The sequence below is a fragment of the Rhizobium sp. O111 genome, assembly GCF_055616315.1.
The window spans coordinates 1,893,032-1,944,498 of record NZ_JBSHXL010000001.1 but is presented as its reverse complement, the minus strand read 5'-3'; the positions used below and the strand labels follow the sequence as shown (position 1 = coordinate 1,944,498).

Annotated in this window: 67 protein-coding genes (2 of these 67 running past the window's edge); 50 read left to right on the top strand and 17 right to left on the bottom strand. The window is 59.9% G+C overall.

What is annotated here, in order from left to right:
- The 3 genes in view from ACVTFQ_RS09915 to ACVTFQ_RS09905 are tightly spaced (at most 31 nt apart) and all read left to right on the top strand, a layout consistent with a single transcriptional unit that may run on beyond the window.
- Positions 1–61, top strand: partial view of a hypothetical protein gene (locus tag ACVTFQ_RS09915; protein WP_470423856.1) — the end only. 239 nt of this gene lie to the left of the window's left edge; only the last 61 of its 300 coding nucleotides appear in the window; its start codon lies beyond the left edge, outside the window; its stop codon occupies positions 59–61.
- Positions 58–417 carry a hypothetical protein gene (locus tag ACVTFQ_RS09910; protein ID WP_470423855.1) on the top strand — a complete coding sequence of 120 codons (360 nt, stop codon included), beginning with the start codon at positions 58–60 and terminating at the stop codon, positions 415–417. The genes ACVTFQ_RS09915 and ACVTFQ_RS09910 overlap by 4 nt, the downstream gene beginning before the upstream one ends.
- 31 nt (positions 418–448) lie before the next feature.
- The gene (locus tag ACVTFQ_RS09905) at positions 449–1,039 is read left to right on the top strand and encodes a hypothetical protein (RefSeq protein WP_470423854.1); all 591 of its coding nucleotides are present in this window, start codon (positions 449–451) and stop codon (positions 1,037–1,039) included.
- Between the two features lie 92 nt (positions 1,040–1,131).
- On the opposite strand, the gene ACVTFQ_RS09900 is transcribed toward ACVTFQ_RS09905, so the two are convergent.
- The 3 genes from ACVTFQ_RS09900 to ACVTFQ_RS09890 all read right to left on the bottom strand — a co-directional run bounded on the left by ACVTFQ_RS09900 (position 1,132) and on the right by ACVTFQ_RS09890 (position 2,213).
- Positions 1,132–1,356 carry a hypothetical protein gene (locus tag ACVTFQ_RS09900; RefSeq protein WP_470423853.1) on the bottom strand — a complete coding sequence of 75 codons (225 nt, stop codon included), beginning with the start codon at positions 1,354–1,356 and terminating at the stop codon, positions 1,132–1,134.
- A 102-nt stretch (positions 1,357–1,458) separates the two neighbouring features.
- Positions 1,459–1,734 (bottom strand): hypothetical protein, encoded by a 276-nt coding sequence (locus ACVTFQ_RS09895; protein WP_470423852.1) that lies wholly within the window; start codon positions 1,732–1,734, stop codon positions 1,459–1,461.
- A 14-nt stretch (positions 1,735–1,748) separates the two neighbouring features.
- Entirely contained in the window at positions 1,749–2,213 is a 465-nt protein-coding gene (locus tag ACVTFQ_RS09890; RefSeq protein ID WP_470423851.1) for a hypothetical protein, read from the bottom strand.
- Positions 2,214–2,255: 42 nt separating this feature from the next.
- On the opposite strand from ACVTFQ_RS09890, the gene ACVTFQ_RS09885 reads away from it, so the two are divergent.
- The 12 genes from ACVTFQ_RS09885 to ACVTFQ_RS09830 are packed head-to-tail and all read left to right on the top strand — an operon-like array spanning position 2,256 to position 11,285.
- On the top strand, positions 2,256–2,867 hold the full coding sequence (locus tag ACVTFQ_RS09885; RefSeq protein ID WP_470423850.1) for a terminase small subunit: 612 nt from the start codon (positions 2,256–2,258) through the stop codon (positions 2,865–2,867).
- Positions 2,834–4,285 (top strand): PBSX family phage terminase large subunit, encoded by a 1,452-nt coding sequence (locus ACVTFQ_RS09880; RefSeq protein ID WP_470423849.1) that lies wholly within the window; start codon positions 2,834–2,836, stop codon positions 4,283–4,285. Before ACVTFQ_RS09885 ends, ACVTFQ_RS09880 begins: the two co-directional genes overlap by 34 nt.
- Positions 4,282–5,661 carry an anti-CBASS protein Acb1 family protein gene (locus ACVTFQ_RS09875; protein WP_470423848.1) on the top strand — a complete coding sequence of 460 codons (1,380 nt, stop codon included), beginning with the start codon at positions 4,282–4,284 and terminating at the stop codon, positions 5,659–5,661. Before ACVTFQ_RS09880 ends, ACVTFQ_RS09875 begins: the two co-directional genes overlap by 4 nt.
- Positions 5,658–5,852, top strand: a complete 195-nt coding sequence (locus ACVTFQ_RS09870) for a hypothetical protein (protein ID WP_470423847.1) — start codon at positions 5,658–5,660, stop codon at positions 5,850–5,852. Before ACVTFQ_RS09875 ends, ACVTFQ_RS09870 begins: the two co-directional genes overlap by 4 nt.
- A 10-nt stretch (positions 5,853–5,862) precedes the next feature.
- Entirely contained in the window at positions 5,863–6,990 is a 1,128-nt protein-coding gene (locus ACVTFQ_RS09865; protein WP_470423846.1) for a hypothetical protein, read from the top strand.
- 2 nt (positions 6,991–6,992) lie between these two features.
- Positions 6,993–7,481, top strand: coding sequence for a hypothetical protein (locus tag ACVTFQ_RS09860; protein WP_470423845.1), 489 nt, complete (start codon positions 6,993–6,995; stop codon positions 7,479–7,481).
- A 12-nt stretch (positions 7,482–7,493) separates the two neighbouring features.
- A complete protein-coding gene (locus ACVTFQ_RS09855) occupies positions 7,494–8,567 on the top strand; it encodes a major capsid protein (protein ID WP_470423844.1) in 1,074 nt (357 codons plus the stop codon).
- Positions 8,568–8,618: 51 nt separating this feature from the next.
- On the top strand, positions 8,619–8,936 hold the full coding sequence (locus tag ACVTFQ_RS09850; RefSeq protein WP_470423843.1) for a hypothetical protein: 318 nt from the start codon (positions 8,619–8,621) through the stop codon (positions 8,934–8,936).
- Positions 8,937–8,939: 3 nt separating this feature from the next.
- Positions 8,940–9,431 carry a DnaT-like ssDNA-binding protein gene (locus ACVTFQ_RS09845; RefSeq protein ID WP_470423842.1) on the top strand — a complete coding sequence of 164 codons (492 nt, stop codon included), beginning with the start codon at positions 8,940–8,942 and terminating at the stop codon, positions 9,429–9,431.
- Entirely contained in the window at positions 9,431–9,793 is a 363-nt protein-coding gene (locus tag ACVTFQ_RS09840) for a hypothetical protein (RefSeq protein ID WP_470423841.1), read from the top strand. The genes ACVTFQ_RS09845 and ACVTFQ_RS09840 overlap by 1 nt, the downstream gene beginning before the upstream one ends.
- Positions 9,790–10,839, top strand: coding sequence for a head morphogenesis protein (locus ACVTFQ_RS09835; RefSeq protein WP_470423840.1), 1,050 nt, complete (start codon positions 9,790–9,792; stop codon positions 10,837–10,839). Before ACVTFQ_RS09840 ends, ACVTFQ_RS09835 begins: the two co-directional genes overlap by 4 nt.
- Positions 10,839–11,285 (top strand): HK97 gp10 family phage protein, encoded by a 447-nt coding sequence (locus ACVTFQ_RS09830; protein ID WP_470423839.1) that lies wholly within the window; start codon positions 10,839–10,841, stop codon positions 11,283–11,285. Before ACVTFQ_RS09835 ends, ACVTFQ_RS09830 begins: the two co-directional genes overlap by 1 nt.
- Here the strand turns inward: ACVTFQ_RS09830 and ACVTFQ_RS09825 are convergent.
- Positions 11,242–11,457 (bottom strand): hypothetical protein, encoded by a 216-nt coding sequence (locus ACVTFQ_RS09825; RefSeq protein ID WP_470423838.1) that lies wholly within the window; start codon positions 11,455–11,457, stop codon positions 11,242–11,244. The genes ACVTFQ_RS09830 and ACVTFQ_RS09825 overlap by 44 nt on opposite strands.
- Positions 11,458–11,470: 13 nt before the next feature.
- Here ACVTFQ_RS09825 and ACVTFQ_RS09820 point away from each other — a divergent pair, with 13 nt between their 5' ends.
- The 3 genes from ACVTFQ_RS09820 to ACVTFQ_RS09810 are packed head-to-tail and all read left to right on the top strand — an operon-like array spanning position 11,471 to position 12,794.
- Positions 11,471–11,896, top strand: a complete 426-nt coding sequence (locus tag ACVTFQ_RS09820; RefSeq protein WP_470423837.1) for a phage tail terminator-like protein — start codon at positions 11,471–11,473, stop codon at positions 11,894–11,896.
- Positions 11,897–11,898: 2 nt separating this feature from the next.
- Positions 11,899–12,384, top strand: coding sequence for a hypothetical protein (locus ACVTFQ_RS09815; RefSeq protein ID WP_112949793.1), 486 nt, complete (start codon positions 11,899–11,901; stop codon positions 12,382–12,384).
- An 8-nt stretch (positions 12,385–12,392) separates the two neighbouring features.
- Positions 12,393–12,794: a hypothetical protein gene (locus ACVTFQ_RS09810; RefSeq protein WP_470423836.1), complete on the top strand. Its 402-nt coding sequence runs from the start codon at positions 12,393–12,395 to the stop codon at positions 12,792–12,794.
- 345 nt (positions 12,795–13,139) lie between these two features.
- Here the strand turns inward: ACVTFQ_RS09810 and ACVTFQ_RS09805 are convergent, their stop codons facing one another.
- Complete coding sequence (locus ACVTFQ_RS09805; protein WP_470423835.1) at positions 13,140–13,526, bottom strand: Arc family DNA-binding protein; 387 nt, start codon at positions 13,524–13,526, stop codon at positions 13,140–13,142.
- A 106-nt stretch (positions 13,527–13,632) separates the two neighbouring features.
- Here ACVTFQ_RS09805 and ACVTFQ_RS09800 point away from each other — a divergent pair, with 106 nt between their 5' ends.
- The 3 genes from ACVTFQ_RS09800 (at position 13,633) to ACVTFQ_RS09790 (ending at position 15,100) form a co-directional block, all read left to right on the top strand.
- Complete coding sequence (locus ACVTFQ_RS09800; protein ID WP_470423834.1) at positions 13,633–13,800, top strand: Arc family DNA-binding protein; 168 nt, start codon at positions 13,633–13,635, stop codon at positions 13,798–13,800.
- A 77-nt stretch (positions 13,801–13,877) separates the two neighbouring features.
- The gene (locus tag ACVTFQ_RS09795; protein ID WP_470423833.1) at positions 13,878–14,717 is read left to right on the top strand and encodes a phage antirepressor KilAC domain-containing protein; all 840 of its coding nucleotides are present in this window, start codon (positions 13,878–13,880) and stop codon (positions 14,715–14,717) included.
- Positions 14,717–15,100: a hypothetical protein gene (locus ACVTFQ_RS09790; RefSeq protein ID WP_470423832.1), complete on the top strand. Its 384-nt coding sequence runs from the start codon at positions 14,717–14,719 to the stop codon at positions 15,098–15,100. Before ACVTFQ_RS09795 ends, ACVTFQ_RS09790 begins: the two co-directional genes overlap by 1 nt.
- A 46-nt stretch (positions 15,101–15,146) precedes the next feature.
- Here the strand turns inward: ACVTFQ_RS09790 and ACVTFQ_RS09785 are convergent, their stop codons facing one another.
- Together ACVTFQ_RS09785 and ACVTFQ_RS09780 are read right to left on the bottom strand one after the other, a co-directional pair.
- Positions 15,147–15,368, bottom strand: coding sequence for a hypothetical protein (locus ACVTFQ_RS09785; RefSeq protein ID WP_470423831.1), 222 nt, complete (start codon positions 15,366–15,368; stop codon positions 15,147–15,149).
- Positions 15,369–15,400: 32 nt separating this feature from the next.
- Positions 15,401–15,694, bottom strand: a complete 294-nt coding sequence (locus ACVTFQ_RS09780; RefSeq protein WP_470423830.1) for a hypothetical protein — start codon at positions 15,692–15,694, stop codon at positions 15,401–15,403.
- A gap of 62 nt (positions 15,695–15,756) precedes the next feature.
- On the opposite strand from ACVTFQ_RS09780, the gene ACVTFQ_RS09775 reads away from it, so the two are divergent.
- The 14 genes from ACVTFQ_RS09775 (at position 15,757) to ACVTFQ_RS09710 (ending at position 28,097) form a co-directional block, all read left to right on the top strand.
- Positions 15,757–17,868 (top strand): phage tail length tape measure family protein, encoded by a 2,112-nt coding sequence (locus ACVTFQ_RS09775; RefSeq protein ID WP_470423829.1) that lies wholly within the window; start codon positions 15,757–15,759, stop codon positions 17,866–17,868.
- Positions 17,868–18,485, top strand: coding sequence for a hypothetical protein (locus ACVTFQ_RS09770; RefSeq protein WP_470423828.1), 618 nt, complete (start codon positions 17,868–17,870; stop codon positions 18,483–18,485). Before ACVTFQ_RS09775 ends, ACVTFQ_RS09770 begins: the two co-directional genes overlap by 1 nt.
- Positions 18,486–18,588: 103 nt before the next feature.
- The gene (locus tag ACVTFQ_RS09765) at positions 18,589–19,233 is read left to right on the top strand and encodes a DUF2163 domain-containing protein (protein WP_470423827.1); all 645 of its coding nucleotides are present in this window, start codon (positions 18,589–18,591) and stop codon (positions 19,231–19,233) included.
- Between the two features lie 4 nt (positions 19,234–19,237).
- Positions 19,238–19,642, top strand: a complete 405-nt coding sequence (locus tag ACVTFQ_RS09760) for a DUF6950 family protein (protein WP_470423826.1) — start codon at positions 19,238–19,240, stop codon at positions 19,640–19,642.
- Positions 19,642–22,053, top strand: a complete 2,412-nt coding sequence (locus ACVTFQ_RS09755; RefSeq protein ID WP_470423825.1) for a phage tail protein — start codon at positions 19,642–19,644, stop codon at positions 22,051–22,053. The genes ACVTFQ_RS09760 and ACVTFQ_RS09755 overlap by 1 nt, the downstream gene beginning before the upstream one ends.
- On the top strand, positions 22,053–23,576 hold the full coding sequence (locus tag ACVTFQ_RS09750) for a hypothetical protein (protein ID WP_470423824.1): 1,524 nt from the start codon (positions 22,053–22,055) through the stop codon (positions 23,574–23,576). The genes ACVTFQ_RS09755 and ACVTFQ_RS09750 overlap by 1 nt, the downstream gene beginning before the upstream one ends.
- 12 nt (positions 23,577–23,588) lie before the next feature.
- A complete protein-coding gene (locus ACVTFQ_RS09745) occupies positions 23,589–25,226 on the top strand; it encodes a hypothetical protein (protein ID WP_470423823.1) in 1,638 nt (545 codons plus the stop codon).
- A gap of 1 nt (position 25,227) precedes the next feature.
- On the top strand, positions 25,228–25,650 hold the full coding sequence (locus ACVTFQ_RS09740; protein ID WP_470423822.1) for a hypothetical protein: 423 nt from the start codon (positions 25,228–25,230) through the stop codon (positions 25,648–25,650).
- Positions 25,651–25,781: 131 nt separating this feature from the next.
- The gene (locus ACVTFQ_RS09735; RefSeq protein ID WP_470423821.1) at positions 25,782–26,039 is read left to right on the top strand and encodes a DUF7940 domain-containing protein; all 258 of its coding nucleotides are present in this window, start codon (positions 25,782–25,784) and stop codon (positions 26,037–26,039) included.
- The gene (locus tag ACVTFQ_RS09730) at positions 26,014–26,481 is read left to right on the top strand and encodes a lysozyme (RefSeq protein WP_470423820.1); all 468 of its coding nucleotides are present in this window, start codon (positions 26,014–26,016) and stop codon (positions 26,479–26,481) included. The genes ACVTFQ_RS09735 and ACVTFQ_RS09730 overlap by 26 nt, the downstream gene beginning before the upstream one ends.
- Positions 26,481–26,948 (top strand): hypothetical protein, encoded by a 468-nt coding sequence (locus ACVTFQ_RS09725; RefSeq protein ID WP_470423819.1) that lies wholly within the window; start codon positions 26,481–26,483, stop codon positions 26,946–26,948. Before ACVTFQ_RS09730 ends, ACVTFQ_RS09725 begins: the two co-directional genes overlap by 1 nt.
- Positions 26,949–26,952: 4 nt before the next feature.
- Positions 26,953–27,177: a hypothetical protein gene (locus tag ACVTFQ_RS09720; protein WP_470423818.1), complete on the top strand. Its 225-nt coding sequence runs from the start codon at positions 26,953–26,955 to the stop codon at positions 27,175–27,177.
- Positions 27,178–27,336: 159 nt separating this feature from the next.
- On the top strand, positions 27,337–27,618 hold the full coding sequence (locus ACVTFQ_RS09715) for a hypothetical protein (RefSeq protein WP_470423817.1): 282 nt from the start codon (positions 27,337–27,339) through the stop codon (positions 27,616–27,618).
- The gene (locus ACVTFQ_RS09710) at positions 27,615–28,097 is read left to right on the top strand and encodes a hypothetical protein (RefSeq protein ID WP_470423816.1); all 483 of its coding nucleotides are present in this window, start codon (positions 27,615–27,617) and stop codon (positions 28,095–28,097) included. The genes ACVTFQ_RS09715 and ACVTFQ_RS09710 overlap by 4 nt, the downstream gene beginning before the upstream one ends.
- Positions 28,098–28,794: 697 nt before the next feature.
- Here ACVTFQ_RS09710 and ACVTFQ_RS09705 read toward each other — a convergent pair.
- Positions 28,795–29,091, bottom strand: a complete 297-nt coding sequence (locus ACVTFQ_RS09705) for a hypothetical protein (RefSeq protein WP_470423815.1) — start codon at positions 29,089–29,091, stop codon at positions 28,795–28,797.
- 93 nt (positions 29,092–29,184) lie between these two features.
- Positions 29,185–29,472: a hypothetical protein gene (locus ACVTFQ_RS09700; protein ID WP_470423814.1), complete on the bottom strand. Its 288-nt coding sequence runs from the start codon at positions 29,470–29,472 to the stop codon at positions 29,185–29,187.
- A gap of 193 nt (positions 29,473–29,665) precedes the next feature.
- Here ACVTFQ_RS09700 and ACVTFQ_RS09695 point away from each other — a divergent pair, with 193 nt between their 5' ends.
- Both ACVTFQ_RS09695 and ligD read left to right on the top strand, forming a co-directional pair.
- Positions 29,666–29,950: a DUF982 domain-containing protein gene (locus ACVTFQ_RS09695; RefSeq protein ID WP_470423813.1), complete on the top strand. Its 285-nt coding sequence runs from the start codon at positions 29,666–29,668 to the stop codon at positions 29,948–29,950.
- 5 nt (positions 29,951–29,955) lie between these two features.
- On the top strand, positions 29,956–30,987 hold the full coding sequence (gene ligD, locus ACVTFQ_RS09690; protein WP_470423812.1) for a non-homologous end-joining DNA ligase: 1,032 nt from the start codon (positions 29,956–29,958) through the stop codon (positions 30,985–30,987).
- Between the two features lie 6 nt (positions 30,988–30,993).
- On the opposite strand, the gene ACVTFQ_RS09685 is transcribed toward ligD, so the two are convergent.
- Both ACVTFQ_RS09685 and ACVTFQ_RS09680 read right to left on the bottom strand, forming a co-directional pair.
- Positions 30,994–31,392 (bottom strand): hypothetical protein, encoded by a 399-nt coding sequence (locus ACVTFQ_RS09685; RefSeq protein ID WP_470423811.1) that lies wholly within the window; start codon positions 31,390–31,392, stop codon positions 30,994–30,996.
- Entirely contained in the window at positions 31,349–31,801 is a 453-nt protein-coding gene (locus tag ACVTFQ_RS09680) for a Panacea domain-containing protein (RefSeq protein ID WP_470423810.1), read from the bottom strand. The genes ACVTFQ_RS09685 and ACVTFQ_RS09680 overlap by 44 nt, the downstream gene beginning before the upstream one ends.
- A 220-nt stretch (positions 31,802–32,021) precedes the next feature.
- Here ACVTFQ_RS09680 and ACVTFQ_RS09675 point away from each other — a divergent pair, with 220 nt between their 5' ends.
- On the top strand, positions 32,022–32,738 hold the full coding sequence (locus ACVTFQ_RS09675) for a DUF4365 domain-containing protein (RefSeq protein ID WP_470423809.1): 717 nt from the start codon (positions 32,022–32,024) through the stop codon (positions 32,736–32,738).
- A 444-nt stretch (positions 32,739–33,182) separates the two neighbouring features.
- Here the strand turns inward: ACVTFQ_RS09675 and ACVTFQ_RS09670 are convergent, their stop codons facing one another.
- The 5 genes from ACVTFQ_RS09670 to ACVTFQ_RS09650 all read right to left on the bottom strand — a co-directional run bounded on the left by ACVTFQ_RS09670 (position 33,183) and on the right by ACVTFQ_RS09650 (position 36,966).
- Positions 33,183–33,905 carry a Crp/Fnr family transcriptional regulator gene (locus ACVTFQ_RS09670; protein WP_470423808.1) on the bottom strand — a complete coding sequence of 241 codons (723 nt, stop codon included), beginning with the start codon at positions 33,903–33,905 and terminating at the stop codon, positions 33,183–33,185.
- 342 nt (positions 33,906–34,247) lie between these two features.
- Positions 34,248–34,430 (bottom strand): hypothetical protein, encoded by a 183-nt coding sequence (locus ACVTFQ_RS09665; protein WP_470423807.1) that lies wholly within the window; start codon positions 34,428–34,430, stop codon positions 34,248–34,250.
- Between the two features lie 120 nt (positions 34,431–34,550).
- Positions 34,551–34,808: a hypothetical protein gene (locus tag ACVTFQ_RS09660; protein WP_470423806.1), complete on the bottom strand. Its 258-nt coding sequence runs from the start codon at positions 34,806–34,808 to the stop codon at positions 34,551–34,553.
- A 229-nt stretch (positions 34,809–35,037) separates the two neighbouring features.
- Entirely contained in the window at positions 35,038–35,256 is a 219-nt protein-coding gene (locus ACVTFQ_RS09655; protein WP_470423805.1) for a hypothetical protein, read from the bottom strand.
- Positions 35,257–35,757: 501 nt separating this feature from the next.
- Entirely contained in the window at positions 35,758–36,966 is a 1,209-nt protein-coding gene (locus ACVTFQ_RS09650; protein WP_112949824.1) for an MFS transporter, read from the bottom strand.
- A gap of 112 nt (positions 36,967–37,078) precedes the next feature.
- Between ACVTFQ_RS09650 and ACVTFQ_RS09645 the strand changes: the two genes are divergently transcribed.
- The 9 genes from ACVTFQ_RS09645 (at position 37,079) to glpK (ending at position 47,276) form a co-directional block, all read left to right on the top strand.
- Positions 37,079–37,900, top strand: a complete 822-nt coding sequence (locus tag ACVTFQ_RS09645) for an AraC family transcriptional regulator (protein WP_313761019.1) — start codon at positions 37,079–37,081, stop codon at positions 37,898–37,900.
- 169 nt (positions 37,901–38,069) lie between these two features.
- Positions 38,070–39,596, top strand: a complete 1,527-nt coding sequence (glpD, locus tag ACVTFQ_RS09640) for a glycerol-3-phosphate dehydrogenase (RefSeq protein WP_112437066.1) — start codon at positions 38,070–38,072, stop codon at positions 39,594–39,596.
- A gap of 45 nt (positions 39,597–39,641) precedes the next feature.
- Positions 39,642–40,718, top strand: a complete 1,077-nt coding sequence (locus ACVTFQ_RS09635; RefSeq protein ID WP_111561980.1) for an ABC transporter ATP-binding protein — start codon at positions 39,642–39,644, stop codon at positions 40,716–40,718.
- Positions 40,719–40,730: 12 nt separating this feature from the next.
- A complete protein-coding gene (locus ACVTFQ_RS09630) occupies positions 40,731–41,801 on the top strand; it encodes an ABC transporter ATP-binding protein (protein ID WP_111561979.1) in 1,071 nt (356 codons plus the stop codon).
- 3 nt (positions 41,802–41,804) lie between these two features.
- A complete protein-coding gene (locus ACVTFQ_RS09625) occupies positions 41,805–42,671 on the top strand; it encodes a carbohydrate ABC transporter permease (RefSeq protein ID WP_037178749.1) in 867 nt (288 codons plus the stop codon).
- 37 nt (positions 42,672–42,708) lie between these two features.
- Positions 42,709–43,524 (top strand): carbohydrate ABC transporter permease, encoded by an 816-nt coding sequence (locus ACVTFQ_RS09620; protein ID WP_037178748.1) that lies wholly within the window; start codon positions 42,709–42,711, stop codon positions 43,522–43,524.
- A gap of 15 nt (positions 43,525–43,539) precedes the next feature.
- Entirely contained in the window at positions 43,540–43,821 is a 282-nt protein-coding gene (locus ACVTFQ_RS09615) for a DUF2160 domain-containing protein (RefSeq protein WP_111561978.1), read from the top strand.
- 77 nt (positions 43,822–43,898) lie between these two features.
- The gene (locus ACVTFQ_RS09610) at positions 43,899–45,623 is read left to right on the top strand and encodes an ABC transporter substrate-binding protein (RefSeq protein WP_047505507.1); all 1,725 of its coding nucleotides are present in this window, start codon (positions 43,899–43,901) and stop codon (positions 45,621–45,623) included.
- Between the two features lie 150 nt (positions 45,624–45,773).
- Positions 45,774–47,276: a glycerol kinase GlpK gene (gene glpK, locus ACVTFQ_RS09605; protein ID WP_111561977.1), complete on the top strand. Its 1,503-nt coding sequence runs from the start codon at positions 45,774–45,776 to the stop codon at positions 47,274–47,276.
- Here the strand turns inward: glpK and ACVTFQ_RS09600 are convergent.
- Positions 47,266–48,051 (bottom strand): IclR family transcriptional regulator, encoded by a 786-nt coding sequence (locus ACVTFQ_RS09600; RefSeq protein WP_470423804.1) that lies wholly within the window; start codon positions 48,049–48,051, stop codon positions 47,266–47,268. The genes glpK and ACVTFQ_RS09600 overlap by 11 nt on opposite strands.
- 166 nt (positions 48,052–48,217) lie before the next feature.
- On the opposite strand from ACVTFQ_RS09600, the gene ACVTFQ_RS09595 reads away from it, so the two are divergent.
- The 3 genes from ACVTFQ_RS09595 to ACVTFQ_RS09585 form a co-directional block, all read left to right on the top strand.
- The gene (locus ACVTFQ_RS09595; protein WP_111562246.1) at positions 48,218–49,372 is read left to right on the top strand and encodes an amidohydrolase; all 1,155 of its coding nucleotides are present in this window, start codon (positions 48,218–48,220) and stop codon (positions 49,370–49,372) included.
- 175 nt (positions 49,373–49,547) lie between these two features.
- The gene (locus tag ACVTFQ_RS09590) at positions 49,548–50,987 is read left to right on the top strand and encodes an MFS transporter (RefSeq protein ID WP_111561975.1); all 1,440 of its coding nucleotides are present in this window, start codon (positions 49,548–49,550) and stop codon (positions 50,985–50,987) included.
- A gap of 178 nt (positions 50,988–51,165) precedes the next feature.
- Positions 51,166–51,467, top strand: partial view of a mechanosensitive ion channel domain-containing protein gene (locus ACVTFQ_RS09585; RefSeq protein WP_111561974.1) — the beginning only. It continues 2,239 nt past the right edge of the window; only the first 302 of its 2,541 coding nucleotides appear in the window; it begins with the start codon at positions 51,166–51,168; its stop codon lies off the right edge, out of view.

Here is a 51,467-nt window from a genome sequence, read left to right as displayed (position 1 = left end):
GCGCGCCAAGGCCGAGCAGCTCTTCATGGGCGGCGGCCGGGTCGTGGAGGTGGTGCGGTGACGGACGACAACATCACCAAGCTCCCGATCAAGTTCAAAGCGCCGCCGTCGGACGATGGTCCAATGCTCAAGATCGTAGACCGGTACGATCGCAACTCCTGCAATCACAGTTGGTCATACGTGAACGGTCGGCAGGTCAACGCGAAATATCTCATCCGAGAAGGCGAGACGGAGGTCGAGTGCAGCCTGTGTGAGGCCAAGCTCGACCCGATGTTTGTCCTCCGTCGCCTCGCTCACGAGGAAACGCAGTGGGAGCGATCGCGCAAGACCTACCACGAAGAGATGGCACGCCTGAAAGAGCGGAAGGCCACCAAATGCGAGCATTGCTCGAAGATGACCAGGATCAGCAGACGATAACCGAGCGGCGGCTAGACACGAGGGAACGAGAATGGCGGAACTGAAGAAAGCACGAAAGAAGCCCAGCAGAACCTTCAAGGGACTGACCGTGGCAAACACCAGCGAGTTCGCTGGACTGGGCAACCAGCACTCCAAGGTGAAGCTGGTAGAGATCGACAACCCTCACTACAGCAAGGTTCACGCCGGTGCCTCAGGCAATCCGAAGACGGTGACGGCTGCCCTGAACCTCCGCGAGAGCCCGGTCGCCATGATGGCGGCCAAGGGGCATCTCGAAGCGCACCAGGTTGAGGCGGCAATCATGTTTCGCCGCCTCTGGGAGGCGCTCGGCGGATCAGGCGCCGGATCGTTCGACTACAGCCGAGAGCCCGTCGACGGCGGTGGTGCACGAGAGCCAATCTCAGACCGCCAGATCGACGCCGGCATCCAACTCAAAGGCTGCCGAGATCTACTCGGTCGACGCCATTACGATGTCGTCAGCATGGTGGCAGGCGAGGGACGGACGATTGCCGAGATCGGCACATCGAAGCGTGCTCGACACACTCTCGCCGACTACCTCAAAGACGCCTTAGAGGATTTGGCTGTGCATTGGGGCTTCCAGAAGCGAAAAACACCACCGAAATAGCATTCGGTGGTGTTGCTAAGGTAAACCTTGAAGGGTATGTAGTGATTATTGTGGTGATTTGCGCCAGAGGCAGAGAAATCGCCGAGCGGTGATCAAGCGCGTCCCGGCGCGGTAACCACGGGATTAGTCGTCAATTGTCGCACGACTTCACCAGCTAGTTCCGTCACATCATAGACGATCGTCGCTCCGTGAGCTGCAGTCGCGGTCGTGATGATTTGCGTTCGATCCGGTAAGGCAACCAAAGACACAACCTGATCGGGGTTGATAAAGACAGGGATTGCAGCCTGTCCAATCAGAGTGAATTGCACAAGTCTCATGGTCTCTCTCCGGTTAAAGAGGGCTACCACGGAGAAACGCCCAGACGTGTTTTGGGTTCGAAGTCAAATCCGCATCCGGAGGTATCGACCGCTGGCTGGATCTTAGCGAAGCGCTGCCTCGCCTTTTCCCTCAAACAGCCGCACGTTAAGTGCGTGGAGCCTTGTGAAAACATCCTCTCGGCCAAGTGCTTTCGAACTGAAGCAGAACGCGATGATGGTTCGTTCGAGGTAGTGGGGGAATTGCTTCTTGATCGACATGAGCGGTGCAGCCCCGCCGGGAAGCGAGGTTACGAACCTCCTGCCATTGTAAACGTCCATAGTGTGTATCGCGGCCCCATGCACGAAGCCGGAGTAGGCTCCCTCGATCACCTCTGCCACTGCGACCGCTTTGCTTACTCCGTAGAATTGGAGTAGGTCCTAGCGACGTAGGCTCGAATGTGCTTGCGGCTTACCCGATCGCGCTTAATCTGCGATGAAACGGGGTCGGCGGACCCGAATTCCTCTTGGAAGAGTTCCTTCAAATACTTCTGATGCCGCTCTTCAGCAGGGAGCTTGAACAGTGTTGGGCCAGCCAAGAACATTATGTCCAGCCCGATTTCATCTGAAATCCTCATCAACGAGCCAGCGTCCAGCATCAGGCCTTGGTGAAGTAACGCCCTCAGTGCTTTCAATGCGCTGAGCATCCGCACACATTTCACGACTAGTGCCTCTCCGAAGGTCGGACGGGGGAAGCGATAAGAGGTCTGGCTGGATGGCGTGAGCGTTGGCACGGGATGGTCAACCGAAGCCGTCAAGTCGTCTAGAGCTCTGTCCAAGGCTTCGACGGTGACCCCGTATTGTTGATCGTAAGCATCCATCCCGCCTCCTAACATCTCAACGACAATGCACCGGGTAGAACTATGGCCGCCCTACAAAATCCCCGGCATGAGAAATTCGCCCAAGCACTCGCCAAAGGCAAGACAGCAGATGACGCATATGCTGCCGCTGGCTTCAAACCTGACCGTGGGAATGCTTCTCGCTTACAGCATAAAGACAACATCGTACAACGCGTCTCAGAGCTTTTGGAGTGGGAGCAGGTAGTAGAGCGAAAGGCCACCGAGAAGGCCATCGACAAGCTCGCCATCACCAAAGAGCGGGTTCTGGCTGAGCTGGCCAAGATCGGCTTTGCTGACATCCGCAAGGCGATCAAGTGGCAGGGCACGCTGGTAACCGAGGAAGACAATCCGGAAGGTGGCGACACGCTAGTCATCAAGAACGTCGTCACCAACAACGTCCAGCTAATCGCCAGTGACGAGATCGACGATGACACGGCCGGCGCGATTGCTGAGATTAGCCAGAACTCGACCGGCGGCATCAAGCTGAAGCTTCACGACAAGAAGGGCGCCCTGGTCGATATCGGCAAGCACCTTGGCATGTTCGTCGAGCGCCACGAGCACACCGGCAAGGACGGCGCACCCATACAGACCGAGACGAGAACATGGCGGGAAGTGCTGCGCAGCGAAAAGAGCTAGACGCTACCACCCACCTGACCAACCCGGCACTGCATGATTTTTGGGAGCAGGTCTTTCTCGGACAGGCTGACATCGCTGTCCTTCACGGCGGCCGGTCGAGCTCGAAGACGAGAGACACGGCTTGCCAATTGGTCCGCCTGGTCGATCACGTTGGCGTCCGGATGCGCGTTCTATGCATCCGCCGCTTTCAGAACCGCATTCAGGATTCGGTCTACACCGAACTGAAATGGGCGATTGCTCATCTCGGGCTAGAAGCCGCATTCGATGTCCAGAAGACGGTGATCATCCATCGCCGCACCGGCGCTGAGTTCATCTTCTACGGCATCGAACGAAACCTTGAGGACATCAAGGGCACGTCCGACGTCGACATCCTCTGGGTCGAAGAGGCGGAGAAGCTTACCGAGGATCAGTGGACCGTCATCGGCCCGACGATCCGCAAGGAAGACAGCTTGGCGATCCTGCTGTTCAACCCGAAGCTGGTCACCGACTACGTCTGGAAGAACTTCGTCGTCAACGTGCCGCCTCACTGTGTGGTCCGGAAGATCGACTATACGGAGAACCCTTTTCTCTCGTCCAAGGCACTGCGCGACATCGCGGCGATGCGGGAAAGAGATCCGGAGAAGTTCGAGCATGTCTATGGCGGGGTACCGCTCGGCGACAGCGAGCTATCGATCTTCAAGCGCAAGTGGCTCGATGCCTGTGTCGATGCCCACAAGGTGCTCAAGATCGATGTCACCGGTCGGAACATCATCGGTTTCGACCCAGCCGACGATGGCGAGGACAAGAGCGCAACGGCCGACAAGATCGAAGGCGTCTTCACGGATGCCGAGGACTGGGCGTCGGGCAAGGATGAGCTGGTGCAGAACGCGAAGCGTGTCTGGGCCAAGGCCAAGCATGCTGGCGCGACAGTGTCATATGACACGATCGGCGTCGGCGCCTTCGTCGGCGGCTACATCGACGAGCAGAACGAAATGAACGAGGCCAGCGTCCAGCACTTCGCCTTCCACGCTGGCGGCGGTGTCATGGACGGCGACAAGCCGAGTGATCCGCAGAACAGCAACAGCCCGCTGAACAAGGACGAGTATCTGAACCTGAAGGCGCAGGCGTGGGCGAACACCGCCCGCCGCGCCATGCTCACGTTCAATGCTGTCGTCCGGGGGCAGCCGATCAAGCCTGAGGATATCCTCTCGTTTTCTTCGCAGATGGGCAAAGACAAGCTGGACGCCTTGTTCACTGAGCTCTGCGTGCCCTGGTGGGTCGAGAGTGAAGGAAAGAAGCGGGTCGTGCCGAAGCTGAAGCTCAAGAAGGACTTGGGCGTGAAGTCGCACAACCTCGCTGATGCGGTGATCGCCGCCGACAACGTCAACATCGCGACCGGCCCGTCCGTCGCCATGTTCCTGAGGAAGAAGAACCGATGAACCAAGTTGTACGGCTGGCCAACTATGTGCAGCGCCGCCTCGACAGCATGTTCCCGGCCTTTTTCCCGGGAACGACGCCCAAGCACGACCACTACAAGGATTTCGGCTATCCTGAGAAGCTGACGTTCGATCAGCTCTACCGGATGTATTCCCGCAACGGCATCGCCGCGGCCGGCGTCGACAAGACGATCCGCAAGACGTGGCAGGACAACCCCTTCCTGCTGGAAAAGGAACGCGACGGCTCGCAGAAGGGTACGGCGAAGGAAACGCCGATCGAGAAGCAGATCCGCCAGCGCTTCGACGATCTCCGCCTGTGGACCCGCCTAGCGGAAGCCGATCGCATGTCTATGGTCGGAGCGTATGCTGGCGTCATCCTACGCTTTGCCGACGGTCAGGCATTCAACCAGCCGGTGACATCGGTGACCGGTGGCCTGATGGGCCTCGTCGAGGTTATCCCGGCATGGGAAGGCCAGCTCAAGGTTTCGGAGTGGGACACGGTCGAGACGTCAGAGACCTACGGCCAGCCGAAGATGTTCCAGTTCAGCGAGTCCGCTGTCGACACGAACAAACAGCAGCCGCGCCACATCATGATCCATCCTGACCGTGTGATCGTCTGGTCAAAGGACGGCTCGGTCAACGGCTCGTCTGCTCTTGAGCCTGGCTACAACTCCCTGATCGACATGGAGAAGGTGAGGGGCGCCGGCGGCGAGGGCTTCTGGAAGAACGCCAAGAGCGCGCCTGTCCTCGAAGTCGACAAGGAAGCCAAGATTACCGAGATGGCCAAGGCCATGGGCGTGGGTGTCGAGGATCTCGCCGACAAGATGAACGAGCAGGTCGCCGACTGGAATGCCGGTTTCGATCAGCTGCTCATGATTATGGGCATGCAGGCCAAGACGCTGAACATCACCCTGCCGTCGCCTGAGCACTTCTATGCCGTGGCACTGCAGGATTTCGCCGCCTCTATGAACATTCCGGTGAAGGTTCTCGTCGGGATGCAGACTGGAGAGCGCGCGAGCCAGGAAGACGCGGACGAGTGGTCTCAGACCTGCATGTCGCGCCGCGCCAACCAGACAGTGCCGAACATCCGCCTGCTGATCGATCGCCTCGAGCAAGTCGGTATCCTCGACGAGAAGGACTGGTTCATCGATTGGGCCGATCTCACCGAGGCGTCCATGTCCGAAAAGGTCGATCGCGCCGACAAGATGGCGGGCGTCAATCAGAAGATGGGCGGCTCTGTCTACGTCTTCACCGACGACGAGATCCGCGCGGCAGTCGGCTACGAGCCACTGAGCGATGCCGACAAATTTCGCGATGACGTGACCGACGACGAGATCGACGCGGCCGTCACACCTCCGAAGCAAGAGGATGCAGCATGAAGCACTACGTGACCACAGGCGGCACCTTCTTCACCGAGTGGGGGCAGGCTTCCACCGCTGAATTAGTCATCGAGAAAGATCGCCAGGTGAAGAAGACCGGCCTTCTCGACGCCTCGGGCAATGACATCTTCTCCGTAGAAGAGACCGGCCCGATCGGGTTCGTTCCGCTGCGCAATCGCAGCAAAACCTAAAGGAAATCCCATGCCCAATCAGGTGCGTGTGAACGTCAGGACACTGGCGAACGTGAAGGCTGTCCGCAAGGAAAAGCGCAACGGCCGCGATCTGGTGATCGTCCCGTCGGCCACCCTGCCGGACAACATCATCATGAACGGGATCAAGTACCCGGCCGAGGAGATCGCCAAGAGCTACCAGACGCTCAATCGGTCGCCGGCCCCACTTGGACACCCACTGGTGAACGGCAAGTTCGTCTCGGCTCGCGACCCGGAAGGGCTGAACATTGGTTACATCGGTGCATGGAACGAGAACGTGCGCCAGGAGGGCGGTCGCGTCCTGCTCGACAAGGTGATCGACGTCGAGGTGGCCAATCGCTCGGAAGGCGGCAAGGCGGTCCTCGCGGCGATCGAGGCCGGCGGCCCGATCCACACCTCGACCGGCCTCCTCGCCATTATGGAAGCCGTCAACGCCGACGATCACAAGCGCGTCGCCCGCGCCATGGTGTTCGACCACGACGCCATCCTGCTCAATGAGGACGGCGCCGCGACCCCAGACCAGGGCGTCGGCATGCTGGTCAACGCCAAGGGCGAATTCGAAGAGATTGAGGTCATCAACTCCGCCATGACGGACGCTGCTGACCAGGAGATCGACTGGGCGGGCACCCGCCTCGTCGAAGCTCTCATGCGCCGACAGAACATCAGCGTCTGGGAGAAAGTGAAATCCGCAATCATGGACGCCATCGGCTCCGGGCGGGAACCCTCAACCAACACGAAGGAAGACGACATGCCTGTCACCGACGAGCAGTTCAAGTCGCTTTCCGATGAGGTCAAAACCCTCTCGGGAAGCATGGCCAAGATTGGCGAGACGATCGCCAACTCCGTAACCGCAGCCCTCAAGCCAGTGCTCGATGCACAGGCCGAGATCGTCGCCAACCAGAAAGCCAAGGACGATGCCGAGCACGCCGAGCTCGTTACCAAGATCGTCAACGGCAAGGTGCTGGACGAAGCCACGGCAAAGGCCACGCCGCTCGCTACACTGCGCGCGCTGGCGCCCAAGGCCGACCCCAAAGGCGCTGCTGCCCTCAATTCCGCATTCAACGGCGGCGGCACCAAGACCGACGGTTTCAAGCTGCCGTCTGACAAGAAGGAGGCCTAATCATGGGTCGCTATTCCCGAATCCACCTTGGGCCTGCTCGTCGCAAAGATCCGCAGGTCCGCGAAGCTGAAGCCGGCGCGGCGATCACCCCCGGTTCGCTCATCGTCCTGTCCTCGGGCCGGTTCGTCCTGGCCGGCGCGACTACCATCGGAAAGGTCTGGCTGGCGCAGGAAAACTACCTCGCCATGAAAGGCGTCGATGCCGCCTATGCCGCATATGCCGCCGGACCCCCGATCGTCCGTGGCGATACTGTGCTGGGCCTTGAGATGGAAGATGACACGCACTATGCGGCGCGCATCGCCACCGGCGTCAACATCACCGCTGTCGGCACGCCGCTCACCCCCGGCGCCAATGGCACTCTCGCTATCGCCGCATTGAGCGACCTCGTCGTCGCCTATGCGGACGAGATCTACAACAACAACACCGGTGCCTCGCAGCTCGTTCGGATCCGTCCGGCCGCCTCTGCAAGCTACCTGTCGGCGGCATCGTAAGGAGGCTCCCAGATGCGCTATTTTGACGAACAGCTCGTCGCCAATTCCCGGCCGCACCGTCAGTGGTGGGCCGAAGTCGGCGCGCAGCGCGAAACCTTCCATGTCAATGAGGCCAACCTCGCTGATCTGGCGGCCAGCACAGGCCTCGTGACCAACGCTGCGGCGGTCCTGCCTCGCGATGCATGGCTCGAGATGGACACCATCACCCGTCGTGTCATGCGCGACGACGAAGGCGAAAACTTCATGCGTGACCTGATGGCGCTGGCCCGTCCGGTCAACATCGGCAAGATCGCCTTCGGGTATCGCGTATCGAGCGACGCCGGCACGGTCCGTCGTTCTATCTCCGGTCAGGTGCCGGAAGTGCTCGGCAAGACCGAATACGACTATCGCCAGACGATCGTTCCGATCTTCAACACTGGCTATGGTCGCTCCTGGCGCGAATGGAACACGATGCAATCCGAGAATTTCGACGCGCTGTCGGATGATCAGGAATCGCACACGGCCGCCATTCGCCGCGACATGGCGACCTATGTCCTGAATGGCGATACCAGCATCACCTTCCAGGGTTCGGTCGGCTACGGCATCCGGAACCATCCGAATGCAAAGGCGATCAACCTCGGAGCTGCTGCGGGTGGCTACAACATCGACCTGACCTCCGCCTCGACCACGGCGGACCAGATCGATGCATTCCTCACCAACGGCATTGGCGGCGCCCTTCGCGCCAACAAGCTGAATGGCCGCAAGGTCAATCTGTATATCTCGGGCGAGATCATGCAGAACTGGTCGCGCAGCTATTCGGGGTCCGAAGGCTTCAAGGGTGGTCGCCTCATCGACTACCTTCGGACCCACCCTAATATCAACAAGATCGAAGAAACCTCGCTGCTCTCGGGCAACGCGTTCTTCGCCTTCGTGCCGGATGCGACCTTCATCCGACCGCTCGTCGGTATGGCCGCCAATACCACGGCCATGGTCCGTACCAACCCTGTCGATGATTACAACTTCCTGATCATGGCGGCGCTGGGCATCGACATTCGCGCGGATTGGAACGGCGCTTCCGGCGTCTTCTACTCCACCGATATCGATTAACGAGTGTGCCTCGCCTTCGGGCGAGGCGTCCCGCAACTGGAGATCATCAACATGAAGATCGAAATCACCGGCCGTGGCATCTACGGCGCGAAGGGCGAAGTTCCGGTCGGTACGCAATTGACCGTCGAGAAGGAGCCGAAGGGCTGGGAAGGGCGGTACCGTGTCGTTTCTGGCGGTCCCGCAGAAGGCAGCGAAGGCGTCAACAACTCCGCCTACAAGGTTGAGACCAAGGGCGGCGGCTATTACGTCATCACCAAGGATGGCGAGCCCGTCACCAAGAGCCTCCGCAAGGACGATCTCGAAGGCTTCGACGGCATGTCCGAAGAAGACAAGGTCGCTTTCGTCGAGCTGCACAAGAAGGAAGCCTGATCAATGGCAGGCTACGGCGACGATACGGGCTTTGCATCCTGGCTGACTGATAACGGCTACGTCCTGCCGGGAACCGCGCCGTCGCCGGCCGTCCTTCGCAATCGCGGGAGCCAATACATCGATGCGGTGTATGGCTCTCGCTTCCTTGGCAGTGTGGTAGACCCGCTGCAGGAGCGCCAGTGGCCGCGCGAGGGGGCGGTCGTGAACGGCAAGCTCCTGCCGTCCGATGTTGTCCCGCCTGCCGTGATCAACGCCTCATACCAGGCCGCCTATCAGGAAGGCCTGAAGCCGGGGAGCCTCACGGCGATCGGCACGTCCTCTGGCGCGGTCAAGCGCGTGAAGGTTGGCCAGATCGAAAAAGAGTACCAACAGGCAAAGGACGACGGCACGGCCTCGGCCATCACGCCGCTGATCTCCATCGTCGATGGCATGCTGGCGCCGTTCCTCAAGGATGAGGATCTTGTGTCGCTAGGCATCTGGTCGGTGGGCTGCTGATGGCCAAGTTCGACTATGCCGAGATCCAAGCGGTCGCCCATGAGCTGATCGAGGAGTTCGGCCAAGAGGGCGCCGTCAAGCGCATCACGCCTCCCGACCCGGTTCTCGGCGGTGACGGCATAGAAACGAGCTACCCGGCCACGCTGGTGCCGATGACCTATGACCAGCGATACGTGAATGAAACCAAGATCTTGACCAGCGACCGGCAGATCTACATCTCCTCGGTCGGCCTGGCTGTCGTGCCACAGGTCGGTGACATCGTCTCCGCCGGCGGGGTAGAGTACCACGTGATTGCAAACGACCCCAACAATTACGATGGGGTCGTAAACGTCGTTTTCATTGTGCAGGGGCGTTTGGCATGACGTTCGAAGAGCTGCTTGCGCAGTACGAGCCGCGCATCGCCAAGGCGTTCCGCGATGCCATCGAGAGCATTAAGTCAGGCGTACTGATGAAGACGGTAGTGGAGCGCCTGGAGCGCGGCGACATCTCCGGAGCGGTCGCGGCTATCCAGTTCGACCCGGAGGCATTCGCATCACTGGAGCTTGCCCTGCGGGAAGCCTTCAATACTGGCGGCGTCAGCTTCGTTCAAAGCTTGCCTTCGCTGGTTGCCGCGGACGGTACGCGCGTCTTGTTCCAGTTCGGTGTGCGCAATCTGGAAGCCGAGCGCCTCATCCGCGAGCAGTCGTCGATGTTGGTGACCAATATTACCGAAGATCAGCGCCAAGCACTCCGCATGGCCTTCGAGGCCGGGCTCACCCAAGGGAAGAACCCTACGGCTACTGCTCTCGATGTCATCGGGCGCGTGAACCGCGTAACGGGGCGGAGGGAAGGCGGGACGATCGGCCTCACGTCTCGGCAGGTGAATTTCATCACCAGGGCTCGAGAAAACCTTCAATCGGGCGACCCAACATTGATGAAGGCGTATCTCGACCTTAAGACGCGCGATAAACGGTTCGACCGATCGGTGACAAAGGCAATTCGCGAGGGAAGGGCAGTCGACGAGACGCTGATCCAGCGGATGATCGGTAGGCTATCCGATAACAATCTTCGCCTGCGTGGCGAGATGATTGGCCTTGAGGAAACCAGGTCGGCGCTTTTCGCCGTTCGCGATAACGCCATCCGGCAGCAGATCGGGAGCGGGAAGATCGCCGCTCAGGATGTCACGAAGCACTGGCTGCACTCTGGATCAGAGCATCCGCGAATGCAGCATATCGAGATGGCGGCGCGCTATAAGGCAGAGGGTGTCCCGCTCGATCAGGCTTTCGTTGCGTCGGACGGCACGTTGCTGATGTATCCGCATGCCCCAGGCATCCCCGCGAGACACAAGATTGGCTGCAGGTGTCGCCTAGAATACCGCATCGATTACATCGCGGCCGGCCTTCGCCGGTACCGAGCGCGGGCCGCCTGATGGCTAACTTATCCTTCGGCGCCGCCGTAGCGCGCTGGGCTGAAGCCGTACCGGAAGCGATCGAGGCCGTCAGAAACGAAAGCGCTCAAGAGGTCGTCAAGGAAATGCAGACCATCGATGTGGATGGTGGTCGGCTTCCATACGATACTGGCTTCCTCTGGGCATCTCTAATGGCATCGACATCTGCCATGCCGGCGATCAACCCAAAAGCCAACCCAACTGGCGGGCAGACGTACGCCTTCGACTTCGGCACGGTCGAAGCAGTAATCGCTGGCGCGTCACTCGATGACGACTTGTATTTCGGATACACCGCCGCTTACGCGGCACATCAGGAGTATGGCGCCAATGGCCGGCCGCCGGCCGCATTCGTCCGCTCAGCAGCTCAGAACTGGGACGCAATCGTCAATCGCAATGCGGAGAAGGTTCGGAAGGCGTTTGGTCTGTGACATGCTCGCCCTTCATGGTCATGGCCATCTGCAACGAGAAGATCGCCAGTCGAGCAGCTTTCAGCGTGTTGTTGCCGAAATCGGTCTGACCTTCCTCGCGCGCGAGCTTCAGCCAAACCTCCTGCAGGAGGTCATAGATCTCGCTGTCCGGAATGGGCGGTTTCTCTGACATGGGTTAGCGATACATGGCGGTCACAACCGACGCAATCATATTCGAGGCCTTGCAAGCCCGCCTGCGGACAATGCCTGGCGTTCTGCCGATCGCGGGTCCGAACGTCACCTTTCCAGCTGCGGGACAGACCAAGCCAGACAAGTACCTGAAGGTCGACTTCCTACCCAACCGGACGCGACAGGTAACGCTGGGCGATGACCCACAGCAGAAGATCGGGATCATGCAGGTGTCGGTCATGTGGCCGGTCGGCAAGGGCATCCTCGATGGGCTTGAGGTGGCTGGCGCAATCGTCAACCGCTTCAAGAATGAGACGCTATTCGCTTCTGACGTGAGGATCATGATCAGCAGTGAGCCATGGGCCGCAAGCCCGCTTCAAGATACTGACCGGCTCATGATCCCGGTCAGTATCCCCTACATCGCTTTTGAACCGGAGGCCTAGAAATGGCAAACAAGACGACAAAGAAGGGCAGCAAGGTCTATGTCTGCGAAGACCCGCAGAATACGGATCTTACATCCAGCACCTATGCGGCACTGACCTGGGTGCTGGTCGGTAAGGTCGGAAACATCGGTGACCTTGGCGCGACCTCGAACATCAACGTCTACAATACCCTCGACGAGGCTGTTTCGCAGAAGCAGAAGGGCGTTGCGAACGCTGGCGATCCTCAGATCGAAGTCGCCGATGTGGCAGATGATGCAGGTCAGGTGATCCTTCGCGGCTTCGGCGACCCCCTGAACCAGAACAACTGTGCCATCAAGATCGAGCGCAACGATGCACCTCCCGGCAAGACGAACACCATCTTCTACAGCCGCGGCGTTGTCTCTGGCCCGCTCTACCCAGGCGGTGGCTCCGACGACTTCGATCTCGCCCGCTACACGATCGGCCTCAACCAGCTGCCGATCCGCGTCGATCCCGTAACCACTCCGTAAGGTGACCAATGGACATTTCCACCCTTGTGAATGCTGAAGACGTGTTCGAGCTCAAGCTCGTCGATCCCGTCAGCGACGAGCCGCTTGGCATCCGCTTCATGATCCGCTCGGCCGAGTCCGATGCGGTCAAGAAGGTCATTCGGCAGCACAGCGACAAGTTCCTCGCGAGCCGCAAGAAGAAGCTGACCACTTCTAAGGTCGAGGCCGAATACCTCGACAAGGCTGCCGCATCGGTCGCATCGTGGGACTGGGGCGATCACGACTGGAAGGGATCGAAGCCGGAGCTGAGCTTCGAGACGGCGAGGGAAGTGCTTGAGGAGGCTGGCTGGATCTATGACCAGGTAGCGGCAGCTTCCGAGGATCGCGCAAATTTTACGAAGACCTCGGCGAAAGGCTCTGCGAAGCCGTAGCCGTCGTCGGGCGATACGATTCCGTCCGCGATAAAGATGGAGAGACGCGCCGCGAGAGGAACGAGGCCTTCGAGACGAATAGTCCCAAGGTCGATGTCCCTCAAGACGGCGCGCTTCTCTGGGATTGGTTCTGGGATATCCGGCAAGGCCTGACGCCGGGCTTCAACGGTCCGGCGGCTATTTGCAGCTACGAGTTCATAGCTTGGTGCCAAATAACCGGTAACATCGTCAGACGTGAAGAGATTGCCATCCTCAAGTCGATGGATACGACGTTCCGGTCAGCCGTCGATGCCGAGAGTGAGGCGATTAGGGAGCGTGAAAGACCGGCGGACTAATGTCAGCCAATCACGAGCCGCTCTTTTTTGATGCCTCTGCCACGATGGTTGCGACGCGTTGTGCAAGCATTTCCATTTGGTCATCAGCGATCGTAGGAACGTAGGGCAGAGGCAACTTCGGTAGTTCCTGCAGGTCTTTGGCAAGCTTCTCGGACAAAAGCTTGTAAATTTCTACATCGTGCCGCAACTCCCTCAGTTCAGCGTCGATAGTGTCGACCTTGTCGAGCCCAGGGATTTCCGGGAGATCAATCCAGCCGATCGACACCTCCAGCCGATGGACGATCTCAGCGTTCAGGCTTCGGCCACTTTTAGCGGCAAGCTTTTTCAGGTGGTCGCGCATCCCGTCGGGAAGGCGGAGCATAAACTTGTCGCTTTCGCGGCTTGTGGCAGAGGACATCGATAATACCTGCAAATAAAAGTCACGGTGACGCATCGCGGCGCTTGACGCAAGGATGGCACCGTGACATCTTTCGTTTGTGTCACGGTGACACTGTGGAGACGAAATGAAGAAAGCGCAAGAAGCAGACAAACTGATGCTTCGCCTTCCGGAAGGGCTCCGGAAGGCTATCAAGCTCGCTGCCGTTGAGAATGAGAGAACCATGAACGCTGAGGTCGTCTATCACCTCAAGCGAGCATACGCTGAAACAGAAAAGGCCGGGGCATCCGCTTAAGAGCGCCCCGACCTTCGGAAGCATGCCGACGTTGGCGCGTCGGAAAGCAAATTCACCAAGGAAAAAGGACTTCCTCAATGAATGACATCATCAATACCACGCGGGGCGGCGCCCTGACAATGTCGAGCCGCGAAATCGCCGAGCTTACAGGTAAGGAGCATAAGAACGTCATCCGGGATATTCGCCTCATGCTTATCGGCCTTTATGGCCAAGAGCACTTGGTGAGGACGATCCCGGAGAACTACCGCAACCGACATTCCGAATATGTCCGCGAAAATTCGGGGGCCATCTTGGACGCGATAGTTGGCGATGGCTCCAAACGGAGCCATCCTAATGACGCTACCTTCCCAGGGGTTTCATGGGAAAGGGACACTCGCGGGTATGTTGCCGTCTTTCGTCTCGATCAAAGCCACTCGATGACGCTGGTATCTGGGTATGACGTCCAGCTTCGAAAACGTATTGTCGATAGATGGATGGAGTTGGAGACCGATCACCACCCGGTGACTTCCCCAAACCTGAACGATCCTTCACTGTTGCGTCACCTCCTTCTTGAGAATGTCGAGAAAGTCATTGCGCTGGAGACCCGTGTCGAGGAAATGCAGCACGACGTTGACGCTCTTGAGCAACTTACTGATGCGACCGGCACATTCAGTCGCACCGAAGCGGCGAAAAATCTTGGAATCCCGCCGCAGATACTCATTCGCTGGATGAGGACCAACGGCTGGATCTATCGTCGAGCAGGCGCAAAGGAAGATCTCGCTTACCAGTCGAAGATGGCCGCTGGCTATCTTGAGCACAAAATCTCGACGGGCCCCCGCCCTGATGGAACAGAGTGGATCTCCACGCAAGTACGGGTTACCGCAAAGGGACTGGCTGTTCTTGCTAAGGCGTTTCCGGTGTCGGCGAGGGCAGCGTAATGAACCGCCGCACAGCGCTAAAGGGCGGAATAGCATTGGCATTGACGGCACACACCGCAGCCGTCGCGCCTGTGCTCGCTGCGGACGACCGCGAACTCGTCGCACTTGGGGAGCAACTCAAGTTGTCTTGGGCAGAAGAAAGGAACTGTGACCGCGCCGGCTCTCACCAGGATGATTTTGAGAAGGCCTACGACATAAGCGACAGGATCGTGGACGCGATCGAGGCTTTGCCAGCGCAAACACTCGCCGGGCTTCAGGTGAAAGCGCTTGCGGTTGCTTGGTGCTATGGAACCGACAACATCGAGTTGGAGGGAGACACGACCGATGTTCGGATCTCTGCATCCATTATCCGCGATCTTCTAAGCTACAGCGCGGCGGCATAGTCCTAGTAAAGAGGTAACCAGAGGCGGCTTTGGGCCGCCTCATCTTTCAAGCCGCCGTCAGCTTTTCTCCGGTGAGAACGATTTCAAAATGGCCTTCATCTACAAAATTGACGTCACTACCGTCTAACAGAAACATTTCTTTCGTAGTCGGGACGTTTTGCGTCCTGCCACTTAACGGTGTGAACGACCTGAAATTTTGGAATTCAATGACCGTGTAACTGCGGCCACTCGTTCCAATACATGCGATCCTGCGAATTTCTTGTCTCATGATCTCACTTCTCGGTGTCATCAGGGTTTAGATTAGTAGCTATAACCGAGGACGCGACAATTGGTGGCGACGCCAAAGGCAATTTCATTGTCTTTTAGATCGCCATCCAACCGCTCATTGAGTTGTTTGCAGAAGTCTCGAACTTTATCGACCTCGTTCGGCTCGGCTTTTGCGAGTTCGAACAGCTCCTTTACCGCGCCGTCTCGGCGCTCAGCTCTTGCTTGCCGCTCTCGGTGAGCACTCCACTCACTCCAGGCGTAGAACGCTCCGCCTGCGATAATCACGGCGCACGCGCTGGCAATCAATATCTTCAACCAACCGTCCATTTATCCCTCCCGAATCTCATTCGGGTAGCAAGATAGGTGTGCTGGCAGGAAAGAGTAAACCCATGGACGTATCGCTTGGCATTTCCGTGACGCAAAAAGGCGTCAAGGAGGCTGCAACCGGCCTAGACGCGCTGACGACGTCGGCCGAAAAGGTCGAGCGCGCTACCGGTGCTGCGGCGCGAGCCACTGAGACAATGGCGAGCGGTGTCGCGCAGACTAAGGGGGCCACTGCGTCCGCCGCTGCATCGGCTACCTCTCTTGCGCAAGCGGAAGAGCGAGTGGCATCGAGCGCGGGCAGGGCATCAAGCTCGCTAGTCAGGCTAAACGCTACTGCGAACGACAACAGCAGAGCACTTAGGGGGCTTGCCGGACAGACGGGGAATATTGCTGCTCAGTTCAATGATATTGGTGTCCAGTTGGCCGGCGGGCAGTCACCCTTCCTGATTGCCCTACAGCAGGGTACGCAGCTCAACCAGATCTTTGGCGGTCAGGGGCTTCGAAGCATTATCGGCGGCCTGGCAGGTGCCTTTGCATCGTTGGCGAACCCCGTCAGCATTGCAACGATCGCCATCATCACACTCGCGGGTACCGCCGTTCAGTATTTCACTGAGTTGTTCAGCAACGGTGAAAAGTCGGAAGAGACGCTGAAGCGACAGGCAGACCTGATCGATCGTGTCGCGCAGACTTGGGGAGATGCCGTCCCCGCCCTGCAGAAGTATGTCGACGAACTGGAGCGCGCCCGAGATGTCGCAGAGCTTCAGGAGACGGTGCAGGTCCGCACAGCATCGGTAATGGATGATGTCCGCGCGAAATTCGATGAGTTTTCGTCGTCACTGGTTGGCGTCACAGACCTCCTTTATCGCGCGTCCCTCAGCCCGCAGGCACCTTTGCATGAGCTGGGCGTGGCGTTCGAAAGCCTTCAGGAGAAAGTCGAAGCAGGCAAGGCAACTGCTGAGGACTTCCAGCGAGTGACGGACGCGACCGACGCGGCCACGGCGTCGGGGATCAAAGGGCTTGATAAGTTTCGGGACGCCTTTGCTTCACTTGCTCAAGGTGTGCTGGGGACGATCGGCGCGCTCAAGACCTTCCAGAGCCAGGCCGCCGGTGCGATTGCTACCAAGTATCCAAGCCCTGGAAGCTACGCGAACGTCGACAGATCGGCCGACGGTCCGATCCAGAATGAAAGCTTCCCGTTACCTGAAATTGGTCCGCGCATCGGCGAGAAGCCGTCAACGGAAAGCATGTACCCCGGCGGAACATGGAACAAGGGCAGCACAAAAGCAGCGGCGCAGGACGTCTATAAGAGCGCGATCCTGTCGGCACAGGAGCGTACCAAGGCCATCCAAGCAGAGACCGCGGCGCAAGCATCACTCAATCCGCTGGTGAACGATTACTCGTACGCGGTCACCAAAGCCAAATCTTCTGCCGACTTGTTGGCTGCGGCAGAGAAGCAAAAACTGGCGATTACGCCGGAACTTCTCTCCCAGATAGACAAGACGTCCAGCGCACTTGCTGCCGCAACTGAAGCCCAGAACCGCCAGACGGAGGCAATCCAGAAGGCGAAGCAGGCCATGGAGTTCGTGAAGAACACCACTCTCGGTTTCGTCAACGATCTGCGCGACGGGCTGAAGAACGGCGAGAGCTTCTGGAAATCGTTCGGCAAGGCCGCGCTAAACGTCCTCGACCGCATCACCGACAAGCTGCTTGGCGATGTGATAGACGCTGTCTTCAAAGTCGGCAGCGCTGGCAGCGGCACTGGTGGCGGGGGAATCTTTGGGTTCCTTGGCGGTCTATTCGGCGGCGGGGGCAGTTCCAGTGGCTTCAACCTCGGCTCGGGTGCTACGGCATATACCGGGTCACTGCCCGGGTATGCGACCGGCACGTCTTCGGCTCGCCCAGGTATTGCCTGGGTGGGCGAGAAGGGACCGGAGCTTATTCGCTTCAAAGGTGGCGAGGAAGTTGTGCCGAACCATCGTCTGCAGGTTCCAGCTAACCAGAACGCTGGCGGGCAAAACGGCAATGTCAACATCAGCATAGCCCCAGTCTTTAATGCGGCAAATGCGGACGATGCAGCGATTGCCGCTCTGCGCAGCGACTTCGCCAAGTTCCGTGCCGATGTGCCTGCCACCATTGTGAGCACGGTCAAGGATGCTCAGAAGAGACGGATGATTTAATGGCGATATCATTTCCTCGTCCGCTCCCTGGTATCGCTTGGGTGAAATGCGACTTCGTGCTCGATGATCCCGTCAAGGCTTCTCGGTCTGGATCTCGCCTCACGAACTACACCCAGACCGAGGATCCGACATGGGTTGCCGATATGGCCACTCGGCCCCTGTATCTCGATGAGTATTCCGAGATTGAGGCTTGGTGGCTGTCTCTCCGCGAAGGGCTCCGGACGGTTCTCTTCCGCCACCCAACGCAGGGCTATCCCAAGGCCCACCGAGAGAACCACGCTCCGGCCGACGATCCCGGCAATCTGGTATCCTTCACCGACGGAAATATCTTGTCGGTCAACAGCGTGGATGCTGGACTGGTGCTGTCGATAGGGGATCGCATCGGGATCGAGCGATCTGGCCGGTATTATATTGGCCGGATCACGGAAGTGTCCGGATCGGGGGCGACGAGGTCGATCACCGTCGAGCCGCCGCCCTTCGACACTGTCGCCCAGGCAGGGGCGGTTGTGCGTTTCGCGAACCCAGCGCTGGTCATGCGGCTGGTGCCTGGCAGCTATCAGGCGCCGGGTGAGGGGCTGTTTCGCACCGTCTCGTTTCAATTGAGGGAAAGCCAATGAATTGGTTTCGTCGCCGGGTCATCCGCTGGCTGCTGAATGATGCTGTCTTCCGTGCCACCATCATTGATGTGATCAAAGACGCGCAGCGCAGGCGTTTGATCTGATGGCTCTCTCCGCAGAGGTCAAGGCGCTGTACGACGCCGGCCGGATCTCGACGCGCCAGATGGTGCGCGTCCAGCTTGGCTCGGGCATCTATGGTTTCATCGCGCGCCGTGAGCCATTGACCTATGCCGGCGTCACCTACCAGCCTTTTGGCCTGATCGAGGTGTCAGATATCGGCGGCGGTACCGGGACGGCGGCAGACGGCGGTTTCACGCTCACACTGGCAGAGAGCAAGGATTTCGGGCTAACGCCAGAGATCCTCACCCAGATCGAGAACGAGGATTACCGGGACCGGCCCGTCGTTGTCTACGACGCCCACTTCCATCCGGACACGATGGCGCTGATCCAGGTCGAGCCCGTCGCTCGCGGCTACCTCGATGTCATCGAGCACAACACCGACGACACGCGCGGATACTACCTGACAGCGCGGTGCGAGGGCAGACAGCTTGATTACTCTCGGCAGAACGGTCGGAAGCGGACGGTCGCCGATCAGCAGCGCCGCGACCCCGGAGACAGGTTTTTCGAGCATGCGGCCACCGCCGGCCGTGTCGATATCGCGTGGGGCAAGGCGGTCGGTTCTGCCGTCAATGCAGCGAAGAGCGCAGCTGCGGGCGCGGCGCGCGCTATAGGTTTCAAGGGACTATAACGACATGACCAGACTTCCCGGCTGGGAGAAGCGCCTCAACGCGGTTGTGGCGAAGCATCAGGCGTTGCCTTCGGTTTACGGCACATCGGACTGTTATCTGATCGCTGATGATGGCGTCGAGGCCGTCACGGGTGAGCGGATGTACGCCGATGCCCTCGGATACAAGACAGAAGCGGGCGCTGCCAAGAAGCTGCGCAAGCACGGCTTCGAGACGGTCCGAGATGCCTTCGCCGCCAAGTTCACGGAAATCCCTCCCAGCATGGCGCAGCGAGGCGATATCGGCATCGTCGATCGCGATGGTGTCCTCTCGGGTGGCCTCTTCACCTCGATCGGCTTCATGGCGCGCGGCGCTGATGCCGTCGAGTTTCTGCCGGCTTCGGCTGTGGCGCATGCATTCAAGGTGATCTAATGCCCTTTCTCGCACCTATCGGAGCCGCGATCGGCGGTTTCTTTGGCTCGCTTGGCATCATCGGCAAGGCGATCATCGGAATCGGCCTCAACCTGCTCGTCAGCAAGATCCAGAAGAACCAGGCCAAGAAGAACAGCGCGGCCGTCGGCGGCGTCGAGTTCGAGCGGGAGTATGGTGAAAACGTTTCTCGCAAGGTCGCCTGCGGCCTCGTCGGGATCGCCGGCCACGATTGCTACGTCAACACCTATGGCAGCTCGAACAAGTATCTTGAGCAGGTATATGTGCTGTCCGACTTCCCGTGCGACGGCCTGTCGCGGATCTGGGCGGGTGGCTCGCTGCTGTCGCTGAGCGTCATCGGCGGCGATGCCTTCAAGACTATCTATTCCGTGGTCAGCGGCGACTATGCCGGCCTGATACGCTTCACCTTCTATTACGGCACCCAGACGGCGGCCGACGTCGACATGATCAATCACTCCAATCCCTTCGGGCGCTGGACGGCTGATCACATCGGGACCGGCATCTGCTGGATCAAAGCCGAGTTGACCTATGACCAGGACAAGCTCGGTCAGTTCCCTGACTTCTTCTTCGAGTTCCGCGGTGCCCGCCTTTACGACCTTCGCAAGGATTCGACGGTGGGCGGTTCTGGCGGGCATCGGTGGGATGACTACTCGACGCACGAGTTTTCCGAAAACCCGATCGTCCAAAAGTACAATTACCGGCGCGGCTTCTCGGTCAATGACGATATGTTCTGCGGCATGGGCATGGCATCGGCGGACTTGCCGTTCGACCGCTACGCCACGGCCATGAACATCTGCGATGAGGATGCAGGCGGTGAGCGCCGCTATCGCTGCTCGGTGCTGTTTGATGCCGATGCCCAGCACGGCGACAATATCGAAGCCGTGATGACAGCTTGCGGCGGCATCGTCATCGATGACGTGACCGGCTCATGGCCGCTGATCGGTACCGACCAGCCGATCGTCGAGACGTTCACCGATGACGATCTGATCGCAGGGGAGGCTGTCCGCTTCCAGCGCCGTCGCTCGATGGCTGATCTCGTCAATGCCGTGTCGGGCACCTATCCGGAACCCGAGAACATGTGGTCGCCGGCCGGGTACGATACCCAGACGAATGCCGGATACGTTTCACTCGATCGCCGGACGCGCGATGTGAACCTCGACTTCCCGCAGGTTCGCTCGAAGCGGCAGGCCAATCAGCTCGCCTCGATCTACTTCAATGAGAACCGGTACGAAGCCACGGCCGATATCGTCATCCGTCCTCGCTTCCAGACCATCAAGGCGGGTGACTGGGTACGATGGAACTCGGCCCGATACGGTGACCGCGTCTACATGGTGCAGGCTCGATCGATCAGGGCGCTGACCAGCGACGGGCCGCGCAACGTCTCTCTGTCGCTGCAGGAACGTGACGGCGGCATCTATGACAGTGTCACCGTCTTGCCGCCGACGATCCCGATCCCGAACGGTGAGCCGGTCTATCTGAATGAGCTGCAGGACTTCTCGATCGCGGCTGTGATCGGGATTGGGTCTGATGGGCGGTCATACCCGGCGTTTCGCGTGTCCTGGTCGTCAGTCGAGGATGTTACCGTGACGGATATCGTCATCGAGTGGTGGATCAAGACCGAACCGGGCAACAAGTTCTCGCGAACGGTGAAGGCAGACGCCAACATCGCCTTCATCCAAGAGGGCATTCTCAGCCTCACAACGTACCAGTTCCGCCACCGCCTGGTTGCTGACCGCACGACGAATTGGTCCGTTCCGATCGACATCACCTCGCTTGATGGTGGGAACGCGGATCTTGAGATCGGGCTCGGTAACCTGAAGGAAGAGGTACTCGACGTCTTCAAGGATCTTTATGCCAGCTTGAACCGCAACGAGTCCCTGCTGACCCAGATCGAGCAGAACTACCAGATCACCACGAGCGTCTCGCAATCGATCGGGCGCAAGGTCTCGGTGCAAGGGGCGAGCTTCAATGAGCAGATCGTCGTCCTGCAGTCCGATATTGCCAATGTCGTGGAGCAGACCACCGAGCTGATCGCTCAGTTCAACGAGAACCTAGCGGACGGCATGGTCGCCTTCCAGGCCGTGGCGGCGCCAGAGGGGGTCAACGTTCGTTATGCGATCCTGCTCAAAGGTTCGATCGGGGAAGCCTTCAAGGAAAGCGGCTTCTTCATCGAGCTTTACACGCAGGGCGGCGTCCTGAAGTCCCGTGCATCGTTTAATGTCGATCAGTTCAGCGTGACGGACAATGCGACGACGTCCTACCCTCTCGTATATGAGGGCGGCGTCCTGAAGCTGCAGGTGGCGAACATCGGGACCGTGCTGACGGCCGACATCAACCTCGGCAATGGCAAGGTCCGCATCAACGAGACCGGCATCACAGTGAAGAGCGGCTGATGGCGATTGCAGCATTCATAGGCGTCGATAGCCAGAACGCAGGATGCGTGAAAATCATGGCGTCGGATATCTACAATCCTTATTCGACGCCAGACACCGACTACGCGAAGTTCCTCTTCAACAGCAAATATCAGACGATGCGCTTTGCGGGCATCGTGGCAAGGAACTACACTGGGAGCGGCCAAGCCTTCACTCCCGCCGGAACCGGGACGTCGAATTTCCAGACCTTCTACGATGGCTACCTGACCAATATCGCCAACTATTTTATCAGGTCGAATGCTTTCCCATTGCTGGAGTACGCGGTCCCCCTCTTCGACATCAAATACAAGGATGCCTCCGGCGTTGTGAACTACGGCGCTCGCGTGACGCGCTACTATACGGGGTATCAAAACCGAGCTGCTTTGTTCACCACGCCTGGATATGGCGAGGAAGGCTGGCTCACCGGTTTCAGCGGCACCGGAACCTACGCGTTCAACATGGCGCAAGGCTTCGCTACGCATTTCTTCAATACTGAGTTCGCTCAGATCTACAAGGAGTTCGTGGTCTGGAACCTGCCGGGTAATGGCGCTCCGGTGAATAGCCCGCCCTTGGCGCCTGTCGCTGGGCAGGTCGCCGTCGAGATTACGCGGACGGCATGCCGCGCCGCGAAGCCTGGCTATGACGTCAGGACAGCAACGCCATCGCAGTTGAGCTTCGACAGCTCCAGCCTTCCAGCGAAGGTGGTCGCGGCTGGCGATATCGCGCTGCCGCCTGGCACGACCGTCTACCCGCTTTCGACGCTTGCAGGTGTGGCGATCGGGCAGCTGAGAGCCGACGTTATTGTCTACCAGGGCGGTACCGTTTTCTACCCGACGAACCCTCTCTCGACCGAGACCGAGTATGGTGCCGACTATTATTTCAGCGGGGCCAATTTGATTTTCTCTAATCCGTTCGGCGCGGCGCGGGCTCGCTTCATCGTCTACGCTCTGGACGATTCCGCGCCATCTGCTGGTGATAACGATGTGTGGCGGGAGTTCAACGACGGCACTCGCGACGTACTGCAGTTCCTTCGCCCAGGTGCGGCGAACCCGCCTCGGCTGTCGGATATCATGGTGGATAGCCGCTGGCCGCAGGTTAGGATGCTGGCCGAGGGGTACATCGATGTAAGCTCGCAGCCGAACGGCGCGCGTCAGTGGCCGATAGCATTCAACGGGGCCGGTGTCTTCCCCTTCGTCAAATACGTCACGGTTCACGGTGGCGGCTCGAACATCAAGCTTGGCAACTTCAACGGCACGATCTCAAGCCGGGTGAAGGCGCCGTACACCGTCTACGGGTACTATGACCCCGTGAGCGTCGGAAAGCAGTACTACACGGCCGGCGACAGTACCTACTGCCAGCTAACCACGTTCGAAGCCCGCTTCTTCACCTTTAGGGGCAACCCAACCCGCATCTACCTTTCAGGCAGTAGCTCAAACGTCGTCTCTGAATCTGATCCGACGCCGATCATTGGAATCCGCTACTACATTCTTGGCATCCCAGCTTAGGGGCTCCTCAACATGACCATTGCTTATACGACAGGGCAAATCACCCTGACGAACGGCTCTGCCGTGGTTACTGGCATCGGTACCGCCTGGCAGGTGTCGCTGATCGCCGGTGGCTTCATCGCCGCCGAGGCAGACGGCAACCCCCTGCCGATCGAGAGCGTCGACAGCGATACCTCGATCACCTCCGCCATTGAGTGGAAGGGAGCGAGTGGCACGTACGATTACGCCCTGGTGCGCGACACCGCATACCTGCAGCAGCTGAATGTCAACAGTAACACGCTGGCGAGGCTGATCGCGGAGCTCGATGCTGGCACCATCTTCAAGTACGATGCCTCTGGCGACCTTGCTGGACGTGATACCTATGACGAGCGAGGCAAGGGCTTCTCCTATCTCGTGTTCATTGGCGTCGATGAGCCGGTGCTGTACGTCAAGGCCTCGGCTGCGGCAGGGGACTGGGACGGTCCTTTTGCTTACGGTACCGGTCCGGTGGGCCCGATGGGGCCGGCAGGCTATGCTAACCCGCGCGGCACCTACAGCGCGGCGACCGTCTACGCTCGCAATGACGCGGTGCTCTACAACGGCTCTTCGTTCGTGGCGCTGCAAGAAACCACCGGAAATGCGCCGCCGACCTTGCCAGCGACCGTGAATTCCTTCTGGCAGCTGACCGCGATCAAGGGGACGGACGGGGCGGGTACCGGCGACGTCGTCGGGCCCGACAACGTCGTGGATGGCTATGCGGCTGCTTTCAATGGCGTCACCGGAAAGATAATCAAGGGACTGAGCCCGGCGCAATTTCGGACATGGCTGGCACAGACCGCCGCAAGCGTGTCCTTCTCGAATAGCGTTGCTAAACTTCCCGGCAACCCGGCAACCGCTCAGACGGCAATTGAAGCGGTTATTGCTGTTACCTTCCCGAACTTCGTCAAAGGTCTTATCACCAGCAAGAGCAGCGCCTATGTCGTCTCGATCGGAGCGGGATCGGCGAAGGGTAATGGCCTGTTCGTAACCAACCCCGGCGCTTTCACGAAGAACCTGAATGCAGTGTGGGCAGCAGGTTCCGGAAACGGGGGCCGTGATACGGCTGCGGCAATCACAGCAAACACCACATATCACCTGCATGCGCTGATCAATAACACGACGGGCGACTTTGACGCTCTGTGGTCTCTGTCTCCGACCGCCCCAACCGTGCCATCGGGTTTCTCTTTGGTAACTCGCATCGACTGGGCTTACACCAACGCAACGCCAAACGCGATTTTGGACTACACTCAGATATTCAGCGTCAAACATTTTCCGTCACAGACGTGGACCAACACCACGGGCGGTTTCGCCGATGGTTTGTATGTGGTCCCTGTTTCTATTCCGGTCCCGCTGGGTATTCCAACGAAGGTTCTTGCGAGCTTGGCGGCGGTAACAAGCGCGACGGGAACGATCATCGGCGCGATTGGTAATCCAGCCGGTTTCGGTGTTGGCGGTGTCTTTGACGGGTATGTCAGATGCGGTGCCACGACGGCGGGTGCCGTGGCAGTTGACGCATGGGTGCAAACAGATACCTCGCGCCAGCTTCGGGCATTCTCTAGCTTTAACACGACGGGAAGTTATGCGAGCGCCCTCGGCGCTGTCGATGACTTCACCATCAACAGGATTTACTAAGATGGCCTATGTGAGACGCGAGAACGGCGCGATCGTTACCTTTTGCCCCGACTTCGTTGAGGGGATGGCGGAAGACTACATCGACAACAATGATCCAGAGCTTCTGGTTTTTCTCAAGCCGCCGCCTGCGGCTGTCCCTGAGGAGATCAGCCGTCGGCAGTTCTACCAGGAATTGGCAAACCGGGAGATGATCACGAAAGAAGAGGCGCTGGCGGCGATCGTCGCCAATACGCTCCCGGCCGAGTTCGCGTCGATGGTCGATGCCATCCTCGACGAGAATATCCAGTGGCAGGCGAGAATGCTTCTTGCCGGCGCCACCGAGTTCAAGCGTAGCAACTGGTTCGTCGACTTCTTCGCTGCCATGAAGTCGCTTTCGAGCGAATACATGGACGGCTTCTGGCGCGCTGGCGCTCTTCTGGACTGATCCTAGCCGCTGTTCGCGGCAGAAACCTTTTCAAGATTTTGGAGAATTCAATGACCGTGCAGGTAACTGCCGCGCATCTGCGCGCGGCTGCGTCCGGTCATCTCTAGCCGCCTCATCAATCGGAGTTCAACATGCTCGTCAGCAACTGGCGCGCAGTGCTGGCCCGCGCCTGGTCGGTGCGGTTCATGGCGCTGGCGTTCCTCTTCATCGTCCTTGAACCGATCTACAACTTCGTCGCTGCGACATGGGTGTCTCGGAACATCTGGATCCAGCTCGGGATGTCGGCGGCCACGGGCCTCCTCACCATTGCGGCGATCATCGCCCGCATCTTTGTCCAACAGAAAGTCTCCGGAGATCTCGCCAATGGCAAGCCGCCTCAAGAAGGGTAGCGCGATCGCTGCTGCCGCGATTGCATGTGTCAGCACGTTCGAAGGGCTGCGCACCATCGCCTACCGTGATCCAATCGGCATTCCGACCGTCTGCTTTGGCGAGACGCGCGGCGTGAAGATGGGGGATAGCTATACCGTCGCGCAGTGCAAAGAGATGCTGGGCGACCGCCTCGTCGAGTTTGAGACCGGCATGCGCGCCTGCCTCAAGGCTCCTGACGCCATCCCGGCCGGCGCGTATGTGGCGTCTCTCTCCATCACCTACAACATCGGGAACGGCGCGTTCTGCAAATCCACCTTGGCTCGCAAGCTGAACGCCGGTGACATTGTCGGCGCCTGCAATGAGTTTCCCAAGTGGGACAAGGCGGCCGGCATTCGACTTCCCGGTCTTACGAAGCGCCGCACGGCGGAGCGCGCTCTTTGCCTGAATGGGATTCCGACCTGATGACGGTTCTTTACGCAATCGCCCGATATCTCGGCGTCGCTGGCTGCGCCTGCCTTCTGCTGCTCTGGCACTACGAGGGCATCCCCGGAGCCGCCAAGCTCAGGTTTCCCGAGACTTGGCCAATCGTCGGCGGCTTTGGCCTCGTCGACGTGCCGCTGGTCGGTGATCTGACCGTCGGCAAGGTGGAAAGCTACGCGGCGGAGCAAGTGCGCATCGCCAAGGCGACCATGGTCTCGGCCTACGAGTACGGCGCTCTGGAAGCTCAGCTCAACAAGGAGCGCGATCTACGGCTGAAAGGCTCTCAGGCCCTTGAAGAGTATCGCAAGCGCGCCGACGCCGCTCTCAGCGCCGAACAATCCGACAATGACCGCATGGAACAGGAGATCGCGGACTATGAAGCGAAACTGGCTGACGCTAACCGCTGCCGCATTACTCCCGATCTTCGCGAGTGGCTGCAGTCCAAGTGATCGCATGAACGCCGCGGCCGAGATCAAGGGCCAGGCGCAGGCGAACGTTCCGCTTCCTGACTATCCGGCGGACTGCCGCAGGAAGGAAGCTCACGCGTCACTGCCGGATAATGGCGAACTGGCTTCTGCACACAAGCGGGAGAGGGGCGCTCTCGATCGGCAGAACGCGCGAACCGATCGGTGCGCCGCTTTCTACGACAACCTGCAGAGCAAGTTGGGCCTTCGCTGAGCAGGTGGCGAGGGCCCGACCTCTACGTCAGACCGGACCCTCCCGTTGCCGCCTAGATGAGACAGGAAGCACGGCGGCGGGGATTTAGTCGATCGGATGACACCGGTCAAGCATGGCATTCGATCGAAAGGGCATACGGGGTTGCTAGGGAACATTGATATGGCGGAACACACTCCACAACGGCTCGAAGAGCTTCCACCGGATACCAGGGATTGGCTTGCCGATCTCCGGCCGGACGAACTGAAGACGCTTCAGGCGGTCGTCGAGCTTCCTGCCGATGACGTCAGGCAGGCATTTAAGATGGTGCACGATATTCGAACAGTCGGGCGGTTCACGAAATGGCTGGTGATAACGTTCATAGGCATCTTTCTGGGAACGGTGGTGCTCTACGAGAACATCATCAAGGTGATCGGGTACATCCGTGGAGGGCCAGCCCATTGAAACGGACCCTTTGGAGATTTGTCGGCGCCGTCGTCTTCTCGCTCGCCATCCTGGGTTCGGTGAACCTCGGGCTTTGGGTTGTCGATCGCGAACCGCCCATCGAATACGAAAGCGCTGTCGCCTTGTCGCCGACGGTTCCCCAGGGCGGGGCGCTCGAGATCGAGTTCTCTGTCTTCCGGAAGCGGATATGCCCGCTCGTCACCAAGCGGTGGCTCTATGATGCCGCCGGCGAGCGGCACTCGATCCCCCAGTTCACGACGGGCCTCAAGCTGCTGGCGGGGAGGGAGACGTATAAGCGATCAATCACAGTGCCGACAGCCGCGACACCTGGACCGGCGCGCTACGAGGTGACGCTTGACTACATATGCAACCCGCTACAGAGCTGGATAGGCCCAATCCACGTTGTCTCGCCGCCAATCAAGTTCACGATCACGCCCAGCGACCCTGCTGTGCCCAGCCCTCCTGGGCCGGATGGTTAGACTAAAACCAACCGATTTCCATCAATCAGCCGAATTATCTTCTCGTCGTGTAAAGCGAAAAGGACAGAAACGATATCGTGTTGGTTGAAGCCAGCGTCGAGAAGAGGGATCCCGATGTCATAGAGGCTGATCGGAATCTCAGGGAATGCGCCTAGCTCGGTGAGGAGCCTTAAAAGGGCTTCCCTGATCTCTTGATGGCCGGCGCTCACTGTTTGCTTCCCTTGGCCCCATTCGCTGCCACGAAGGTATGATAGTATCCCTCAGATTAGGCCATCGCTGTCAATCAAAAAGAAACCCCGCACAAAGGCGGGGTGAATTGGAGAGGGGTAGCCGCGCGGGAAACGGGGGACAGGCGCGGCTGTCTTCAAAACACGTGATCGAAAAGAACGTTCCCTGGGGCCGATGATTTTCTCGCTGGCTTCGCGTTCGCAAACAGTTCTTCGTTGCAGCGCAGATCTCTAATATAGTTGCCGAGCCTGTTAGCCGGGGTTCATCTTTGTGCCTAGGCTGGCAGCTATCGCTGTCGCTTCCGACCGCGCAGTTGTCTCCTTGTGCGGATAGTGCTCAAAGCACCACCAGCGTGTTTCGACATAGCGGCCAGTCGAGAAGCCATGGCCACCCCACTTCTTGCATCCACCGACAGAGCATAGGTGGACCTGCGGGCCCGACATTGTCTGCATTGGTCTGTCTAGATCACTCACTCAACCACCTCCAGCTTCCAATCGGCCGGCAGAGACTTCCAGCCTTTGGCGGCCGCTCTCTGATCAGCCTTCCTCTTCGCCAGCTTGCGAGCCTCGCCAACCCCAGTCGCCCAGACGGTCACCCGGAAGGTGGCTGCTTGGAAGACGAAGCGTCGAAGGTGTTTCTTGCAGCCTGCCGCATAGCCAGCACGGAAGGCCTGCTTTGCGACACGCAGATCCATGCCATCTTGCTTTATGGTGTCCCACCAATCATCGAAGGGATCGCGCTTCTGTGGTTTGGTGCGATCGAGCATACTCAGCTCCAAGGTTCCTTTTCGTTCTATATTTGTTCTATCATTGTTGGCGGTGGTGAGTCCAGCGGCGGTCGCTTTCAGTGCACTTGTAGCTCATAGCCGCGCCATGATGGCCGCCAGCTCTGGAAGGTCCGTCTCTTTGGGAAAGTACCGGCCAATCGATATCAGGTATCCGGCGATCGCTGCGACCAAATGATCGCGGCGACCATACCGGTCGCAAATCTCCTTTAGCTTGGGCGAGACGATCTCGTAGTCTTCCGGCGAGAGTTCTGCATCACCGATCAGGTATCCGCCGCTTCCAAGAATAGCGGTTATGTCGCAGCCAATATCAGCAACTTCTTGAACAAAATCGGGTATTTGGTCTTCGGTCATCATCTTCATTATGGGCTCCGTGTATGCCTGGAGGGTTACCGTCCTCATGAGCATGGCGCCATTAGCAGAATTGGCTAGTCGCAGATGTGCGAGTGATGCGACAGGGTGCTTGATGCGTTCTTGACAAGTCATTGATTTGATTCGGAACGAATCACTTCGTCGTCAGTTGATTCGCATCCACTGTCAGCCGAGGTAGCGCGTCATGGCCAGCTTATCCCTTACCCCGATTGAACCGCTCGAAGTCGAGATCCGCGGCCTCGGGCAATATGCTCCCGCCGAGACCGTCGAGGAGATGATCGCATTCCTCACGTCGGAATGGCCGGATAAGACGAAGCCGGGATTTCACAGCGCGCTGGCCCGGTCGATCGACGCCATGGTGATGGCCGCCGAGCCCGCCGCCGCCCGTGCCGCCTTCGTCGATGCTGCCCACGCGGCCGGCATGCACATTCTCCCCGACGATATGGCCGAGATCCGGAAGGCGAGCTGATCGCCATGGTCCGAGCTAAGCCTCTCCAGACGAGCGACAAGCCGCTCCGTAGCCGCGCGCGCAAGCCTCGCGACCCCGAGCAGCCGAACCTTCCCCTTGACCCTATGCCGGCTCGTATCGAGCCGTGCCTCGCTCTGCTGAAGCAGAAGCCTCCCGTCGGACCCGAGTGGGCATTCGAGGTGAAGTGGGACGGTTACCGCCTGGCGGTCCACATCGAGCCTAACGGCGTCCGTATCTTCACCAGAGGCGGCCACGAGTGGACGCATCGCTTCCCCCTGATCGAAGCCGCCGCGAAGGCGCTGCCGGTCTCCACAGCCATCCTCGACGGAGAGGCGGTTGTCATGGACGAGCAGGGCCGGTCGGATTTCAACATGCTGCAGCAGTCGCTCGGCGGCCGTGGCGGCAAGCTCACTGCCCGCGATGCCATATTTATGGCCTTTGATCTCCTCTATTTCGACGGCCACGACTTCACCAACACCGAGCTATCGACGCGCCGGCACCTGCTCGAAAGCTTGGTCCCGGCCGGCGGACACGGTGCGATCCGACTTTCTGAGGAGTCCGACGCCGACGGGGATCAGCTCTTCCAGGCGGCCTGCGAGCATGGCCTTGAGGGCATCATCGCCAAGCGGCTCGACAGCACCTATCGCTCGGGAAGGCTCGGCGACTGGCTCAAGATCAAATGCGTCCAGTCCGACAGCTTCATGATCGTCGGCTACGAGCACTCTATGTCGGCGCGGGGAGGTATCGGGAGCCTGCTCCTGGCGGCCCGTCGTGATGACGAGCTGGTCTATGTCGGCTCGGTCGGTACCGGCTTCACCGAGAAGGTGGCGAACGATCTGAGGAAGAAGCTCGATCGCATCAAGCGCAAGACGCCGCCGATCGCCTACGCCGGCCGCCGCAAGGATCTGGTATGGGTTCAGCCGACCCTGATCGCCGAGATCGAGTATCGGGCTTGGACGAGGGACGGGAAGCTGCGGCACGCCTCGTATAAGGGGCTGCGCGAGGTACAGGACGACGCGACGATTTTCGAGATATAGACGCGATTACGCGTCTTTCTTATCCGACTTTTCTTCTTTGCGGAACCGCTCGGAGACTACATAGGTGAGCCAGCCTATGCCTCTGACTGCCCAGTCCACACCCATGCGCGTTGCTAGACCGGTCAACATTACCAGCTCGAAAAGAAACAGGATGATCGACATCATCGTGTTGTCGAGAAGCTTGAAGCAGATAACCGAGCTGAGAAAAGCGATAGCCGCGATATATATGAACTCCTTCTCGCGCCGATCTTCACGCTCTGCGATCAGATCGGTTTCGAGGCGGGCAATCGCGGATGTGAGCTTCTCAATATCGTCGGTGCCAGCGTTTTCAGGTACACCAAAACCGGCACTGACAGATACTTCAGGCTGCGGGAGCGACGCTGGCGATTCTGTTTCTGTACTCATCCGCCATATCGCCTGCGTTGATCTTGATGCCCTTGGCCCCAGGAACGTAGCGCTTCACCCAGGCTCCGCGGGTCCAGTGTGTATTCTCGACCAATTGGCCGGGCGACATGCTCCTCAGGTTATCCCAAGCAGCTTGCAACATGGCAGCTTCCGGAGTGCCGCCAATGTTATTGGCGCCCCAGAACACGTTAGGCACAGCGCGAGCGCCGAACGCTTTGCACGTATGGTACAGGGACGGAAGAACAGGACCGTAATCCCATGCTTCGAAATCCTCGTTGATCATGCGTTGACCGTGTTTGCCGACAAAGTTCATGTCTGCGAGATAGAGCATTTTCTGCAGCTGCAAATTAGACAATTGCCAGCCGCTAACTTCGCAGAGATGCTTTGCAGCTGATGAAGTCGAGATCATCGCGAACACCTCCATGATTCTTGCGTTTCACTTCTCGTATAGATGGCTATGCATGTTTGCAATTCAATCTTGCCCCGCGCTGATTACGATATCGTAACCTTCGTTAGCCGAACGGGTAGGAATTCACCCTGTACGTGAGCTTCTTGGTTGTTGCATCCTAGGATTTTGGTAACGCCAATCGAATAGAAATTGGCTCGCATAAGCATGATTAGAGGATCCGATGGAATACGCGAAAAGGTCAATTAATGGTGACGCAGGCGAATACTTGGTCGCCTTCACAATTACCCGAAAGCTGGGGTGGGCTTGCAGGCTGTACGGCGTTGACCTCGGCGTGGATGCAGAGGCAGAAATAGTTGGTCAGGGGACATCTGACGGCGACATAATCAAAATCCAGGTAAAGTCGTTTGATCATCTCGATGGAAGCGATGCCGCTGCAGTCTACGTTGATGATCGACACATCCGTTACTGGCAACGCTTCAGCGCCCCCGTAATCGTCTGCTGCGTCGATCTCGCAACGCAAAAAGTATACTGGAAGCCCATCAACGCAACCGAAGCGTACGCTAGTGGCGGGGTATCAAAAAAAATATCCTTTGATCTCCAAGATGATGAGCTCACAATTGCTTCGATACCTAAGCTCGTTGCGCTCGTGTCGCCGCCGGAGCTAAAGGAGCTGAAAGATGATCTTTCGTCCATCAAAAAGTTTTTGGAGAGCCCTGAGAATGACGGCTTCGCTTGCGGTGATTTTTACACTATCCAGAAACTTGAAGATCAATGTGATGAGATAGATTTGCTTATCGCTCGGGTCGTTGAAATCGGGAAAGTCTTCCCTTGGCGTCTAAGTGAAATGGATGGGAAATTTCTACCCTGGGCGAAAAGAGAGGTGCATCGCATCCGCAGTAACTGCTCTCATCAACGAAACAACCTGATAGAGGGCTAACCGGCGACCCTATATAAAGGGGTCAGGAGCCACAGGAGGTTTCCCAACTTTTTACCCGCGACAAGGGGAAAGCCGGCGCGCCAGCAAAGCGGTCGAACGCAAGAACGTGTTAAACGACTGCATGATCTGGAAGGAAGAATGTGGAGAGCCGAGGGAGTTACAGGCGCCCCAAGGCCCTCCACGTGCCGAGCAAGACGTTGGGAGACTATCTCAGCGGCGAAGAAACCAGCGCAAAGCCGATTAGTTCCACGGTGGCTAGAACCTTCGACCCGTACTGGGTCGGCGTTCATGTTAACGCCACGATAACGTAAAGCCGACCCAGCAACAGGGCGGCGAAGGGCCGTCAGCAACGAAAAGCCCTTCGCCTTGCCGCCACAATGGAACTGCAAACCACCTGTAGCGGCCTGTCCAAACATTCATTACTGCGAGAAGTTCCCGAAGGCTTCACTGGGCTGCCATGGCGTCAGGCGGAAGCTTTGCCAGCATGTCGAACCATGCATTCTCCGCCGCTCCATAGAAATCGCCGGCCGCAGTCTCGAGGCCTGGTCTATCGGTTATCTCGACAAAGCCTCTCTTTGATCGGATCCAGTGCTCGCCTTCAAAGATGTGCAGCCAGTCAGTGACACTCGCGCGGCGGGCGTTGATGTAGGCGCCGAGTTCGTCATGGGTGGCAACGATGACGTCACCGTCAATCCGGTCATGCATCATGAGGAGCTCTCTTGCGAGGTTCTGTTCGATGTTTCCCACCCGCCCGCTGGCGGCCAGCATAGCGGTTTGGACCGAACGCCACTCGCGATAGCGTTCGATACGGTCTCGCAACTCTTCGTCCCTCCTCACGAGCGCCATCAAGGCATCCGCTTGGATCTCGTATGCCCAGCCGTCAATCCGCGCCTGCGCGACAAAAAGGGCCGGAGATACCCCGGCGAGAAGGCTAGTACCTGTCATGCCGTCGCGTCCAACCATTCCTATCTCTACATCGATGGCAGAGGAGAGAGAAAAGACGACAGCGATTACACCCTCCTCGACGAAAAGCGCACTTCGAATAGCGTCGGGAGGATTTTCTATCCGCTCTCCACGATGAAACTGCCGTTTCGTCAAGAACGGTTGAAGAGACTGTCTCACATCAAGGGACAGCACATTCAGCAGGCGGTTTTGAAATGAAAGCATAATGTGGCGATATAGGGCGCTTCGACGCGAGCGACCATTTGGTACGAAAGCGTACGCTCGGCTTATTCCTCCGAATGAAGGATTCGCTTAGGCGGAAAAATCAAAAGTTCCCACGTAAGTGCCGCCCGAATGCCGTTTCGACCGTAATAGGGCGGTGGGGAGCGCCTAGAGAGGCATCTCCCCACCCTTCCAACTGCGGTCAGAGGCGGTGAGCCTGCCAAGGTCACCCCGCAGTCAGTGGACAAACATCCCTGTCGATAGTCTGTTCCAAGGGGAATGTGGAGAGCCAACCAGCGTTGAGGGACTTTAAGCTCTCCAAAAGCCGAGCGCGTCGTTGGGTGACTATCGCGGCCTTGCGATGACATGTTTGATACGCTTGTCGCCGATATTGAGCTCGCCGTAAGATACGACCATATCCACGCCAGCTTTTTCGGCTTCGGCAAGAGCCTCGGTCAGCCGGATCGCGTGACGCACGACGTCTTTTATGACAGCCAGTTGTTTATCGCCTCGCCCGTCGCTGCTCATGAATCGGATTCCTTTAGGGCCGCCTCCAAACCAAAGCTGACGTTCGTCACGGTGCGGTGCGGTTAGCGGTGCGGATAAAAATCGTCAGACCTTGCGCGAACCTAACCCTTCGGTCACTCGCTAAGCCGACAGTCGGGCCCGCATCGTCAAGTAGTACGACGTTTCCCGTTCGATTTCGGTGATAAGGCGCTCATACTCGGTGATGTGTTCGGTGTCTGGGCCAAGTTTTCTCAACTCGCGCAGGTGGAGCACGGCGATGCTGTAGGCTTCACACATCTCGCCGATCGATTGGCGGTGCTTAGACAGCGCACGGATCTCGGGAATTCGTAGCGCCAGCAAAGCCCAGCCATGGGAAACGTGGTCGATCTCGGTTTTCATCTCAGCGACACTCGTAGAACGCAATGGCAAATATACTGGCAAAGCCGACACGGTCCAAGATGGCCAAAAGTCTGACGCGGGCTCACTCGACCAGAAGGGGTTAGTAGCGGCGAAGGATGCACGGAGAGTGTGGGGTGACCCTTCGCCTAGCTGGTGCGGCCAGATACGCAACTCGCACCAGCTAGGCAGACAACATCAAGATGCGAAGTTAGTTCCGGGCTGGTTCTGCTCATGTGAGTGGCTTCAGAAGGACGAGCCGATTACCGTTCGGCAGGTCAATCAGACCCTCATCCTTGATGGCGTACAGCGCGTTAACGATTGCGTCCTGGCTGATGCCTTGGCCGACGAGGGGCGGGCCAATCTCGTAGAGGCTGAGCGAAACCCCAGGTTCGAGATTCATCTCTTTCAGCAGCGTCAGAAGCGCGGATCTTGCGTCGATATCGGTCATTGATCAAATCTGCCCACAGCTAGCCAGTTTGGCAAGCCTGCCCGTTTCGTACGGCGCCAGTGGTATTGAGGTTGATAAGGTAAGACCTAGCAATCTGAATTCCGCAATAATATCAATGGGCCGCATTTTGGTCCCACCATCCGCTAACTATATGATTTTGGCCAATCCTCGCACAACTGCAGGGGTCGCCATTTTTCGGGAATTTCCCTCCCGGACTTGAATTCGCCACATTGACCTCCCATATGAAGCCCATCGGCATTGCTGGTCAGTGTTCCACACAGCGAACGCTCGCAGTTGCCGGTATCGCGTTTATGCTTTTGACCACGGATGTACTGGCACTGGTGTGAGATGCGAATAGGAAGGTCGGTGCGGTTTCGCCCCGGCCTTTTTTATTGTCTGGAATTCAGACGCCCAAGCTCTTCACATGATATTCAAAGACAAAAGGCCGAAGCGGGTGCTTCGGCCTTTTGTGGTTTTGATAATGTTGCGGCTTTGCTTCTGCTATTTCGCTGATGTTGCGTGACGCCGGCCTTTGCCGAGGTCCGGCAGGAAGACGGTGAGCAGGCCGAGCAGCGGCAGGTAGGAGCAGATGTTGTAGACGAACACGATACCCATGCGGTCCGCGACCATGCCAAGTGCCGCGGCGCCGATGCCGCCGATGCCGAAGGCGAAGCCGAAGAACAGGCCGGCGATCATGCCGACACGTCCGGGCACCAGTTCCTGCGCGAAGACGACGATGGCCGAGAAGGCCGACGCCAGGATGATGCCGATCACGAAGGTCAGCACGATCGTCCAAGTGTAGCCCGCATAGGGCAGCGCCAGGGTGAAGGGCAGGGCGCCGAGGATCGAGAACCAGATGGTGAACTTCGTTCCGAACCAGTCGACGATCGGGCCGCCGGCGACCGTGCCGATGGCGACAGCACCCAGGAAGACGAAGAGCAGGATCTGCGCCTCTTTGACCGACACCTGGAAGCGCTCGATCATGTAGAAGGTGTAGTAGCTCGAAAGGCTGGTCATGTAGACGTATTTCGAGAAGACCAGCATGGCGAGGACCGCGATCGACATGATCACCTTGGCGCGCGGCAGCACGACGGCAGGCACCGCGGCCTTGCGGCCGGCATTGGTGCGGCGGTGGTTCGAATACCAGACGCCGACACGCCACAGGATGATCATGCCCGTCAGAGCCGCAACCGAGAACCATGCGACGCTGGTCTGTCCGCGCGGCAGCACGATGAAGGCGGCGGCCAGCGGGCCGATGGCCGAGCCGAAATTACCGCCGACCTGGAACAGCGATTGCGCCAGACCGTGGCGTCCGCCGGACGCGAGGCGCGCGACGCGCGAGGATTCCGGGTGGAAGACCGCCGAGCCGAGGCCGACGACGCCGGCGCCGACGAGCAGCACCCAGTAGGCATGCGCATAGGCGAGCAGCACCAGACCGATCAGCGTGAAGCCCATGCCGATCGAGAGCGAATAGGGGAGCGGGCGCTTGTCGGTATAAATGCCGATCAGCGGCTGCAGCAGCGAGGCCGTGACCTGGAAGACCAGGCCGAGCAGGCCGATCTGGGTGAAGTCGAGACCGTAGCCCTCCTTGATCATCGGATAGAGGGCCGGGATGAGCGACTGCATCGTGTCGTTCAAGAGATGGCAGAAGCTGACTGCCATGATGATGCTGAAAACCGTCTGTTCCGCGGAGTGTTTCTCCGCCGTCATTGTACCTGTCGTCACGATGTTCCTCCTGAGAAACTGACTATCCGCATAGTCTCCTTGCGGTAGTCCCGCTTTCGTGTTTTGGTCTCATTCTTTCGCGATTGGGCCAGGGCTTATGAAAGCATTGCAAAATATGACGTCTGCGCAACTGGCGAAGCTCCATGTCGAGCGGTTGGCGGCCATCGAGGCGGCGTCCGAGCCGGTTCACACGATCCCGTCCGAATATCCCTCGGGCTATCACGTGGCCCCCCATCGGCACAGCCGCGCGCAATTCGTCTATGCGCGCACCGGCGTGGTCATGGTGTCGTCGCGACAGGGGCGCTGGATGGTGCCGCCGGAGCATGCGCTGTGGATACCGGCCGGGCTGGACCACTCGGTGGACATGCTGGGCGAGGTGACGATGCTTTCGGCCTATATCAGTTCGGATGCGCTGGTTGCCCTGCCTGAGGCCATACGCGTGGTCGTGCTCACTGATCTCGCGCGAGCGCTGATCATCGAGGCGGTGTCTCCGAGTGGTGACCTCAAGGGTTCGCGGCGGCAGCGGCTGGTGGTGGCGCTGCTGCTCGAGGAGATTTCGCGGCTGCCGGACCGCTCTCTCGGTCTGCCCATTCCCGGCGACGCCAGGCTTGCGGGGCTTTGCCGCGCCTTTCTGGCGAACCCGACCGCGCGGCTCCTGATCGACGATTGGGCCGAGCAACTGAACATGAGCCGGCGGGCGTTTACGCGCGCGTTCCGGCGCGAGACCGGCATCAGCCTTTCGACATGGCGGCAGCAGGCCGCCTTGTTTACGGCGTTGCCGCGGCTGGCGGCGGGCCAGCCTGTGACAACAGTTGCGTTCGATCTCGGTTACGAAAGCGTGGCGGCGTTCACCACCATGTTCAAGCGCATGCTCGGCGCGCCGCCGCGCGCGTATTTCAGGGTTGCCGAGCCCAATTGAAATTCCTCGATAATTTCGAATGCAAGCGTTTCGCGCTGTCACACGCCCGACATCGGCGCGCGCCATAACTGTGCGAAACATTCGTTTGACATTCGAATGAGTTTCGCTTTAACTGTTTTCACTTTCGCAATTGCGTTGTCTTGTTTGCGTTGCGGCATTTTCTGGGGGCATGGGACGCGTGAGCGGTCAGATTCACGATCTTTTCGTTATCGGTGGCGGCATCAACGGCTGCGGTATTGCGCGTGACGCGATCGGGCGCGGCTATTCCGTTGCGTTGGCCGAGATGAACGATTTCGCCTCCGGCACGTCCTCCGGCGCCACCAAGCTCATTCACGGCGGCCTGCGCTATCTCGAGCATTACGAGTTTCGTTTGGTGCGCGAATCGCTGATGGAGCGCGAGATCCTGTGGGCGATGGCGCCGCATATCATCTGGCCGATGCGCTTCGTGTTGCCCTATCACAAGGGCGGCATCCGGCCGGCATGGCTGATCCGGCTGGGGTTGTTCCTCTACGACCACCTCGGCGGCCGCAAGCTCTTGCCGCCGACCAAGGTGCTCGACATGCGCCGCGATCCGGCGGGCAAGCCTTTGAAGTCGCTATTCTCGAAGGCGTTCGAATATTCCGACGGCTGGGTGGATGACGCCCGCATGGTGGTGCTGAATGCGCGCGACGCAGCCGACAAGGGGGCGCTGATCATGCCGCGCACCAAGGTCGTCTCGGCGCACCGCGAGAATGGTGTCTGGGCGATCGAGACCGTGGATAGCGTGACCGGCGAGAAGCGGCACTTTCAGGCGCGGATGCTGGTCAACGCGGCGGGTCCATGGGTCGATCACGTCATTCGCGCCGCTTTCGGGCAGAACGAGGCGCGGCATGTGCGCCTCGTCCAGGGCAGCCATATCGTCGTGAAGAAGAAGTTCAACGATCCCCGGGCCTATTTCTTTCAGAACCCGGACAACCGCATCATCTTCGCGATCCCCTACGAGCAGGACTTCACGCTGATCGGCACCACCGATCGCGACTACAAGGCCGATCCGAAGGATGTGAAGATCTCCGACGAGGAGACGACCTATCTCTGCAAGGCCGCGAGCGAGTATTTCAACGAGCCGGTGCGGCCGGAAGATATCGTCTGGACCTATTCGGCCGTGCGTCCGCTGTTCGACGACGGCGCATCCAAGGCGCAGGAAGCGACGCGCGATTACGTGCTGAAGCTCGAAGGCGAGGGTGCACCGGCGCCGTTGCTCAATGTGTTCGGCGGCAAGCTCACCACCTATCGCCGGCTGTCGGAACACGCGCTGGAGAAGATCGGTGCGGCGATCGGCGCCAAGGGTGCCCCGTGGACGGCTAAGAGCCATCTGCCCGGCGGCGATTTTCCGGCGCAGGGATACGAGGCGGAAGTTCGCAAGCTGAAGGGCAGCTATCCGTTTCTCATCGATACGCATGCCCGCCGCCTCGTTCGCCGCTACGGCACGAAGGCTGCGGTGCTTTTGGGACAGGCGCGCGGGACCGAGGATCTCGGGCGCTGTTTCGGGAGCGACCTCTATGAGGTGGAGGTTCGCTACCTGATCGAGCGCGAATGGGCGAGACACGCCGATGATGTGCTCTGGAGGAGAACGAAGGAGGGCTTGCGCCTGACGAGGGAGCAAGCCGCGGTTTTGGAGGAGTACATGGCCGCGCTACCGGCTCAGATGGCCGGATAAAAGAGCGGCATGTGGTCCCCGCTGTGAGGAGGCACGGGAACCTGAATGCTGGAATTGCGAAACATCGCAAAGACGGTGGGCGCGGATACGCATATCCACGCGACCGATCTCGCGTTTGAACGCGGCACGCTGAACGTGCTCCTGGGGCCGACCCTGTCTGGCAAGACGTCGCTGATGCGGCTGATGGCCGGGCTCGACCGGCCGACCAGCGGGACGATCCATTTCGATGGCGTCGATGTCACCGGCATGCCGGTGCAGAAGCGCAATGTCGCGATGGTCTACCAGCAGTTCATCAACTATCCCGCCTTCACGGTCTACGAAAACATCGCCTCGCCGATGCGCATATCCGGCAAGGATGCCGCCACCATCGATCGCGAAGTGCGCAAGGCCGCCGATCTGCTGCGGCTGACGCCCTATCTCGACCGCACGCCGCTCAATCTCTCCGGCGGCCAGCAGCAGCGCACCGCGCTTGCCCGCGCGCTGGTCAAGAACGCCAGCCTCGTCTTGATGGACGAGCCGCTTGCCAATCTCGACTACAAGCTGCGCGAGGAGTTGCGCGCCGAGTTGCCCAGGATCTTCGCGCAATCGGGCGCCATCTTCGTCTATGCGACGACCGAGCCATCCGAAGCGCTGCTGCTTGGCGGCAATACGGCGACGCTGTCCGAGGGGCGGGTGACGCAGTTCGGGCCGACGATTTCGGTCTACCGGAGCCCACGCGATCTCACCACCGCCAAGACCTTCGCCGATCCGCCGCTCAACTTCATCGACGTGGTGAAGGCGGGCGCGACGTTCCAGCGCGACGGGCGAGCGGTGTTTACTGTTCCGGCGCATCTGGCCGGCATGGCCGACGGGCCGGTGACGGTGGCGTTTCATCCGCATCATCTCGGGCTTGCGGCGCAAACGCCGGGCGCCGTGCAACTCAAGGCGCGCACGCAGCTTTCCGAAATCACCGGCTCGGAGAGCTTCGTCTATCTCGATTACGAGGGCGTGCGCTGGGTGATGCTGGCGCATGGCATCCACGACATCGATCCGGACACCGATATCGACGTGTTTCTTGATGGCCGCCACCTGATGGCGTTCGACACCAGCGGTCGGGCGATCTCGTCCGGCGCAACGGCTTGAAGGGGTAGGGACATGGCACGCATCACGCTCGACCACATCCGTCACGCCTACGGGCCGAACCCGCAATCAGACAAGGACTACGCGCTGCGCGAAGTCGACCACGAGTGGAACGACGGCGGCGCCTATGCGCTGCTCGGGCCGTCGGGCTGCGGGAAGACGACGCTGCTCAACATCATCTCCGGCCTGCTGCAGCCCTCGCATGGCCGCATCCTGTTCGACGGCAAGGACGTGACCAATCTCGCGACGCAGGCGCGCAACATCGCGCAGGTGTTCCAGTTCCCCGTCATCTACGACACGATGACGGTCTACGACAATCTGGCCTTTCCGCTGCGCAATCGCGGCGTATCGGAGCCCGAGGTCGATCGTCGCGTTCGCGAAATCCTCGAGATGATCGATCTGACGCCCATGGCGCGGCGCAAGGCGCAGGGGCTGACCGCCGACCAGAAGCAGAAGATTTCGCTCGGTCGGGGATTGGTGCGCAGCGACGTCAACGCCATCCTGTTCGACGAGCCGCTGACGGTCATCGACCCGCATATGAAATGGGTACTGCGCTCACAATTGAAGCGGCTGCACAAGCAGTTCGGTTTCACCATGGTCTATGTCACGCACGACCAGACGGAAGCGCTGACTTTTGCTGACAAGGTCGTCGTCATGTACGAGGGCGAGATCGTGCAGATCGGCACGCCCGCCGAGCTCTTCGAAAAGCCGAGCCACACCTTCGTCGGGTACTTCATCGGCTCGCCCGGCATGAACGTCCTGCCGGCAAAGCTCGATGGCAACAGAGTGACGATGGGGGCTGAAAGCGTGACGCTCGACTACGCGCCGAAGGCCGCCGCGGGCGCCAAGACCGAGCTCGGCATCCGGCCGGAGTTCATCCGCCTCGGGCGCGAGGGCATGCCCGTCACCATCAACCGGGTCGAGGATATCGGCCGGCAGAAGATCGTGCGGGCGGATTTCGCGGGCCAGCCGATCGCCATCGTGTTGACGGAGGATGCCGAGATCCCCGCGGAGGCGCGGGTCACCTTCGATCCCAAGGCCATCAACATCTATGCCGATTCCTGGCGCGTCGGCAGGGAGGGCTGAGCCATGAACAAGACCTGGAACAACAAGGCCTGGTTTCTGGTGCTGCCTGTGCTGGTGCTCGTCGCCTTCTCGGCGGTGATCCCGCTGATGACGGTCGTCAATTACTCGGTGCAGGACACGTTCGGGAACAACGAATTCTTCTGGGCGGGCACGGACTGGTTCGTGCAGACGCTGCAATCCGATCGCTTCTGGGCGGCCTTGCAGCGCAATCTCGCCTTCTCGCTGATCATCCTGGCGCTCGAGATCCCGCTCGGCATCTTCATCGCGCTCAACATGCCGAAGAAGGGGATCGGCGTGCCGGTCTGCCTAGTGCTGATGGCTTTGCCGCTGCTGATCCCGTGGAATGTCGTCGGCACGATCTGGCAGGTGTTCGGTCGCGTCGATATCGGCCTGCTCGGCCATACGCTGGAAGCGATCGGGCTCGACTACAATTATGTCCGCGATCCTGTCGATGCGTGGATCACCGTCATCGTCATGGACGTCTGGCACTGGACGAGCCTTGTGGTGCTCCTGTGCTATGCCGGCCTCGTGTCGATCCCGGATGCCTATTATCAGGCGGCGAAGATCGATGGTGCGTCGCGCTGGTCGGTGTTCCGCTACATCCAGCTGCCGAAGATGAAGCGCGTGCTTCTGATCGCCGTGCTGTTGCGCTTCATGGACAGCTTCATGATCTACACCGAGCCCTTCGTCGTCACCGGTGGCGGTCCCGGCAACTCGACCACCTTCCTGTCGATCGATCTGGTGAAGATGGCCGTCGGTCAGTTCGACCTCGGTCCGGCGGCCGCGATGTCGATCATCTACTTCCTGATCATCCTGCTGCTCTCATGGATCTTCTACACCGTGATGACCAGCGGCGACGAGAACGCGTGAGGAGGAGAGGACCATGGCCCAAGCAACAACACAGACGATGAAATACAAGCCGGCCGGCAACTTCTCCTGGGTCGTCTCGACCGTTTACATCATCTTCCTGCTCTTGCCGATCTACTGGCTGGTCAACATGAGCTTCAAGGAGAATGCCGAGATCACCGGCACCTTCTCGCTCTGGCCGCAGAACCCGACGCTCAGGAACTACACGATCATCTTCACCGATCCGTCGTGGTACAACGGCTATATCAACTCGATCACCTATGTGGTGATGAACACCGTCATCTCGGTACTGGCGGCGCTGCCCGCGGCCTATGCCTTCTCGCGCTACCGGTTCCTCGGCGACAAGCACCTGTTCTTCTGGCTGCTCACCAACCGCATGGCGCCGCCCGCCGTCTTTGCGCTGCCGTTTTTCCAGCTTTATTCGGCATTCGGCCTGATCGACACCCACATTGCTGTTGCGTTGGCGCATTGCCTGTTCAACGTGCCGCTGGCGGTCTGGATCCTCGAAGGCTTCATGTCCGGCGTACCGAAGGAGATCGACGAGACGGCCTATATCGACGGCTACTCGTTCCCGCGCTTCTTCATCCGCATCTTCATGCCGCTGGTGGCATCGGGGATCGGGGTGGCGGCCTTCTTCTGCTTCATGTTCTCTTGGGTGGAGCTGCTGCTGGCCCGCACGCTGACGACCACGGCGGCCAAGCCGATCTCGGCGATTATGACGCGCACGGTTTCCGCCTCGGGGATGGACTGGGGCGTGCTGGCGGCCGCCGGCGTGCTCACCATCATTCCCGGCGCGCTCGTCATCTATTTCGTCCGAAACTACATCGCTAAGGGCTTCGCGCTCGGCCGCGTCTAAAAGGGGAGACCAGACATGAACTTTTCCTGGATGGCGTGGACGCTGCCGACCGCATTGTTCTTTCTCACGATCCTCGTGCTCCTGATCGGCATGAGCATCTGGGAATATCTGGCGCCGGGCGGCTCGCCGCGTGTGGGGGCCTTGAGGTTCGAGACCACGCGGGGAGACCGTCTCTTCATATCGCTGCTGGGAGCAGCGTTCATTCATCTCGCATGGCTGGGTCTCGTCGGGCCCAACCTGTGGTGGGCTCTTGGGCTTGCCGTAGTCTACGCCATCGGCGTGTTCCGCTACGTGTGAGGCCAGGGAGATACAGATGGCCGGGGGTACTGGCCGCCTGACGTGAAGACTGCAATCGCAAACCTTGGGAGGATATCATGCGACGGCATCTACTAGCGACAACAGCAGGCATCTTGCTGGCCATGGCGGGCTCCGCCTATGCCGGCATGGACGAGGCGAAATCATTCCTGGACAAAGAAGTCGGCGAACTCTCGTCGCTTTCGCGCGCCGATCAGGAAAAGGAAATGCAGTGGTTCATCGATGCCGCGAAGCCCTTCGCCGGCATGGATATCAAGGTCGTTTCCGAAACGCTGACGACCCATGAATATGAATCGAAAGTGCTGGCGCCGGCGTTCACCGCCATCACCGGCATCAAGATCACCCACGACCTGATCGGCGAAGGTGACGTCGTCGAAAAGCTGCAGACGCAGATGCAGTCGGGCGAGAACATCTACGACGCCTATGTCAACGATAGCGACCTGATCGGCACCCATTGGCGCTACCAGCAGGCCCGCTCGCTGACCGACTGGATGGCGAATGAAGGCAAGGATGTCACCAACCCGGGACTCGACATCAACGACTTCATCGGCACCAAGTTCACGACCGCGCCGGACAAGAAGCTCTACCAGCTTCCCGACCAGCAGTTCGCGAACCTCTATTGGTTCCGCTACGACTGGTTCAACGACGAGAAGAACAAGGCGGACTTCAAGGCGAAGTACGGCTACGACCTCGGCGTTCCGGTCAACTGGTCGGCCTATGAGGATATCGCCGAGTTCTTCACCGGCCGGGAAGTCAACGGCAAGAAGGTCTTCGGCCATATGGACTACGGCAAGAAGGACCCGTCGCTCGGCTGGCGCTTCACCGACGCCTGGCTGTCGATGGCCGGCAACGGCGACAAGGGCCTGCCGAACGGTCTTCCGGTCGATGAATGGGGCATCAAGGTCGACGAGAACTCGCGTCCTGTCGGTTCGTGCGTCGCGCGCGGCGGCGATACCAACGGTCCGGCTGCCGTCTACTCGATCCAGAAGTATCTGGATTGGTTGAAGGCCTATGCACCGCCGGCAGCGCAGGGCATGAACTTCTCCGAATCCGGCCCGGTGCCGGCGCAGGGCGAAGTGGCGCAGCAGATCTTCTGGTACACGGCGTTCACTGCCGATGCCGTCAAGCCGGGCCTGCCTGTCGTCAACGAGGATGGCACGCCGAAGTGGCGCATGGCACCAAGCCCGCATGGCGTCTACTGGAAGGACGGCATGAAGCTCGGCTATCAGGACGTCGGTTCCTGGACGCTGATGAAGTCGACGCCTGACGACCGCGCCAAGGCCGCATGGCTCTATGCGCAGTTCGTGACCTCGAAGACGGTCGACGTGAAGAAGAGCCATGTCGGTCTCACCTTCATCCGCGAATCCACCATTCGCGACAAGAGCTTCACGGAGCGTGCTCCGAAGCTCGGCGGTCTGGTCGAGTTCTATCGCTCGCCGGCGCGCGTGCAGTGGTCGCCGACCGGCACCAACGTTCCTGACTATCCGAAGCTGGCACAGCTTTGGTGGCAGGCCGTCGGCGATGCATCCTCCGGCGCCAAGACCGCCCAGGAAGCCATGGATTCGCTTTGCGCCGAGCAGGAAAAGGTCCTGCAGCGCCTGGAGCGCGCCAAGGTGCAGGGCGATATCGGTCCGAAGCTCGCCGAAGAGCATGATCTCGAATACTGGAACAAGGACGCGGTCGCCAAGGGCAACCTCGCTCCCCAGCTGAAGATCGAGAACGAGAAGGAAAAGCCGGTCACCGTCAACTACGACGAACTGGTCAAGAGCTGGCAGTCCCAGTAACGGGCGCCACGGCCGGGGCTTTAAACCCCGGCCAATCTCCATGCCGGCGGCACGCGAAGGCTGTCGCCGGCTCTCTCCATTTTCAAATCCATGTTGGCAACCTGCCGTTCGAGCGGCGGGAACGGTACTCCTATTCATTCGGAACACATCATGGGCGGGTTCATTCTGGCGATCGATCAGGGCACGACGTCGTCGCGGGCAATCATCTTCGACGACAGAATGACGATGGTCGCCTCGGCGCAAATGGACGTCCGGCAGCACTATCCGCAGGCGGGCTGGGTCGAACATGATGCCTGCGAGATATGGGAGAGCGTCGTCGCCACCGCGCGGCAGGCGATCGACAAGGCGGGCATCGCGGCTTCGGCGATCGCCGCGATCGGGATCACCAATCAGCGTGAAACGACCGTGGTGTGGGACCGCAAGACCGGCAGGCCGCTTTACAGGGCAATCGTCTGGCAGGACAGGCGGACCGCCGAGATCTGCGACAGTTTGAAGGCGGATGGCTACGAGAAGCTGGTTCGCGCCAAGACAGGGCTGCTGCTTGATCCCTATTTCTCCGGCACCAAGCTGCGCTGGCTGCTCGACAATGTCGATGGGCTGCGGGAGCGCGCTCGGATGGGCGGTGTTTGCTTCGGCACAATCGACAGCTGGCTGATCTTCAACCTGACGGGCGGGCGGGTTCACGCGACCGACGCAACGAACGCTTCGCGCACCATGCTCTACAACATCACCGATGCGACCTGGGACGACGAGCTTTTGGGCGTGCTCGCAATACCGGCGCCGCTGCTGCCTGACGTCAAGGATTGCGCTGACGATTTCGGGGCCACGGAAAGGTCTATCCTCGGAGCGGCAATCCCGATCCTGGGCGTTGCCGGAGACCAGCAGGCGGCGACGATCGGTAACGCCTGTTTCGATCCTGGCATGATGAAATCGACCTACGGGACGGGTTGCTTCGCGCTGCTCAACACAGGCCGGGATCGTGTCGCCTCGTCGAACCGGATGCTGACGACGATCGCTTATCGGCTGGACGGCGAAACGACCTATGCGCTCGAAGGGTCGATCTTCATCGCGGGTGCCGCCGTGCAATGGTTGCGCGATGGGCTCGGCCTCATTTCGCGTGCTTCCGACAGCGGCGCCTTGGCTGTTGCGGCCGATCATGGGCAACGCGTTTACATGGTGCCCGCATTCACCGGTCTCGGCGCGCCCTATTGGGATCCGCAGGCGCGCGGCGCGATCTTTGGATTGACCCGCAACAGCGGGCCGGCGGAGCTGGCGCATGCGGCGCTTGAATCGGTCGCCTACCAGACGCTGGACCTGCTGGTGGCCATGCGCAAGGATTGGGGCGAGCGTCGGATCGGGACCGTGCTCAGGGTCGATGGCGGCATGACGAATTCCGACTGGACGATGCAGCGCCTCGCCGACATCGTCGCCAATCCCGTGGATCGCTCCGCAGCGCAGGAGACGACGGCTCTCGGTGCTGCATGGCTTGCCGGGTCTCGGGCGAGTGTCTGGCCGGATCGCGCCGCTTTCGCGAAAGCATGGCACAGCGACCGCCAGTTCCTGCCGACGATGCCGGACACCGAACGACAGGCGAAGATCGCCGGCTGGCGTGATGCCGTATCGCGAACGCTTTCGCGCCCGCTCAGCCCGTGATCTTCACATCCGATCCGGCCAGCAATGAGAGGTCGCGCGCGGCCTGTTGCAGCATGACGATCGTCCCGTCGATATCGGGTGCGTCGGGCGCGTTGACCAGGCCGATATAGGGGCAGGTGAGGGCGGCGATGACGCGGCCGTCGGGGCCGAGGATCGGGGCCGACAGGTTGTGGACGCCGGCGGTCTGGGCGCTCGGCATCTTCTCGTAGCCGCGTTCGCGGATGTCGCTGAGGCGTTGGTAGAACTCCGGTCCCGGCCGCTTGGTCTTGGGATCGCGGGCGTGCTCGGCGATCATCATCTCGCGCTCTTCATCGGTGCGGAAGGCGAGCAACACGTGGCGGGAGCCGGTTTCGAGCAGGCTCATATGCGAGCCGACGCGGATCGAGATGCCCCAATAATTCGGCGCTTCGTGCTGGGCGATGACGACGGCGGAACCCCGATCGAAGACCACGAGATGGTTCGCCTGGCGGGTGCGTTGCGCGAGGTCGCGCATCAGCGGCATGGCGAATGAGGCGAGGCGGCGGGCAGGGGCGTGCAGCTGCGACAGGCCGAAGAGCTTGAGCGTCAGCGTGAAGCGATCTCCCTCAAGCTTGGTGACATATCCACGGCGCACGAGACGGTCGAGCATGCGGTAGAATTCGTTGGGGCTGCGGTCGAGGCGCTTGGCGATTTCCGCTTGGGTCAGCCCCTCCTCGACGCTCGCCAGAAGCTCGAGGATATCAAGCCCCTTGTCCAAGGCAGGCGCCCGGTACCGGTCGGCTTCATCCGCTTCCATGCTGTTCTCCTGTGAATATGCCTTTACATATACAAATAAGCCCTAGCCGAAAAGCGAAAGTTCGGCGGCGATCCCGGCAATCCGGGACAACTTCCCCGTTTCACGAAGCGGCTTGCTACCCATCTCTGGCGCACATAGCATGCAGCTGATTTGCAGGATGACGCCGATGTTTCTGACGCAGGAAGAGCTTTCAAATATCACCGCGTTTCGCCGCGAGCTTCACCGCTATCCCGAGGTGTCAGGCGAGGAGGTCGAAACCGCGCGCCGGGTGCAGGAAGCGCTGCTTCTGGCAAAGCCCGATCGGATCGTGTCGAGCCTTGGCGGCCACGGTGTCGCGGCGGTCTATGACGGGGCCATTCCGGGGCCGACGGTGCTTATCCGCTGCGAGCTCGATGGATTGCCGATCGAGGAGATCTCCGACGAGGAGTACCGGTCGACGATCCCGGGCAAGGGACATCTTTGCGGTCATGACGGGCACATGTCGATCCTGATGGCCGTTGCGACGGCGCTCGGGCAGAAGCGGCCGAACAAGGGGCGTGTGATCCTCCTGTTCCAGCCGGCCGAGGAGAATGGCGCCGGTGCCGCCGCGGTTCTCGCTGATCCTCAGTTCGCGACGCTGAAGCCCGATATGGGGCTGTCGCTGCATAATCTTCCGGGTGTGCCTTTGGGCCATGTGCTGCTGCGTGAAGGTCCGGTCAACTGCGCGTCGCGCGGGATGAAGATCGTACTCAACGGCAAGACCTCCCATGCCTCCTGCCCGGAGGATGGCGTTGCGCCGACATTCGCGCTCGCCAGTCTGCTTGGCGGCTTGACGGCGCTAGGGAGCGTCGCACCTGTCGGTCCCGACTTCGCGCTGGTGACCGTCACCCACGCCCGGCTCGGCGAGCCTGCCTTCGGTATCAGCCCCGGGCGGGCCGAGATATGGGCGACGTTGAGGACGCTGACCGACGAGCGCATGGCCGGGCTGGTGCAGCGCGCCGAGATGCTGGCGAAGAACGTGGCGGATGCGGCGGGACTGTCGATCGAGATCACATATGAGGATGTGTTTCATCAGTGCTTCAATTCGCCGGAAGCGGTGGATGCACTGCGGCGGGCGCTGGATGACGAGGGCGTCAGCCATCAGAGCGACAGCCGCCTGCTGCCGATGAAGGGTTCGGAGGACTTCGGGCTGTTTCGAACAGTCGCGCCATCAGCGATGTTCTTCCTCGGGTCGGGCGAAACGCATCCGCAACTGCACAACCCGGATTATGATTTTCCCGAGGCATTGATTCCGATCGGGGCCGGCGTGTTTTTGCGCGCGATCACCAATATCCTCGGCTGATGCTGCCGCAGATTTGATCGATGTCATGTGCGCCGGCTCATCGAAATTGCCCGCGCCGGTCGTTTTTCCCTTTCCCACTCGGCGGGATGGGCCTATCTACGATCGGGTCGACCGACGCCCCACGCCGCACGTGCTGTTGCCGGCCGTTTGATCCAGATTTCACATTGGCAGATTGATGACAGCAGTTGAGACGGTCGAGGCGGATGGTGACGCGGGCAGCGCGCGCCGTTCGAAAATAGTGGCGCTGGTCGTCGCGGTATCCTTCTTCATGCAGATCCTTGACGGCACGATCGTCACCACCTCGCTGCCGCAGATGGCGGCGAGCTTCGGTGTTCCCACGATATCGATGAGCATCGGCATCACCGTCTACATGCTGACCATGGCGGCATTCATTCCGCTGTCGGGCTGGCTTGGTGATCGCTATGGCGCACGGCGCGTCTTCATGGCGTCCATCGCCGTGTTCACCGTCGCCTCGCTGCTCTGCGGGCTTTCTGAGAATCTGACCGAATTCGTGCTTGCCCGTGCGGTCCAGGGCGCCGGTAGCGCGCTGATGACGCCAGTGGGGCGGATCATCGTGTTGAAGAACGCGCGCAAGTCCGAACTGGTGCAGGCCATCGCTTTGATTACGTGGCCGGCGCTGACGGCGCCCGTCATCGGGCCGCTGCTCGGAAGCGTCATCACCACCTATGCAAGCTGGCACTGGAACTTCCTGATCAATCTTCCGATCGGCGTTCTCGGCATGGCGCTCGTCTGGCGTTTCGTGCCGGAGCAGCGCGAGGAGGATGCCGGACGGCTCGACGTGCGTGGCTTTATCCTGAGCGGCGCCGGGTTGACGCTTCTTCTGGCGGCGCTGGAACTGTCGGCGAAATGGCATGGCGGTCTTTTGCCTGTCGGCGCCATGCTGGTTGCCGGTATCGTCCTGTCTTTCATGGCCTACCGGCATTTCATGCGGGTCGACAATCCGCTGCTCGACCTCTCTTCGTTCAAGGTCCAGACCTTTGCGATCGCCACCCTGTCGGCCGGAACGGCAAGCCGCACGTCCATCAACGCGCCGCCGTTTCTGCTGCCCCTGTTGTTCCAGCTTGGCTTTGGGCTGAGCTCGATCGAGGCGGGCATCTACCTGCTGGTCTATTTCCTCGGCAATCTGAGCATGAAGACGGTGACGACGCCGTTGCTTGCCCGTTTCGGCTTCCGGACGGTGCTTTTCTTCAACGGGTTGATCGCGGCGCTGACGATCGCGGCTTGCGGCTTTCTCGTGCCGGAGACGCCGCGTGTGGTGATCTATGCCCTGCTGTTCGTCACTGGCCTGTCGCGCTCCATGCAGTTTACTGCGCTCAACACGATTGCCTTTGCCGACATCAGCGGCGCGCAGCGAAGCTCGGCTTCGACCTTGTCGAGCATGCTGCAGCAGGTGTCGATGTTGCTGGGTGTCGCTATTGCGGCTGCCGTTCTCAACGTGTCGGCGGCGGTTCGCGGGCTTGGCGATCCCGGACTTGTCGATTTTCGCTGGGCTTTCGTTGTCATCGGCGCGATCGGCGTCGTGTCGACGCTGCGCTTTTTGCAATTGCCTCATGATGCCGGTGCCGAGGTTTCGGGGCACAAGCGTCAGCGGTAGTGCCTAGACGGTGATCCAGGTGCGGCCGATTTCCACGTCGCCGCCAGGACCGTGACGTGATAGCGAGGGCTCAGATGATTGCTTCGAGCCGCGTCGCCTTTCTGTCGCCTTTCTTTCCTATGAAAAGCGGGCGCTCGTTCTTACTACCAAAGTTGCTACCAAACCTGGCGGGGATACCTTGCGGCTGACACGTTTTCTGCTTCAGAGCCTATTGTTTGTCTCGCTGGCCATGGCCGGCGCTGGTTCCAGCCATGCGCAGACACCGCCGCCCGCCGCCCCGGCGCAGAGCGCTCAGCCGGCTGTCGAGCAGAACGCCGCCACGCAGAGCGGGCCGGGCGATCAGGCCGCCAAGCATATGGCCAAGGCGAAAGCCGATTTTGCGGCACTTCAGGAGAGCGTGAAGCAGAGCGTCGACGACGATGACGGGCTGGTAGCGCTGGCGGGGCGGGCCGATGAACTCAATCGCGGCGTTGCCGGGAT

Excerpts from the sequence above, each read along its gene's own strand:
- ACVTFQ_RS09875 (WP_470423848.1), top strand. The coding sequence starts at position 4,282 with ATGAACCAAGTTGTACGGCTGGCCAACTATGTGCAGCGCCGCCTCGAC.
- ACVTFQ_RS09780 (WP_470423830.1), bottom strand. The coding sequence starts at position 15,694 with ATGGACGGTTGGTTGAAGATATTGATTGCCAGCGCGTGCGCCGTGATT.
- ligD (WP_470423812.1), top strand. The coding sequence starts at position 29,956 with ATGGTCCGAGCTAAGCCTCTCCAGACGAGCGACAAGCCGCTCCGTAGC.
- ACVTFQ_RS09630 (WP_111561979.1), top strand. The coding sequence starts at position 40,731 with ATGGCACGCATCACGCTCGACCACATCCGTCACGCCTACGGGCCGAAC.
- ACVTFQ_RS09665 (WP_470423807.1), bottom strand. The coding sequence starts at position 34,430 with ATGAGCAGCGACGGGCGAGGCGATAAACAACTGGCTGTCATAAAAGAC.
- ACVTFQ_RS09845 (WP_470423842.1), top strand. The coding sequence starts at position 8,940 with ATGGCAGGCTACGGCGACGATACGGGCTTTGCATCCTGGCTGACTGAT.
- ACVTFQ_RS09815 (WP_112949793.1), top strand. The coding sequence starts at position 11,899 with ATGGCAAACAAGACGACAAAGAAGGGCAGCAAGGTCTATGTCTGCGAA.
- ACVTFQ_RS09750 (WP_470423824.1), top strand. The coding sequence starts at position 22,053 with ATGGCGATTGCAGCATTCATAGGCGTCGATAGCCAGAACGCAGGATGC.
- ACVTFQ_RS09905 (WP_470423854.1), top strand. The coding sequence starts at position 449 with ATGGCGGAACTGAAGAAAGCACGAAAGAAGCCCAGCAGAACCTTCAAG.
- ACVTFQ_RS09740 (WP_470423822.1), top strand. The coding sequence starts at position 25,228 with ATGGCCTATGTGAGACGCGAGAACGGCGCGATCGTTACCTTTTGCCCC.
- ACVTFQ_RS09835 (WP_470423840.1), top strand. The coding sequence starts at position 9,790 with ATGACGTTCGAAGAGCTGCTTGCGCAGTACGAGCCGCGCATCGCCAAG.
- ACVTFQ_RS09720 (WP_470423818.1), top strand. The coding sequence starts at position 26,953 with ATGAACGCCGCGGCCGAGATCAAGGGCCAGGCGCAGGCGAACGTTCCG.
- ACVTFQ_RS09900 (WP_470423853.1), bottom strand. The coding sequence starts at position 1,356 with ATGAGACTTGTGCAATTCACTCTGATTGGACAGGCTGCAATCCCTGTC.
- ACVTFQ_RS09685 (WP_470423811.1), bottom strand. The coding sequence starts at position 31,392 with ATGAGTACAGAAACAGAATCGCCAGCGTCGCTCCCGCAGCCTGAAGTA.
- ACVTFQ_RS09745 (WP_470423823.1), top strand. The coding sequence starts at position 23,589 with ATGACCATTGCTTATACGACAGGGCAAATCACCCTGACGAACGGCTCT.
- ACVTFQ_RS09760 (WP_470423826.1), top strand. The coding sequence starts at position 19,238 with ATGACCAGACTTCCCGGCTGGGAGAAGCGCCTCAACGCGGTTGTGGCG.
- ACVTFQ_RS09600 (WP_470423804.1), bottom strand. The coding sequence starts at position 48,051 with ATGGAAGCGGATGAAGCCGACCGGTACCGGGCGCCTGCCTTGGACAAG.
- ACVTFQ_RS09890 (WP_470423851.1), bottom strand. The coding sequence starts at position 2,213 with ATGGATGCTTACGATCAACAATACGGGGTCACCGTCGAAGCCTTGGAC.
- ACVTFQ_RS09700 (WP_470423814.1), bottom strand. The coding sequence starts at position 29,472 with ATGAAGATGATGACCGAAGACCAAATACCCGATTTTGTTCAAGAAGTT.
- ACVTFQ_RS09855 (WP_470423844.1), top strand. The coding sequence starts at position 7,494 with ATGCGCTATTTTGACGAACAGCTCGTCGCCAATTCCCGGCCGCACCGT.
- ACVTFQ_RS09810 (WP_470423836.1), top strand. The coding sequence starts at position 12,393 with ATGGACATTTCCACCCTTGTGAATGCTGAAGACGTGTTCGAGCTCAAG.
- ACVTFQ_RS09705 (WP_470423815.1), bottom strand. The coding sequence starts at position 29,091 with ATGCTCGATCGCACCAAACCACAGAAGCGCGATCCCTTCGATGATTGG.
- ACVTFQ_RS09635 (WP_111561980.1), top strand. The coding sequence starts at position 39,642 with ATGCTGGAATTGCGAAACATCGCAAAGACGGTGGGCGCGGATACGCAT.
- ACVTFQ_RS09865 (WP_470423846.1), top strand. The coding sequence starts at position 5,863 with ATGCCCAATCAGGTGCGTGTGAACGTCAGGACACTGGCGAACGTGAAG.
- glpD (WP_112437066.1), top strand. The coding sequence starts at position 38,070 with ATGGGACGCGTGAGCGGTCAGATTCACGATCTTTTCGTTATCGGTGGC.
- ACVTFQ_RS09860 (WP_470423845.1), top strand. The coding sequence starts at position 6,993 with ATGGGTCGCTATTCCCGAATCCACCTTGGGCCTGCTCGTCGCAAAGAT.
- glpK (WP_111561977.1), top strand. The coding sequence starts at position 45,774 with ATGGGCGGGTTCATTCTGGCGATCGATCAGGGCACGACGTCGTCGCGG.
- ACVTFQ_RS09885 (WP_470423850.1), top strand. The coding sequence starts at position 2,256 with ATGGCCGCCCTACAAAATCCCCGGCATGAGAAATTCGCCCAAGCACTC.
- ACVTFQ_RS09625 (WP_037178749.1), top strand. The coding sequence starts at position 41,805 with ATGAACAAGACCTGGAACAACAAGGCCTGGTTTCTGGTGCTGCCTGTG.
- ACVTFQ_RS09725 (WP_470423819.1), top strand. The coding sequence starts at position 26,481 with ATGACGGTTCTTTACGCAATCGCCCGATATCTCGGCGTCGCTGGCTGC.
- ACVTFQ_RS09615 (WP_111561978.1), top strand. The coding sequence starts at position 43,540 with ATGAACTTTTCCTGGATGGCGTGGACGCTGCCGACCGCATTGTTCTTT.
- ACVTFQ_RS09850 (WP_470423843.1), top strand. The coding sequence starts at position 8,619 with ATGAAGATCGAAATCACCGGCCGTGGCATCTACGGCGCGAAGGGCGAA.
- ACVTFQ_RS09820 (WP_470423837.1), top strand. The coding sequence starts at position 11,471 with ATGGCGGTCACAACCGACGCAATCATATTCGAGGCCTTGCAAGCCCGC.
- ACVTFQ_RS09680 (WP_470423810.1), bottom strand. The coding sequence starts at position 31,801 with ATGATCTCGACTTCATCAGCTGCAAAGCATCTCTGCGAAGTTAGCGGC.
- ACVTFQ_RS09830 (WP_470423839.1), top strand. The coding sequence starts at position 10,839 with ATGGCTAACTTATCCTTCGGCGCCGCCGTAGCGCGCTGGGCTGAAGCC.
- ACVTFQ_RS09775 (WP_470423829.1), top strand. The coding sequence starts at position 15,757 with ATGGACGTATCGCTTGGCATTTCCGTGACGCAAAAAGGCGTCAAGGAG.
- ACVTFQ_RS09785 (WP_470423831.1), bottom strand. The coding sequence starts at position 15,368 with ATGAGACAAGAAATTCGCAGGATCGCATGTATTGGAACGAGTGGCCGC.
- ACVTFQ_RS09805 (WP_470423835.1), bottom strand. The coding sequence starts at position 13,526 with ATGTCCTCTGCCACAAGCCGCGAAAGCGACAAGTTTATGCTCCGCCTT.
- ACVTFQ_RS09670 (WP_470423808.1), bottom strand. The coding sequence starts at position 33,905 with ATGCTTTCATTTCAAAACCGCCTGCTGAATGTGCTGTCCCTTGATGTG.
- ACVTFQ_RS09755 (WP_470423825.1), top strand. The coding sequence starts at position 19,642 with ATGCCCTTTCTCGCACCTATCGGAGCCGCGATCGGCGGTTTCTTTGGC.
- ACVTFQ_RS09730 (WP_470423820.1), top strand. The coding sequence starts at position 26,014 with ATGGCAAGCCGCCTCAAGAAGGGTAGCGCGATCGCTGCTGCCGCGATT.
- ACVTFQ_RS09790 (WP_470423832.1), top strand. The coding sequence starts at position 14,717 with ATGAACCGCCGCACAGCGCTAAAGGGCGGAATAGCATTGGCATTGACG.
- ACVTFQ_RS09840 (WP_470423841.1), top strand. The coding sequence starts at position 9,431 with ATGGCCAAGTTCGACTATGCCGAGATCCAAGCGGTCGCCCATGAGCTG.
- ACVTFQ_RS09770 (WP_470423828.1), top strand. The coding sequence starts at position 17,868 with ATGGCGATATCATTTCCTCGTCCGCTCCCTGGTATCGCTTGGGTGAAA.
- ACVTFQ_RS09645 (WP_313761019.1), top strand. The coding sequence starts at position 37,079 with ATGAAAGCATTGCAAAATATGACGTCTGCGCAACTGGCGAAGCTCCAT.
- ACVTFQ_RS09610 (WP_047505507.1), top strand. The coding sequence starts at position 43,899 with ATGCGACGGCATCTACTAGCGACAACAGCAGGCATCTTGCTGGCCATG.
- ACVTFQ_RS09595 (WP_111562246.1), top strand. The coding sequence starts at position 48,218 with ATGTTTCTGACGCAGGAAGAGCTTTCAAATATCACCGCGTTTCGCCGC.
- ACVTFQ_RS09695 (WP_470423813.1), top strand. The coding sequence starts at position 29,666 with ATGGCCAGCTTATCCCTTACCCCGATTGAACCGCTCGAAGTCGAGATC.
- ACVTFQ_RS09795 (WP_470423833.1), top strand. The coding sequence starts at position 13,878 with ATGAATGACATCATCAATACCACGCGGGGCGGCGCCCTGACAATGTCG.
- ACVTFQ_RS09655 (WP_470423805.1), bottom strand. The coding sequence starts at position 35,256 with ATGACCGATATCGACGCAAGATCCGCGCTTCTGACGCTGCTGAAAGAG.
- ACVTFQ_RS09660 (WP_470423806.1), bottom strand. The coding sequence starts at position 34,808 with ATGAAAACCGAGATCGACCACGTTTCCCATGGCTGGGCTTTGCTGGCG.
- ACVTFQ_RS09880 (WP_470423849.1), top strand. The coding sequence starts at position 2,834 with ATGGCGGGAAGTGCTGCGCAGCGAAAAGAGCTAGACGCTACCACCCAC.
- ACVTFQ_RS09735 (WP_470423821.1), top strand. The coding sequence starts at position 25,782 with ATGCTCGTCAGCAACTGGCGCGCAGTGCTGGCCCGCGCCTGGTCGGTG.
- ACVTFQ_RS09825 (WP_470423838.1), bottom strand. The coding sequence starts at position 11,457 with ATGTCAGAGAAACCGCCCATTCCGGACAGCGAGATCTATGACCTCCTG.
- ACVTFQ_RS09870 (WP_470423847.1), top strand. The coding sequence starts at position 5,658 with ATGAAGCACTACGTGACCACAGGCGGCACCTTCTTCACCGAGTGGGGG.
- ACVTFQ_RS09650 (WP_112949824.1), bottom strand. The coding sequence starts at position 36,966 with ATGACGGCGGAGAAACACTCCGCGGAACAGACGGTTTTCAGCATCATC.
- ACVTFQ_RS09620 (WP_037178748.1), top strand. The coding sequence starts at position 42,709 with ATGAAATACAAGCCGGCCGGCAACTTCTCCTGGGTCGTCTCGACCGTT.
- ACVTFQ_RS09590 (WP_111561975.1), top strand. The coding sequence starts at position 49,548 with ATGACAGCAGTTGAGACGGTCGAGGCGGATGGTGACGCGGGCAGCGCG.
- ACVTFQ_RS09800 (WP_470423834.1), top strand. The coding sequence starts at position 13,633 with ATGAAGAAAGCGCAAGAAGCAGACAAACTGATGCTTCGCCTTCCGGAA.
- ACVTFQ_RS09675 (WP_470423809.1), top strand. The coding sequence starts at position 32,022 with ATGGAATACGCGAAAAGGTCAATTAATGGTGACGCAGGCGAATACTTG.
- ACVTFQ_RS09765 (WP_470423827.1), top strand. The coding sequence starts at position 18,589 with ATGGCTCTCTCCGCAGAGGTCAAGGCGCTGTACGACGCCGGCCGGATC.
- ACVTFQ_RS09715 (WP_470423817.1), top strand. The coding sequence starts at position 27,337 with ATGGCGGAACACACTCCACAACGGCTCGAAGAGCTTCCACCGGATACC.